General features: G+C 62.7%; 54 protein-coding genes (1 of these 54 cut by a window edge). 17 read left to right on the top strand and 37 right to left on the bottom strand.

Annotated features, from left to right (window positions below):
- Positions 1–298: the 5' portion of a ComEC/Rec2 family competence protein gene (locus JQ641_RS35575; RefSeq protein ID WP_212001520.1), read on the bottom strand. The gene continues 2012 nt to the left of window position 1, outside the view; the window shows 298 of its 2310 coding nt (coding positions 1–298); the start codon lies at positions 296–298; the stop codon falls past the left edge of the window.
- Between the two features lie 99 nt (positions 299–397).
- Between JQ641_RS35575 and JQ641_RS35570 the strand changes: the two genes are divergently transcribed.
- Complete coding sequence (locus tag JQ641_RS35570) at positions 398–1126, top strand: hypothetical protein (RefSeq protein ID WP_212001515.1); 729 nt, start codon at positions 398–400, stop codon at positions 1124–1126.
- On the opposite strand, the gene JQ641_RS35565 is transcribed toward JQ641_RS35570, so the two are convergent.
- The 3 genes from JQ641_RS35565 to JQ641_RS35555 all read right to left on the bottom strand — a co-directional run bounded on the left by JQ641_RS35565 (position 1107) and on the right by JQ641_RS35555 (position 3736).
- Positions 1107–1274, bottom strand: a complete 168-nt coding sequence (locus JQ641_RS35565) for a hypothetical protein (RefSeq protein WP_212001513.1) — start codon at positions 1272–1274, stop codon at positions 1107–1109. The genes JQ641_RS35570 and JQ641_RS35565 overlap by 20 nt on opposite strands.
- 14 nt (positions 1275–1288) lie before the next feature.
- A complete protein-coding gene (locus JQ641_RS35560; protein ID WP_212001511.1) occupies positions 1289–2227 on the bottom strand; it encodes an IS1595 family transposase in 939 nt (312 codons plus the stop codon).
- A 1356-nt stretch (positions 2228–3583) separates the two neighbouring features.
- Entirely contained in the window at positions 3584–3736 is a 153-nt protein-coding gene (locus JQ641_RS35555) for a hypothetical protein (RefSeq protein WP_212001509.1), read from the bottom strand.
- On the opposite strand from JQ641_RS35555, the gene JQ641_RS35550 reads away from it, so the two are divergent.
- Positions 3735–4691, top strand: a complete 957-nt coding sequence (locus tag JQ641_RS35550) for a dienelactone hydrolase family protein (RefSeq protein ID WP_212001507.1) — start codon at positions 3735–3737, stop codon at positions 4689–4691. The two genes, JQ641_RS35555 and JQ641_RS35550, sit on opposite strands and share 2 nt — an antisense overlap.
- Positions 4692–4834: 143 nt before the next feature.
- On the opposite strand, the gene JQ641_RS35545 is transcribed toward JQ641_RS35550, so the two are convergent.
- Positions 4835–5221: a YybH family protein gene (locus tag JQ641_RS35545; protein ID WP_212001505.1), complete on the bottom strand. Its 387-nt coding sequence runs from the start codon at positions 5219–5221 to the stop codon at positions 4835–4837.
- Between the two features lie 39 nt (positions 5222–5260).
- Positions 5261–6940 carry a glutamine--tRNA ligase/YqeY domain fusion protein gene (locus JQ641_RS35540; protein WP_212001503.1) on the bottom strand — a complete coding sequence of 560 codons (1680 nt, stop codon included), beginning with the start codon at positions 6938–6940 and terminating at the stop codon, positions 5261–5263.
- A gap of 165 nt (positions 6941–7105) precedes the next feature.
- On the opposite strand from JQ641_RS35540, the gene gltX reads away from it, so the two are divergent.
- The 3 genes from gltX to JQ641_RS35525 all read left to right on the top strand — a co-directional run bounded on the left by gltX (position 7106) and on the right by JQ641_RS35525 (position 10646).
- Positions 7106–8530 (top strand): glutamate--tRNA ligase, encoded by a 1425-nt coding sequence (gene gltX, locus JQ641_RS35535; RefSeq protein ID WP_212001501.1) that lies wholly within the window; start codon positions 7106–7108, stop codon positions 8528–8530.
- A gap of 213 nt (positions 8531–8743) precedes the next feature.
- Complete coding sequence (gene gltA / locus JQ641_RS35530; protein ID WP_212001499.1) at positions 8744–10048, top strand: citrate synthase; 1305 nt, start codon at positions 8744–8746, stop codon at positions 10046–10048.
- A 193-nt stretch (positions 10049–10241) separates the two neighbouring features.
- The gene (locus JQ641_RS35525) at positions 10242–10646 is read left to right on the top strand and encodes a GFA family protein (RefSeq protein ID WP_212001496.1); all 405 of its coding nucleotides are present in this window, start codon (positions 10242–10244) and stop codon (positions 10644–10646) included.
- Positions 10647–10648: 2 nt separating this feature from the next.
- On the opposite strand, the gene lpxB is transcribed toward JQ641_RS35525, so the two are convergent.
- The 3 genes from lpxB to lpxA are packed head-to-tail and all read right to left on the bottom strand — an operon-like array spanning position 10649 to position 13514.
- Positions 10649–11833: a lipid-A-disaccharide synthase gene (gene lpxB / locus JQ641_RS35520; RefSeq protein ID WP_212001545.1), complete on the bottom strand. Its 1185-nt coding sequence runs from the start codon at positions 11831–11833 to the stop codon at positions 10649–10651.
- Positions 11833–12690 (bottom strand): LpxI family protein, encoded by an 858-nt coding sequence (locus JQ641_RS35515; RefSeq protein ID WP_212001494.1) that lies wholly within the window; start codon positions 12688–12690, stop codon positions 11833–11835. Before JQ641_RS35515 ends, lpxB begins: the two co-directional genes overlap by 1 nt.
- 20 nt (positions 12691–12710) lie before the next feature.
- A complete protein-coding gene (gene lpxA, locus JQ641_RS35510; protein WP_212001492.1) occupies positions 12711–13514 on the bottom strand; it encodes an acyl-ACP--UDP-N-acetylglucosamine O-acyltransferase in 804 nt (267 codons plus the stop codon).
- A gap of 222 nt (positions 13515–13736) precedes the next feature.
- Here lpxA and JQ641_RS35505 point away from each other — a divergent pair, with 222 nt between their 5' ends.
- Positions 13737–14054 (top strand): KTSC domain-containing protein, encoded by a 318-nt coding sequence (locus JQ641_RS35505; RefSeq protein ID WP_212001490.1) that lies wholly within the window; start codon positions 13737–13739, stop codon positions 14052–14054.
- Here JQ641_RS35505 and fabZ read toward each other — a convergent pair.
- The 11 genes from fabZ to JQ641_RS35450 form a co-directional block, all read right to left on the bottom strand.
- Positions 14051–14509: a 3-hydroxyacyl-ACP dehydratase FabZ gene (gene fabZ / locus JQ641_RS35500; protein ID WP_212001487.1), complete on the bottom strand. Its 459-nt coding sequence runs from the start codon at positions 14507–14509 to the stop codon at positions 14051–14053. The genes JQ641_RS35505 and fabZ overlap by 4 nt on opposite strands.
- On the bottom strand, positions 14509–15573 hold the full coding sequence (gene lpxD, locus JQ641_RS35495) for a UDP-3-O-(3-hydroxymyristoyl)glucosamine N-acyltransferase (protein ID WP_212001478.1): 1065 nt from the start codon (positions 15571–15573) through the stop codon (positions 14509–14511). Before lpxD ends, fabZ begins: the two co-directional genes overlap by 1 nt.
- 32 nt (positions 15574–15605) lie before the next feature.
- Positions 15606–18158: an outer membrane protein assembly factor BamA gene (gene bamA, locus JQ641_RS35490; RefSeq protein WP_212001476.1), complete on the bottom strand. Its 2553-nt coding sequence runs from the start codon at positions 18156–18158 to the stop codon at positions 15606–15608.
- 173 nt (positions 18159–18331) lie between these two features.
- Complete coding sequence (gene rseP, locus JQ641_RS35485) at positions 18332–19483, bottom strand: RIP metalloprotease RseP (protein ID WP_212001471.1); 1152 nt, start codon at positions 19481–19483, stop codon at positions 18332–18334.
- A 42-nt stretch (positions 19484–19525) separates the two neighbouring features.
- Complete coding sequence (gene dxr / locus JQ641_RS35480; protein WP_212001464.1) at positions 19526–20749, bottom strand: 1-deoxy-D-xylulose-5-phosphate reductoisomerase; 1224 nt, start codon at positions 20747–20749, stop codon at positions 19526–19528.
- A 4-nt stretch (positions 20750–20753) separates the two neighbouring features.
- The gene (locus tag JQ641_RS35475) at positions 20754–21602 is read right to left on the bottom strand and encodes a phosphatidate cytidylyltransferase (protein WP_212001462.1); all 849 of its coding nucleotides are present in this window, start codon (positions 21600–21602) and stop codon (positions 20754–20756) included.
- The gene (locus tag JQ641_RS35470; RefSeq protein WP_212001460.1) at positions 21599–22354 is read right to left on the bottom strand and encodes an isoprenyl transferase; all 756 of its coding nucleotides are present in this window, start codon (positions 22352–22354) and stop codon (positions 21599–21601) included. Before JQ641_RS35470 ends, JQ641_RS35475 begins: the two co-directional genes overlap by 4 nt.
- A gap of 57 nt (positions 22355–22411) precedes the next feature.
- The gene (frr, locus tag JQ641_RS35465; protein WP_212001459.1) at positions 22412–22975 is read right to left on the bottom strand and encodes a ribosome recycling factor; all 564 of its coding nucleotides are present in this window, start codon (positions 22973–22975) and stop codon (positions 22412–22414) included.
- 71 nt (positions 22976–23046) lie between these two features.
- Complete coding sequence (pyrH, locus tag JQ641_RS35460) at positions 23047–23763, bottom strand: UMP kinase (RefSeq protein ID WP_192733407.1); 717 nt, start codon at positions 23761–23763, stop codon at positions 23047–23049.
- A gap of 70 nt (positions 23764–23833) precedes the next feature.
- Positions 23834–24757: a translation elongation factor Ts gene (gene tsf, locus JQ641_RS35455; RefSeq protein ID WP_212001458.1), complete on the bottom strand. Its 924-nt coding sequence runs from the start codon at positions 24755–24757 to the stop codon at positions 23834–23836.
- 128 nt (positions 24758–24885) lie between these two features.
- A complete protein-coding gene (locus JQ641_RS35450) occupies positions 24886–25884 on the bottom strand; it encodes a 30S ribosomal protein S2 (protein WP_212001457.1) in 999 nt (332 codons plus the stop codon).
- A 394-nt stretch (positions 25885–26278) separates the two neighbouring features.
- On the opposite strand from JQ641_RS35450, the gene JQ641_RS35445 reads away from it, so the two are divergent.
- Positions 26279–26746 carry an aminoacyl-tRNA deacylase gene (locus tag JQ641_RS35445; RefSeq protein ID WP_212001455.1) on the top strand — a complete coding sequence of 156 codons (468 nt, stop codon included), beginning with the start codon at positions 26279–26281 and terminating at the stop codon, positions 26744–26746.
- Positions 26747–26858: 112 nt separating this feature from the next.
- On the opposite strand, the gene JQ641_RS35440 is transcribed toward JQ641_RS35445, so the two are convergent.
- From JQ641_RS35440 to JQ641_RS35430, 3 genes are all read right to left on the bottom strand, one after another.
- Complete coding sequence (locus tag JQ641_RS35440; protein WP_212001454.1) at positions 26859–27278, bottom strand: CBS domain-containing protein; 420 nt, start codon at positions 27276–27278, stop codon at positions 26859–26861.
- Between the two features lie 211 nt (positions 27279–27489).
- Positions 27490–29046: an acyl-CoA synthetase gene (locus tag JQ641_RS35435; protein ID WP_212001453.1), complete on the bottom strand. Its 1557-nt coding sequence runs from the start codon at positions 29044–29046 to the stop codon at positions 27490–27492.
- Entirely contained in the window at positions 29043–29741 is a 699-nt protein-coding gene (locus JQ641_RS35430) for a TetR/AcrR family transcriptional regulator (RefSeq protein ID WP_249151117.1), read from the bottom strand. Before JQ641_RS35430 ends, JQ641_RS35435 begins: the two co-directional genes overlap by 4 nt.
- A gap of 98 nt (positions 29742–29839) precedes the next feature.
- Here JQ641_RS35430 and JQ641_RS35425 point away from each other — a divergent pair, with 98 nt between their 5' ends.
- From JQ641_RS35425 to JQ641_RS35405, 5 genes are read left to right on the top strand one after another with little or no spacing between them, the layout of a single operon-like run.
- Positions 29840–31024, top strand: coding sequence for a lipid-transfer protein (locus JQ641_RS35425; RefSeq protein ID WP_212001452.1), 1185 nt, complete (start codon positions 29840–29842; stop codon positions 31022–31024).
- 9 nt (positions 31025–31033) lie between these two features.
- Positions 31034–31489 carry a MaoC family dehydratase N-terminal domain-containing protein gene (locus JQ641_RS35420; RefSeq protein ID WP_212001450.1) on the top strand — a complete coding sequence of 152 codons (456 nt, stop codon included), beginning with the start codon at positions 31034–31036 and terminating at the stop codon, positions 31487–31489.
- Complete coding sequence (locus tag JQ641_RS35415; protein WP_212001449.1) at positions 31486–31902, top strand: MaoC family dehydratase; 417 nt, start codon at positions 31486–31488, stop codon at positions 31900–31902. Before JQ641_RS35420 ends, JQ641_RS35415 begins: the two co-directional genes overlap by 4 nt.
- Positions 31903–31915: 13 nt before the next feature.
- Positions 31916–32743: an SDR family NAD(P)-dependent oxidoreductase gene (locus JQ641_RS35410; protein WP_212001448.1), complete on the top strand. Its 828-nt coding sequence runs from the start codon at positions 31916–31918 to the stop codon at positions 32741–32743.
- A 12-nt stretch (positions 32744–32755) separates the two neighbouring features.
- Positions 32756–33901, top strand: a complete 1146-nt coding sequence (locus JQ641_RS35405) for an acyl-CoA dehydrogenase family protein (RefSeq protein ID WP_212001446.1) — start codon at positions 32756–32758, stop codon at positions 33899–33901.
- An 88-nt stretch (positions 33902–33989) separates the two neighbouring features.
- Here the strand turns inward: JQ641_RS35405 and JQ641_RS35400 are convergent, their stop codons facing one another.
- Positions 33990–34517, bottom strand: coding sequence for a DUF2846 domain-containing protein (locus JQ641_RS35400; RefSeq protein WP_212001445.1), 528 nt, complete (start codon positions 34515–34517; stop codon positions 33990–33992).
- A 145-nt stretch (positions 34518–34662) separates the two neighbouring features.
- On the opposite strand from JQ641_RS35400, the gene JQ641_RS35395 reads away from it, so the two are divergent.
- The gene (locus JQ641_RS35395; RefSeq protein WP_212001444.1) at positions 34663–34818 is read left to right on the top strand and encodes a hypothetical protein; all 156 of its coding nucleotides are present in this window, start codon (positions 34663–34665) and stop codon (positions 34816–34818) included.
- A 12-nt stretch (positions 34819–34830) separates the two neighbouring features.
- Here JQ641_RS35395 and dnaE read toward each other — a convergent pair whose 3' ends face one another.
- The 13 genes from dnaE to JQ641_RS35330 form a co-directional block, all read right to left on the bottom strand.
- A complete protein-coding gene (dnaE, locus tag JQ641_RS35390) occupies positions 34831–38337 on the bottom strand; it encodes a DNA polymerase III subunit alpha (RefSeq protein ID WP_212001443.1) in 3507 nt (1168 codons plus the stop codon).
- A 776-nt stretch (positions 38338–39113) separates the two neighbouring features.
- Entirely contained in the window at positions 39114–39368 is a 255-nt protein-coding gene (locus tag JQ641_RS35385) for a hypothetical protein (RefSeq protein ID WP_212001441.1), read from the bottom strand.
- A 256-nt stretch (positions 39369–39624) separates the two neighbouring features.
- The gene (locus tag JQ641_RS35380; protein WP_349628679.1) at positions 39625–39789 is read right to left on the bottom strand and encodes a hypothetical protein; all 165 of its coding nucleotides are present in this window, start codon (positions 39787–39789) and stop codon (positions 39625–39627) included.
- Positions 39790–40035: 246 nt separating this feature from the next.
- Positions 40036–40782, bottom strand: a complete 747-nt coding sequence (locus JQ641_RS35375) for an outer membrane protein (RefSeq protein ID WP_212001439.1) — start codon at positions 40780–40782, stop codon at positions 40036–40038.
- A gap of 347 nt (positions 40783–41129) precedes the next feature.
- A complete protein-coding gene (locus JQ641_RS35370) occupies positions 41130–41843 on the bottom strand; it encodes an ABC transporter ATP-binding protein (RefSeq protein ID WP_502755028.1) in 714 nt (237 codons plus the stop codon).
- A complete protein-coding gene (locus JQ641_RS35365; RefSeq protein ID WP_192733423.1) occupies positions 41836–43116 on the bottom strand; it encodes a lipoprotein-releasing ABC transporter permease subunit in 1281 nt (426 codons plus the stop codon). Before JQ641_RS35365 ends, JQ641_RS35370 begins: the two co-directional genes overlap by 8 nt.
- Positions 43116–44396, bottom strand: a complete 1281-nt coding sequence (locus JQ641_RS35360) for a lipoprotein-releasing ABC transporter permease subunit (protein WP_212001436.1) — start codon at positions 44394–44396, stop codon at positions 43116–43118. Before JQ641_RS35360 ends, JQ641_RS35365 begins: the two co-directional genes overlap by 1 nt.
- Positions 44397–44490: 94 nt before the next feature.
- Positions 44491–45813, bottom strand: coding sequence for a proline--tRNA ligase (gene proS, locus JQ641_RS35355; protein ID WP_212001434.1), 1323 nt, complete (start codon positions 45811–45813; stop codon positions 44491–44493).
- A gap of 1007 nt (positions 45814–46820) precedes the next feature.
- Positions 46821–48380 (bottom strand): copper resistance CopC/CopD family protein, encoded by a 1560-nt coding sequence (locus JQ641_RS35350; RefSeq protein ID WP_212001432.1) that lies wholly within the window; start codon positions 48378–48380, stop codon positions 46821–46823.
- A gap of 5 nt (positions 48381–48385) precedes the next feature.
- Positions 48386–49012 carry a YcnI family protein gene (locus tag JQ641_RS35345; protein ID WP_212001430.1) on the bottom strand — a complete coding sequence of 209 codons (627 nt, stop codon included), beginning with the start codon at positions 49010–49012 and terminating at the stop codon, positions 48386–48388.
- A 95-nt stretch (positions 49013–49107) separates the two neighbouring features.
- The gene (locus JQ641_RS35340; protein ID WP_212001428.1) at positions 49108–49611 is read right to left on the bottom strand and encodes a copper chaperone PCu(A)C; all 504 of its coding nucleotides are present in this window, start codon (positions 49609–49611) and stop codon (positions 49108–49110) included.
- Between the two features lie 94 nt (positions 49612–49705).
- Entirely contained in the window at positions 49706–51901 is a 2196-nt protein-coding gene (locus tag JQ641_RS35335) for a TonB-dependent receptor family protein (RefSeq protein WP_212001426.1), read from the bottom strand.
- A gap of 93 nt (positions 51902–51994) precedes the next feature.
- Positions 51995–52369: a DUF2946 domain-containing protein gene (locus tag JQ641_RS35330; RefSeq protein ID WP_212001423.1), complete on the bottom strand. Its 375-nt coding sequence runs from the start codon at positions 52367–52369 to the stop codon at positions 51995–51997.
- 510 nt (positions 52370–52879) lie between these two features.
- On the opposite strand from JQ641_RS35330, the gene JQ641_RS35325 reads away from it, so the two are divergent.
- The 4 genes from JQ641_RS35325 to JQ641_RS35310 all read left to right on the top strand — a co-directional run.
- On the top strand, positions 52880–53287 hold the full coding sequence (locus JQ641_RS35325) for a globin (protein WP_212001421.1): 408 nt from the start codon (positions 52880–52882) through the stop codon (positions 53285–53287).
- Between the two features lie 157 nt (positions 53288–53444).
- On the top strand, positions 53445–54464 hold the full coding sequence (locus tag JQ641_RS35320; RefSeq protein WP_212001420.1) for a sugar ABC transporter substrate-binding protein: 1020 nt from the start codon (positions 53445–53447) through the stop codon (positions 54462–54464).
- 6 nt (positions 54465–54470) lie between these two features.
- Positions 54471–55973, top strand: coding sequence for a sugar ABC transporter ATP-binding protein (locus JQ641_RS35315; protein WP_212001417.1), 1503 nt, complete (start codon positions 54471–54473; stop codon positions 55971–55973).
- A 12-nt stretch (positions 55974–55985) separates the two neighbouring features.
- A partial coding sequence (locus tag JQ641_RS35310; RefSeq protein ID WP_212001416.1) for an ABC transporter permease occupies positions 55986–56704 on the top strand: 719 nt, incomplete at its 3' end.

Raw genomic sequence — 56704 nt, 5'->3', positions numbered from 1 at the left:
GCCGCAGCAGGAACGCCGCCGCGCACAGCGCTGTCGCGGTGACGGCCGCGACCGACAGCACCGGCTCGTGATCGGCGGCAAAATAAAAGGCGATGCCGGTGCCGAATGCGACGGGCACCCAGGGCAGCAAACGCCCGGCCCCCGCCTCCGCGCGCGCCCATTGCCGCAGGGTCTCGATCAGTGGTGCCCACAGCGCAAGACGCTGAGGCGCAAGGCCGCCGACCGGCGCCGCCCCACGCGGCGGCCACGTGCCGGCGTAGCCTCGCCTTTGGCCCGCCGTGTTGCCCTGCTCCGACATCAAGCTACCCACACGATACGCTCGCGGGGACAAAGCTACCGGAAGGTGTGAGGTGCCGGCTGGGAATGTTATACTTTGCGTACCCACGGAGATTGAGTTATGATCTCTGAAGGGCAGCGACGGGTCGTTATTAAGAGTGACCCCTATTCCGAGCCCTACCTAGAGGGGGCTGGTTTGGAATTTAGGCTGACTTATGAGGGCCCGCTGCTGTCTGACAGCAAGCGTAGCGAGTCCGTTCGCAAAACGCGGGCTGATAACAAGCAGGAAATCCGCCAAGCCTTCCACAAACAACTAAAGCGCCTTTGGGAGGTAAATCCGTTTTTGGCGGCGTCGGGAAGGGCGATCCCCATACCAGGCGTCAAAACCGTTATCTTTGGCCGGCTACCGTATTCGATCGAAGAGATCGCTTACGAGTTTCGTGAGCATGGCTACCGTTTTGTGCCCTTAGCAACGCATAAGCTGGGTGTGTTTTGCTCGGTCAATGTATTGCTGATGAGACCCAACGCTCTTGGCGGCGTCATAACGAACACGGGGGATATCGACAACGGATTTAAGGTGATTTTTGACGCTCTCAGTAAACCAAGAACGGCTTCACAACTAGGAAAGTATCAAGTGCCCCGCGAAGGCGAGGATCCATTCTTCTGCTTACTAGAGGATGACAAACTTATTACAAAGGCGACCGTAGAGTCAGACCTTATGCTCCAGCCCCTAAAGGACAGGGTAACTTGCGAGGACAAAGACTTTCTAAATCCAACTGACGCTCGCGTACTCGTAACGGTGAAGCTGGCACCGATAGAATTAAATGCGGCTACCGCTGGGTTTGCTTAATGATCTTGCGGAACGCCGCATCGAATGACTCGCCAGTCTCATCAACACCCAGCTTCCGAGCGGTTTCTTTGAACCGCTCGGATTGCTCTTTATCAGTCAGCTTAGGCTTTGCCTTTTGCTTTTTTGGCACGCCTGCTTTTCTCGCCATACGGAGCCGTCCCTTTAATTAACTGTCCTATATTTGAGGCGCTTGCCACGGACACCCTTCAAAGCCTTCTCCGCGCGTGCGACGTCGTCGATCCCGAGAGCGATGCGGTTGCTGTACCTGAAATCAAACTCACTCAGATATCGGTGCAGATGCTTCTCTTTGCAATGCTGATAAACGCCTTTCATGCCGCGTTTGAAAATCGAATAGAAGCCTTCCACGGTGTTAGTGGTGATGACCTTTTCGCCTTCACGGCGGACGTATTCATCCTTGCTGTGATTGACGCGCTCGTGGCTACCGACTGCACCAAACTCGGCAATGTACTTGTAGGTGTACATTTCGTCGGTGTGCAGTTCGGCATTCTTGCTGACATTCTGGCGCACGATGGGAAGCAGATCGCCAGCGCGCACGCCGTCAACGTGAAACGAGCGGGCAGAACCGCCACGCTCAACGAGGGTGAAAACGACGTTCTTGTTAGACCAAGCGTTGCGGCCCTTCTTCTCGCCACCCTCGACAAAACCCACAAAGGTTTCGTCCGCTTCCACGACCTTACCGCCGCTACCCATGGGCGGCATCATCAGGCCGTCAACGCGCATTGCCTCACGCAGGCGACGCGAGATGAACCATGCGGTCTTGAGGGTGCAGCCAAGGGTGCGGTGAAGCTGGTTGCTGCTGATGCCCTTCTTGCTGGACGACATCAGGAAGATGGCTTGCAGCCAATGGCGCATGGGGACGTGGCTGGACTCGAAGATGGTCCCAACCTTCACGGTAAAGGGCTTGCGGCACTGGTAGCACTTGTAAGCGCCGATCCTGGTGCTCTTGCCGCCCATCTTTGAAATGCGCTCCACGCCCCCGCAATGCGGGCATACGGGGCCATTGGGCCACAGGCGGGCTTCCACGAAGGCATAGGCCGCTTCTTCGTTGTGAAAGTGCTTATCGGAAAGAACGGACTTCATCGGAATACCCAGTAAAGGAGGAAGGCGGCCCCGGCCACCAAGAGGCAGAGCCAGATCAGGAAAATGCGTTCCCAAGGAATTACGCGCTTCCACATGCCACTAATCCCTGTGGCAGTAAGCTAACTTATCCGCGTGGGTACGTCAAGTATAATATCCCCTGCCGGCTAGCAGAACGGAAGTGGAATATCGGGGAAAGACGCCGCGCCGCTCATCCTGCCGTTATGCCGCAGAACGAGGTGGCCGGGCCTTGCCGTCGTACGTACTTGGGTTGAGTGCGACAGCGACCCTGTCGTTCTTACCAGTACCAAAACGATGATGCGGGGCCGGAGCCCGGCTCCCCGTCCCTCTACCGCCTGCCGGGACCACTCACCCAAGCGGGTGATGGAAAGTTGATCGGTAAAGTTGTTTAATCCAGCCTGGCGGCACGCATTGAGTGTCCGCCGGTTTTCATTATTGCGCTTTAGCTGAATTTATTTTTTGCAGATTTGAGATGGTTCGGGAAATCGACAAGTTAGTTGTCGGGACTCGCTTCAAGATGAGTAAGCTAGGCGATGCTCGATGCCCCGAGCTCGCTAATCTTACCGGCATCGTTGTCGAAGTGAGCCAAAGCAACACGGGCGTTACCGTGTTGTTCGATGGCGCCAAAAGACCGACTTGCCTGCACAGGCAGTTCATATCCCCCGTGTCGGGTACTATACCGGGGAACTATTCGGCTCGCTCTGAGAAAGCGCGTCCCTGAACGCCGAATAGCGCAGCTTCGACCCGCTCAAAAGAGTTCAGTAAGGCGCGCGCTCCCCCGACCCGCGCGGCCGCAAGCTGCACTATTTCCACGACCTGTAAGCGTCCAGCGCGTGAGCGACAAGGATGCCGACGCTGAGAATTATCAGAAATGCTGCAATGGCCTCGAACATTGGCGGCCTCGAACATTGGCGATCTCGCGGGGTTGCCCAAGTAAGCAACTCGCCACGCTGCACAGTCAAAATGATTCGGCTTGTCGCCACAGATCGCGGCGCGACTGGTGACTTTGAGCAACGGTTGATCCGGTTTTCACCTGAATCTCTGAGCTTGATCGCCCCTTTTTTGCCTGTTTTTCGACGGAAACAGCGATCCTAGCCCTTAACCTAGCGGCCAACGCAGGCGGTGGCTGAAATGACGGACCGATCGCACGAAGTCGCGCCGGACGACGACCTTCGTATTCTTGTCCGCGTGGTTTCAATTTGTACTCTGGGACTCTGGTCATTTGCAGCCGGTTTGCTGATAGGCACCTTTCTGTTTTCGTGATCAATGCCCGCTGCTGCGCAATGGTCTCTCGGCCATCAAGTTGGTCGCGGGTGAGTTAACACTGCCTTCTTACATTCAGCGCCGTTCAACCCTGACTTTGGCGAGGTGCTTTATGCGACGGGCGAGCATCGGATTGTTGCGCAAGATTTTGGCCGCCCGGCGCTTCTCTTCACGCGCGCCGCGATATCGGCGGCCTATGATCGGCACCTCGAGGCGCATGTCGTCCATGCTGGTTGGCGTGGCAGCGTTCGCACTCCTGGCCCCGCAAGCCGCTTTTTCTCAAGGCCGCATCGAAATAGTGAATTTCCAAACCCTTACCTTCCCCGGCAACCTGTTTGCGCCTCCTTTTATGGCTGCCCCACAGGAGGGGTCGCCGGCAACTATCTTTGGTATTCTGAGGCTTCCGGAAACCACGGACCGGGTTCCTGCCGTCGTCATAACGCATGGTTGTTCGGGCATCACGGGAGCGGAGACATACTGGGCGGAAAGTCTCATTCAACTCGGCGTCGCTACGTTCGTCGTCAACAGTTTTGTCGGGAGGAATATTCCGCGTGTCTGCTCAGGCCCTCACACAATAAGCACAGCCAGCGTGCTCACGGATGTCTATCGGGCACGGGATCTTCTGGCGGTCCATCCGCGCATCGACCCTTCACGAATTGCAGTGTTGGGATTTTCCTTCGGTGGCCGCAACGCGCTCTGGGCAGCCTCCTCGCGGTTCCAGCAACGCTACGGTCCCGGGCTGTCACCCTTTGCAGCCCATCTCGCGTTTTACCCCACGGGCTGTCATGTCAAGCTCATCGATGAAGATCGCGTGGCGAACGTCCCGATACGGATCTTTCACGGCGCAGCCGACGACGCGACGATCATCGGCCGCTGCAGGGAGTACGTCGCAAGGCTCCGCAACGCCGGCAATGACGCCGCCTTATTCGAATACGTTGGCGCCAAGCACTGGTTTGACAACGCCGATCTCGCCAACCGTCAAACGCCGACCGGCTTCCTGAACTACAGCAACTGTACGTTCCTCGAGCAAGACAACAAGATCATCGACGTGATGACCGGCGGCCTGGCAGGAACGGGGTCGCCATGCGTCGTGTCGGAGGGGTCCTATGGTTATAATCCCGCGGCGCGCGAGCAAGCGACAGCAGACGTGCTGAATTTTCTGCGATCGTTGTTCAAGCTTTGACCGCCGCACCTTGCGCGCGCCCATGTGCGCAGAGTCTTGATGAACGGTGCACCAGCGGAACGGAAACGACCCCCGCCTCGATCGATCCGGTGGGGTGCGTCGTCCAGCGAAATTGACGGGCGAACGCCGCAGCGTCCCTACTGCTAAATCAACGATGCCTTCGACGACACGTGATGGCTGACGATTTTCCAGTCGAAGTCTTCACGGGCGATCACCCAGGTGATCTTGACCGACAATTTTACCACGCCTTCATCAGCGTCGAACGACGCCGTGCCGGCGACATTGACCAGATTGGGTCCGGCCTGCTCGGCCACGACATCGCTGAATTGAACTGATGATGTCCGCCACCGCGGCAATCCCTTGAAGTAGGCCGTGACACCGTCACGTCCGCGATACAGCGTTGGGTTCGAGCCGAAGAACAGTGCGTGCTTCGAGTAGAGCGACGCCAGCGCGTCGGCGTCCAGCTTGCTGAACGCCCTGGCCCATTTCGCCATGATACCGGATGCGATGTCGTCGGCCGCGCTGCCCATCGAGTGATCCAATCGTTGTGAGGCCGACGTCAGCCCTTCTCAGCCTTTGGCGACTTCCTTGGCAAAGGTATCGCGCAGGCCGATGGTGCGGTTGAACACCAACTTATCCGGCGTCGAGTCCTGGTCGCGCACGAAATAACCCTGCCGCTCGAACTGCATCACCTCGTTCGAATTGCTCTCGGCGACGCTGACCTCTATCCGCGCGTCGGACAGCACTTCCAGCGACTGCGGGTTGATGTCGGCGGCGAAATTGCCGGCGTCGGGGCTCGGTTTTGCAAATAGCTGGTTGTAGACGCGGATTTCCGCAGGTCTCGACTGTGCCGCCGGCAGCCAGTGCATGGTGGCCTTGACCTTGCGTCCGTCGGGCGCGTTGCCGCCCTTGGTGGCGGGATCATAGGTACAGCGCAGCTCGACCACCTCGCCGGCGTCGTTCTTGATGACGCCGGTGCACTTGATGAAATAGGCGTAGCGCAGCCGCACTTCATTGCCCGGAGAGAGCCGGAAGAATTTCTTCGGCGGGTTCTCCATGAAATCGTCCTGCTCGATATAGAGCTCGCGGCCGAACGCGATGCGGCGGGTGCCGGCATCGGGATTGTCGGGGTGATTGACGGCCTCGAGCTCCTCGACCTGGCCTTCCGGATAATTCTCGATCACGACCTTCAGCGGCCGCAGCACCGCCATGCGGCGCTCGGCCGCCTTGTTGAGCAGTTCGCGGATGCAGAATTCCAGCATGCCGACGTCGACCACGCTGTTGGATTTCGCCACCCCAATGCGCTTGACGAATTCGCGCACCGCCGCCGGCGGCACGCCGCGCCGCTTCAGGCCGGCGACGGTCGGCATCCGCGGATCGTCCCAGCCGGCGACATGGCCCTCGCGCACGAGCTGCGTCAGCACCCGCTTCGAGAGCAGCGTGTAGGTGATGTTGAGCCGTGCGAATTCATACTGCCGCGGCTTCGACGGCACCGGCAGCTTGTCGAGCAGCCATTCATAGAGCGGCCGGTGATCCTCGAATTCCAGCGTGCAGATCGAATGGGTGATGCCTTCGATGGCGTCCGACTGACCATGGGCGTAGTCGTAGCTTGGATAGATCGACCATTTGTCGCCGGTGCGCGGATGATGGGCGTGCAGGATCCGGTACAGCACGGGATCGCGCATGTTGATGTTGCCGGAGGCCATGTCGATTTTGGCGCGCAGCACGCGGGCGCCGTTCGGGAATTCGCCGGCCTTCATGCGGCGAAACAGATCGAGGTTTTCGTCGACCGGGCGGTCGCGGAACGGGCTGTTCTTGCCGGGTTCCGTCAGCGTGCCTCGGCTGACGCGGATTTCCTCCTGCGACTGGTCGTCGACGTAGGCGTGGCCGGCCTTGATCAGGCCTTCCGCCCAGTCGTAGAGCCGCTCGAAATAGTCAGAGGCGTAATAAAGGTCGGTTCCCCAGTCATAGCCGAGCCAGCGCACGTCGGCCTGGATGGAATCGATATATTCCTGCTCTTCCCTGGTCGGGTTGGTGTCGTCGAAGCGCAGATGGCACTTGCCGCCAAACTCCTGCGCGATGCCGAAATTAAGGGCAATCGACTTGGCGTGGCCGATATGCAGGTAGCCGTTCGGCTCCGGCGGAAATCGGGTCACGATCCGGCTGTGCTTCTGGGTGTCGAGGTCGGCCTGGACGATGTCGCGAATGAAATCGCGCCCTGCCTCTGCCGCTGCCGGTTCTGTGGTCATTACGTGTTCCCGCTCGGATAAGCGGCCCTTCTGCCAAATTCGCCCCGGCCCGCCAAGCCTGCTTTGGCCAAGGCGACACTAAAGGCCTCACTTTAGCGGCGAGACTTTAGTTATGCACCGTCCTGCTATACACCACGGCCGTTCAAGCATAGGCCTGCCCAAATCATGACCTCCCCCGTCGTCACCCGCTTTGCCCCCTCGCCGACCGGCTTCCTCCACATCGGAGGCGCCCGCACCGCGCTGTTCAACTGGCTCTACGCCAAGAAGCATGGCGGCAAGATGCTGCTGCGGATCGAGGATACCGACCGCGAGCGGTCGACCGAGCCGGCGATTGCCGCGATCCTCGACGGATTGAAGTGGCTGGAGCTCGATTGGGACGGCGACGTCATCTACCAGTTCAGCCGCGCCGCCCGCCACCGCGAGGCCGCCGAGTCCCTGCTCGCCAGCGGCCGGGCCTATCGCTGCTACGCCACGCCGGAGGAACTGACGGCGATGCGCGAGAAGGCCCGTGCCGAGGGCCGCACCCGCCTCTATGACGGCCTGTGGCGCGACCGTGACCCGTCCGAAGCGCCCGCGGGCATGAAGCCCACCATCCGCCTCAAGGCACCGCAGACCGGCGAGACCGTGATCGAGGATCAGGTCCAGGGCCGCGTGGTCTGGCAGAACGAGAACCTCGACGATCTCGTGCTGCTGCGCGGCGACGGCAACCCGACCTACATGCTGGCCGTGGTGGTCGACGACCACGACATGGGCGTCACCCATGTGATCCGGGGTGACGATCATTTGATCAACGCCGCGCGCCAGAAGCAGATCTACGACGCGCTGGACTGGGACATTCCGAACATGTCCCACATCCCGCTGATCCATGGCGCCGATGGCGCCAAGCTGTCGAAGCGCCACGGCGCGCTCGGGGTCGAGGCGTACCGCGCGCTCGGCTATCTGCCGGCGGCGCTGCGCAACTACCTGGTCCGGCTCGGCTGGGGCCATGGCGACCAGGAGATCTTCTCGACGAAGGAGATGATCGACGCGTTCGACCTGCCCGCGATCGGGCGTTCGGCGGCGCGCTTCGATTTCGCCAAACTGGAAAACCTCAACGGCCACTACATCCGCCAGGCCGACGATCAAGCGCTCGTGACCATGTTCGAGCAGTTGCTGGATCATGTCCCTGATGGCGCCGAGCTAAAAGCAAAACTCAACGACACCACGCGGGCGCAATTGCTGCGGGCGATGCCGAGCCTGAAGGAGCGCGCCAAGACGCTGCTCGAATTGATCGCCGGCTCCTACTTCATCTTTGCCGACCGTCCGCTCGAGCTCGAGCCGAAAGCGGCCGCCCTGCTGACGCCGGAAACCCGGGCCTTGATCGGCAAGCTGCGCGATGCGCTGGAGGCCGTCACCGACTGGACTTCGGAGACCACCGAAGCCGCCATGCGGAATTTCGCCGAGCAGAATAACCTCAAGCTGGGCGCGGTCGCCCAGCCGCTGCGGGTGGCGCTGACCGGGCGGACGACGTCGCCCGGCATCTTCGACGTGCTGGCGGTGCTGGGGCGGGATCAATGCCTGGCCCGGCTCGGCGATCAGGCCGGCGCTTGATTTCTGTTCGGACGCGTTTTCTTCGCGCGAACCGGTACCCACTTCGCTGGAGGAGCCCCTGCTATGTGCTAGCAGGGGCCATCTTGCAGTGCACAGGGCAATAAGCTACCCCTTTCCGGCCGCCTTCTAGACAATCCGGCCTGCCCCTTTTCGCCCCAGAGAATGGCATCAGGAACAGCCGGTTTTCGCAACGATTTCATCGGGGACTACACGATGGACGCAAAATCCAGCAACAAGACCGCAACGCTAACGGTAGGTAACAAGACCTACGATTTCCCGATCCTGAGCGGCACGGTGGGGCCCGATGTCATCGACATCGCCAAGCTCTACGGCCAGGCCGGGATGTTCACCTACGACCCCGGCTTCACCTCCACCGGCAGCTGCCAGTCGAAGATCACCTATATCGACGGCGATGCGGGCATCCTGGAATACCGCGGCTATCCGATCGAGCAGCTCGCCGAAAAGGGCGATTTCCTCGAGACCTGCTATCTCCTGCTGTACGGGGAACTTCCCACCAAGGCGCAGAAGGAAGATTTCGACCACCGCGTGATCCATCACACCATGGTTCACGAGCAGATGGCCCGCTTCTTCCAGGGCTTCCGCCGCGACGCCCATCCGATGGCCATCATGGTCGCGGCCGTCGGCGCGCTCGCCGCGTTCTATCACGACAGTACCGACATCAACGATCCGAAGCAGCGCATGATCGCCTCGATGCGCATGATCGCCAAGGTTCCGACGCTGGCCGCAATGGCCTTCAAATACACCGTCGGCCAACCCTTCGTGTACCCGAAGAACTCGCTCACCTTTGCCGAGAACTTCCTCAACATGTGCTTTGCGGTGCCCTGCGAGGACTACAAGATCAACCCGGTGCTGGCTGACGCGCTGGACAAGATCTTCATCCTGCACGCCGACCACGAGCAGAACGCCTCGACCTCGACGGTGCGTATCGCCGGCTCCTCCGGCGCCAATCCGTTCGCCTGCATCGCCGCCGGCATCGCCTGCCTGTGGGGACCGGCGCATGGCGGCGCCAACGAAGCCGCGCTCGCGATGCTGGCCGACATCGGCACCGTCGACAAGATCCCCGAGTTCATCGCCAAGGTGAAGGACAAGAACTCGGAAGTCCGCCTGATGGGCTTCGGGCATCGCGTCTACAAGAACTACGATCCCCGCGCCAAGATCATGCAGAAGATGTGTCACGCGGTGCTGGCCGAGACCGGTCACGGCGACGACCCGATGCTGAAGGTGGCGCTGGAGCTGGAAAAGATCGCGCTGAGCGATCCCTACTTCATCGACCGCAAGCTCTACCCGAACGTCGACTTCTATTCGGGCATCACGCTGAAGGCGATGGGCTTCCCGACCTCGATGTTCACCGTGCTGTTCGCGGTCGCCCGTACCGTCGGCTGGATCAGCCAGTGGAGCGAGATGATCGAGGATCCGCAGCAGAAGATCGGCCGTCCGCGCCAGCTCTACACCGGCGTTGCCCGCCGCGACTACGTCGAGATGGGCAAGCGCAAGTAAGGCGCGTCGTATACGAAACCGAAGAAAGCCGGATGCGATAGTCGCGTCCGGCTTTTTTCTTGTAGGGTGGGTGGAGCCAACGGGTCGCGCGAACGCGCGCCCGCTGACAGGCTCCGCGATAGCCACCGCCACGGCAAAGAAATTTGGTGGGTATCGCTTCGCTCCACCCACCCTACGATTCCAGGAGACCCTCATGCTCACCGGAAGCTGCATGTGCAAAAGCGTGGCCTATGAGGTGGACGCCGAACCCGGCGCCATCGTGCACTGCCACTGCGCCACCTGCCGCAAGGCGCACGGCTCGGCGTTCTCGACGGTGACCAGCGTGCCACGCGACCGCTTTCGCTGGACCAGGGGCGAAAGCCTGCTCAGGGGATTTGAGTCATCGCCCGGCAAGCAGCGCTATTTCTGCACGCAATGCGGCTCGCAAATCGTCGCCGAGCGCGCCGGCACCGGCAACATCCTGCTGCGGATGGGGTGTCTCGATACGCCGATCACCAATCGTCCCGCCGCACACATCTGGCGATCGGATTGCGCGACGTGGTTCGATCCGAAGGATCAATTGCCGGAGTGGCCGGAAGGTTCGGCGCCGAAAGCGTAGCTCTACCGCCGCGCTTTTCGCATCGTCGCGAGCACGATGTCGGCGGCGCGGGCGCTCGGCGGCGTGTTGCCGGTCGACATGATCCGGTCGATTTTCGCGAAGGCTTCGAGCTGCTTTCGACGCGGCGCGGACTCGCCGAGGAGTTCGCGCAGCACCTGCGATAGTTTTTCCGGCGTGCAGTCCTGCTGCAGGAATTCGGGAACGACATTTTCGCCGATCACGAGATTGGCCAGGATCACCGAACTCACATTGATCGCCCGCCGCAATATCCAGGCTTCCGTCGCGCCGGTCCGGTATGCCGTCACCATCGGCACGCCTGATAGTGCAAGTTCGAGCGTCACGGTGCCGGACTTTGCCAGCGCCGCATGCGCGATCCGGAACGCCGCCCGCTTATCCTGCTCGCCGATCACGACGCGGGGCTGCACCGTCCAGGTCTTCAGCGCTTCCGCGACCGCCTCCTGCAGATGCGGCATGGTCGGCAGGATCAGCTCGAACGCCACGCCCTCGGCATTGAGCCGCGCCAGCGCCTGGCCGAACACCGCCATGTGGTGGCGGATCTCACTGCGGCGGCTTCCCGGCAGCACCAGCAGCACCGGCGGCGGCGCGTCCCGCCGCTGTCGCTCCTCAGGGTTGGGCCGGAGCGAGGCGAGCTGTTCGGTCAGGGGATGGCCGACATAGCTGCAGGGCGGCCCGCGAAGCCTCTGGTACGCCTCCGGTTCGAACGGCAGCAGGGCCAGCACGTGATCGACATAAGTCAGCATCGCGCGGGCGCGGCCGGGCCGCCACGCCCAGACCGAGGGCGAGACATAGTCGACGATCGGAATGTTGGGATCGCTGGCGCGGACGCGCTTCGCCACGCGGTGGGTGAAATCGGGACTGTCGATGATGACGAGAATGTCGGGCGCGGCCTCGGTCACGGCAACTGCGGTTTGCTTGATCAGCCGCAGGATCTTCGGCAATTGCTTGACCACGGCGGCAAGGCCGATGATCGAGAGCTCCTCGATCGGAAACCACGAATTCAGGCCTTCGCGTGCCATCGCGCGGCCGCCGACGCCTTCGAACTGCACCGCGTCCCCGAGGCGCTGGCGCAACACTTTCATGAGATTGGCGCCGAGGCGATCGCCGGATTCCTCCGTCGCGATCAGGACGATCTTGCGCACCGTGTCGGTGGTCGGACGCGGCGGCATCACGCCGGCAGCCCCTGGATGAAGAGGCCGGCGCGGTCGGCGGCCTCGATCATGGCCTGCGCGTCCGCCACGATGGTTTGCCCGGCAATGATGGCAATGCCGGCAAGCCCTGCCTTGGCCGCGCCTTCGACCGTCGTTGCCCCCACCGTCGGCAGGTCGAAGCGCAAATCCTGGCTGGTCTTGGGCGCCTTGACCAGCACGCCACGACCCGTGCCGACGCGGATGCGGCCCTCGCTGCGCAAGCGCGCCACGCGCGCCAGCAGCCCGTCGGTGCCCTCGATGTCTTCCACCGCCACCACGTGACCGTCGATCACCACGACGGCCTGGCCGATGTCGAATGGACTTAGCGCGCGCAACACTTCCCGCCCCTTCTCGGTATCGGCGGTACCGGCCGCATCAGGCGTTGCGCGGGCAATGCGCCCCTCGGGCATCAGCATATCAGGGGCGACATCCCTGATGCCGACCATGCGGAAACCGTCCTGCTCAAAGATGCGGCCGATCCCCGACAGCAGGTGGTCGTCGCCGCCGCGAAACGCCGCCAGGATAGGGCCGATGACGCGGATCGTCCCCCAGTCCAGCCTGATTTCCGACAGCGCCGGCCGCAGCAGCGTGCCGATGAAGATCAGGTCGCGGCAGCCTTCGCTGCGCAACAGTTTTTTCGCCCGGCCGATCTGCCCGACCGAAATCCAGTGATGGCGGAAGCGTTCGGCCCGCACCGGGTCGCACGAGCCACGCAGTGCGAACAGCACCGGCGCGATGCCGCGCGCGGCAAGCGAATCCGCGACCGCGAACGGCATGGCGCCGCCGCCCGCGATCACGCCGACCGGCGAGGAAATCTCTGAAGCCGCTGAACTCATGGGCTGCGGCGATCCCGTCATCAGGATTTATGAGCGCCGTCGGCCGGCAGGCACAGCGCGCGATGCTTGCCCGCATCGATGAAGGCGAGGATTTCCGCGATCGCCGGATCGTTTGCCGCCAACGGCTGAACCTCGCTCAGCCGTTCGGCAAAGATGCCGGGGCCATGGAACAGCTTTTGATAGAACGCGCGCACCGTGACGAGGCGGTCCTTGGTGAATTTGCGCCGCTTCATGCCGATGATGTTGAGGCCTTCGAGGCTCGCATACTGGCCGTTGACGAGGCCGAACGGAATGACGTCGCCGCGCACGCCGCAGACACCGCCGACCATCACCTGCGGGCCGATCCGGGTGAACTGATGCACGGCGGAGAGCCCGCCGATGAAGACGAAATCGCCGATCTCGCAATGGCCGCCGAGCGTCGCGGACGTCGCGAAGATCACGTCATTGCCGACCTGACAATCATGGCCGACATGGCTGCAGTTCATGAAATAGCCGCGCTCCCCGACCCGCGTGACGCCGCCGCCGGCAACGCTGCCGGCGTTCATGGTAACGGATTCGCGGATGGTACAGCCGGCCCCGATTTCAAGTTTCGTCAGTTCGCCGCGATAGCTCAGCGATTGCGGCGGGGTGCCGAGCGAGACGAACGGATAGATCGTGCAGCCGTCGCCGATGGACGTCTGCGCCGTGACGTGCACATGGCCGATCAGCTTGCAATTGGCGCCGATCACGACGTGAGGCCCGATGATGCAATAGGGACCGATCGAGGTGCCCTCGCCGATCACAGCGCCATCTTCAATCCGCGCGGTGGGATCGATCGTCGTCATCAAACGCGTCCAGGTTGGGCTGATATCGCCGGGCGATATTATCTCGGGTTTTCCGGTGGTTACCGCGACAGGACCGCGCTTGTCCAGTGACGTATGGTTACGGCAGATGTCGTGACATTTGGATCAACGGCCCCTGCCCGAACCTCCGGTCTTCCGGAGTTGGGCGGTCGATGGAAATCAATACAGGAATCGCCGGCTGATCTGCGCTATCCTGTGCGCGCCATGGTCAGAATTGCGACGCTGCTTCTGCATCTGTTTGCCGCCGAGATCGGCTCCGAAACCGTTGATGTCAGGGATCGCGGCCCGATCGATCTCGGAACGTTCGAGTGCCGCGACATCACCCGCAGCAGCATCGTGCAACGCGTCTGCTACGACCGCGCGAGGCGCCACCTGATCGTCGCGGTCAAGGGAGCCTACGATCAGTATTGCGATCTGCCGGCCGAGACCTACGACGCCTTGCTGGGCGCGCCATCGATGGGCGGGTTCTTCAACCGCCATATCAGGGGACCGTCGGGCGCGGCCTTCGCCTGCCGGAATTAATCCGTCAGCATCGCGCCGACATCGGCCTCGGCGACCACGGTGCCATTGACCTTGGCGTCGCCGTGAAACCACCACATCGCCTTGCGGCGGCCGATCGAGCGCATGTGGTATTCGATGGTGTCGCCGGGCATCACGGGTTTGCGGAACTTGCACTTGTCGATGGTCAGGAAGTACACCGCGCGCGGCTTCTCGGTGCCTTCGACCGACTTGATGCCGATCACGCCGGCGGTCTGCGCCATGGCCTCGATCATCATCACGCCGGGATAGACCGGGCGTTCCGGGAAATGTCCCTGAAACGCCGGCTCGTTGAAGGTCACGTTCTTGACGCCGATGCCGGAGTAATCGGTGCGGATGTTGATCACCCGGTCGATCAGCAGCATCGGAAAACGATGCGGAAGCGTCTTGAGGATCTCGTTGATATCAACGAGTTCAAACCTGATCGGCACCTCCTCCATCACTCCCGTCCCTCGTTCTTCGGATCCGCGGCGCCCTGCGCCAGTCGCTCCACTGCAATAATCTCCCTAAACCACTGTTTGGTCGGTTTTGCAAAAAAACCGCCCCAGCGGCCATTGGGCGGGATGTCGTCCTTGACCCCGCTCATGGCGGTGACCTGGGCACCGTCGCCGATCTTGAGATGGTTATTGATGCCTACCTTGGCGCCCAGCGCGACGTTGTCCCCGATCGTCAGGCTGCCCGCGAGCCCGATCTGGGCCGCAAGCAGGCAGTGCCTGCCGATGGTCACATTGTGGCCGATCTGGACCTGATTATCGATTTTAGTGCCCTCACCGATGACGGTATCGCGCAGGCTGCCGCGGTCGATGGTGGTGTTGGCGCCGATCTCGACGTTGTTCTGGATCAGGACGCGGCCGGTCTGCGGCACCTTCAGATGGCCGTCGGGGCCGAAGAAAATGAAGCCATAGCCGTCCTGGCCGATGCTGCAGCCGGGGTGGATCAAAACGTTGTTGCCGATCAGGGAGAACTGGATTGCGGTGCGCGCGCCGACATTGCAGTCCCGGCCGATCCGCACCTCGGCCCCGATCACGGCCCCTGCGCCGATCACCGTTCCCGCCCCGATCTCGACCCGAGGGCCGATCACAGCCAGCGGGTCGACGATGACGCCGTCTTCCAGATGGGCTGACGGGTCGATGATCGCGGACGGCGCAATTGCGTCATTGTCGAACCAGGACTGCGGACGCAACGCGTCTTCATGCCACTGGCGCGCGATCTGCACGAACGCGCGGAACGGCTGGGCGGCCCGCAGCACCGCGACATGAGGTGGTACCTGCGCCTCAAAACGCGGGCTGACCAGGCAGGCACCGGCCTTTGTCGAGGCGAGCTGGTCGGCGTATTTGAGGTTGTCGAAGAACGCCAGGTGCATCGGGCCGGCCTCGTCGAGCGAAGCGAGGCCCCGGATGACATGGCCGTCCCTTGCGGGGTCGACCAATACCGACTTCGTCAACGCGGCAATATCAGCCAGCGTCGACGAAGGCGGTTGCTTGAAGAATATCGGCTGCGCCATTCGACCCGTCGCAGTCCGGCCGGTTGCTGGATTTAGAACGATGTACCGCCGCCGAACCGGAATTCCTGCGTGCGGTCATTCTTGCCCTTGGTGATCGGAACCGCATAGTCGAAGCGCAGCGGACCGAACGGTGACGCCCAGATCAAGCCGACACCGACCGAGCTGCGGACGACATTGCCTTCGTCATACTGCAGGCCGAGGCAGGTGCCCGGCGTCGCCGGATTGGTCGTCGGCCGCACGCAACCGGGAACGTTGACTTCACCGGTCTGCGCCCACGAGGTCGTTCCCCTGTAGTCAAACAGGCCGCCGGCGTCGGCATAGATCGCGCCCTTGAGCCCGACTTCCTTCGGCAAGAACCAGAACGGCATCTGCAATTCCGCCGACGCGCCCCAATATTTGGTGCCACCGAGCGCGTCACCCGTACCGTAGGGGTTGATGTCGCGCGGTCCGATGCCGTTCGGCGCAAAGCCGCGAACCAGGTTCGGACCCATCTGGAAGTGATCGAGCATGCGCAGCTGGTCGTTGCCGATCTGGTTGAGCATGCCACCCTGGAAGCGGAGCAGGCCGACGATGTCGGCGACCAGCGGCGTGTAGTACTTCGCATCGATCGCGGACTTGACGTAGGTAACGTCGCCACCGAGGCCGGCGAAGTCCTGCTTCCAGTCGACCAGCAAGCCCGTGGTCGGATTCTTGTTGTTATCCAGGGTGTTGTAGTTCAGCGAATAGCCGACCGACGAGGTCAGGGTCCTGCCGCTCTGCAGCTCCTTGCGGACCGGCAGCGAGGCTTCGCCGTCGCTGTAGCACCACAGACCGACGCCTGAGGCATCTGTAGCACCCAGTGCAGTCGCGGCCGGCGCGCCGTTCAGATTCACCCAGGCCGGCGACGGGTTGAACGCCAGCAATCCGTTGTTCGGGTTGTTGTTACAGTTCGACAGCGAACTCGGCAGCTGGATTTCCTGCTGATAGATCGAATAGCGCAGCTGCAAGGCCAGATCTTCGCGCAAGGTGAAGCCGAGGCGCGGGCTGAAGCCCAGCGTCTTGGTTCCATACGAGATGTAGCTGTTGGCAAGTTGCTGGCGCTGGAACAGGTCGAGGCCGAGCGCGACGCGATAGTCCAGCAGATAGGGCTCGACGAACGACAGCGAGTAACCGCGCGCATACTGGCCGTACGTGACCGCCGCCTTCGCATACAGGCCGCGGCCGAGGAAGTTGCGTTCCGATATACTGACTTCGGCAAGCGCGCCGTCGGTGGTCGAATAGCCGCCCGACACCGAGAAGTCGCCGGTCGACTTCTCGTCTATATCGACGATCAGGACCACACGGTCGCTGGACGACCCCGGCTCGGTGATGATCTTCACGGTCTTGAAGAAGTCGAGATTCTTCAGCCGGCGTTCGGCACGATCAACCAGCGCGCGATTGTAGGCGTCGCCTTCCGAAAGGTCGAATTCGCGGCGAATCACGTAGTCGCGGGTCCTTGTGTTGCCGCGGATATTGATCCGCTCGATATAGGTTCGCGGACCTTCGTCGATCGTGAAGACGATCGAGACGGTGTGCTGTTCGAAATTGCGATCGCCGCGCGGACGCACGATGGCGAACGCATAGCCGCGCCGCGAGGCTTCGATCTGCATTTCCTCGACGGACTTTTCGAGCGCCTCGGCGTTGTAGAGCGATCCGACGCTGACACGCGAGAAGCTGCGCATCGAGTTCGCATCGAGGGTTCCGATGCTGGTCTGGAAGTCGACGGTGGCGACGCGGTATTGCTGCCCTTCCTCGATCTTGAAGGTGACGAGGAAGCCCTTTTTCTCAGGATCGTACTCGGACAGCGCGGCTACCACCTGCACGTCGGCAAAACCGTTCTTGAGATAGAATCGGCGGATCAGGTCACGGTCGGCCTCGACCCGGTCCGGATCGTAGACGTCGGCGCCGCCGAGGAAGCTCAAGAGGTTGGATTCGCGGGTTTTGATGACGTCCTTCAACCGGTAGGACGAATAGAACTTGTTGCCGATGAACTCGATGTTCTTGACGCCGGTCTTGCCGCCTTCGGCAATCGTGAAGATCAGGTCGACGCGGTTGTTCGGCTGTTCAATGATTTCCGGGGTGACGCTGACGTCATAGCGGCCCGAGCGGCGGTAGATTTCAGAGATACGCTGGGCGTCCGACTGAACCATCGGGCGCGAGAAAGTGCCACGCGGCTTGGACTGGATTTCGGCCGAGAGCTGGTCGTCCTTGACCTTCTTGTTACCCTCGAAGGCAATGCGCCCGATGACGGCGTTTTCGACCACGACCACGATGATCCGGCCGCCGGCCTGATTGATTCGCACGTCCTGGAACAGGCCGGTTTCGATCAGCGCCTTCAGGCCGTCATCGATTTGGGCCTGCCCGAGGCGGCCACCGGGTCCCGGCTTGAAATAGGAGCGAATGGTCTCGATTTCGACGCGCCGATTCCCCTCCACGGCGATCGAAGCCACCGTCTGGGCAGCAGCCGGCGCCGAAACAAGCGCCGCCGCTAGCGCGGCAGCCACCGGCACGGCGAACATGATCGAGGCGGCCAACAAGCCTCCCCGCACTCGCATTCCAAACATCATGCGCCAGGCGCCCTTGTCATTCTTGTGCTGGCCCGCACCCCCACGAACCAGCAGATTCCCATTTTCCGCATGTCTTGTAGCCAATTTCCCCGAGGCGGCAAACGGAACATCGCCCCGCGATTCCATTTTCATTCCAAGACGTTGCCGTTGGGCAACGCCACAAAAAAGCCGCGTCACGATGCCGCCAGATGCAGGATGTCGTTATAGGTCGCAAACACCATCAGCATCAGCACCAAACCCAGTCCGATTCGGAACCCCATCTCCTGAGCCCGGTTCGACAGCGGGCGTCCGCGGACCGCCTCCACCGCATAGAACAAAAGATGACCGCCATCGAGCAGCGGAACCGGGAACAGGTTCAACAGGCCGATCGAGATCGACAGCACGGCGGCCAAGTGCACCAGCGCGCTAAGGCCGATGGTGGCCACCTGCCCCGAAATCTGGGCAATCCGAATCGGGCCCCCGACCTGGTCGGCGGCTTCCCGGCCGGTGAAGACGCCGCCGATATAGGCCAGCGTGCGGTCGATCACGAACCAGGTTTCCTTGACGCCGAGCCACATCGCGGTTGCCGGATCGACGCGTTCGGTCACGACGTCGCCCGGCGCCGTCGCGCGGGTGATACCCAAAACGCCCAGCCGGTGGACGTTGCCGAACGGATCCTTCACTTCGCGCTGCTCCGGCGTGCCCTTCACTTGCAGGGTGGAATCGCCGCGCTTGAGGGTGAAGTTCAGCTGAACGCCGGCATTGATGCCAACGACGCGCTGCATGTCGGAGAAGCTGCCGATGGTCTTGCCGTCGATCGCGGTGACGATGTCGCCGACCTGAAAACCGGCTTTCGCAGCGGCGCTGTTGGCTTCGATCTTGTCAACGCGCGCGGTCGTACTCGGCTTGCCGAAGAAGGTGAACAGGCAGGTGAAGATCACGATCGCCAGGATGAAATTCGCGATCGGTCCGGCGGCAACGATGGCCGCGCGCGGACCGACTTTCTTGTGGTGGAAGCTGCCCGCCTGCTCTTCCGCGCTCATGCTGGCGAGCGCCTCGGTCGAGGGCGTGGAGGCTTCGCTATCGTCACCGAAGAACTTCACATAGCCGCCGAGCGGGATCGCCGAGATCTTCCAGCGGGTGCCATGGCGGTCGTTGAAGCCTGCGAGCTCCGGCCCGAACCCGAGCGAGAACGTCAGCACCTTCACGCCGCACCAGCGGGCGACCAGGAAGTGGCCGAGCTCGTGGAAGAAAACAACGATGGTCAGGACGAACAGGAAGGGAATGATATAGCCGATGAGCCCACTGCTCAACGTATTGAAACTATGCAGAAAAAACTCAGTCATTCGATTCCCCTCGACGCGAGCCTAGGCTGCGCCCCCAACCCTCTAGGATGCCTTTAAGGCAATTTGAGGCAATAGGGAGGCAGCTTTATTTCGCGCGTTATGGTCAACGGAAATCGCATCATCCGCCGAGCTCAAAGGCGCCAGGTTTCCGGACCGGACCCAGTCGTTCATGGTCGCTTCGACCAGCCGTGCGATCGCGCCGAATCTGATCTTGCCGGCGATGAAGGCTGCCACCGCCACCTCATTGGCGGCGTTGAACACCGTGGTCAGACCTCCACTGGCGCGCAGCGCGTCGTAGGCCAGCCGCAAGCCGGGAAACCGCTCGAAATCCGGCGCCTCGAAGGTCAGCTGACCGATTTTGGCGAGATCCAGCCGGGCCGAGGGACCGACGATTCGATCGGGCCAGCCGAGGCAATGGGCGATCGGGATGCGCATGTCGGGCGCGCCGAGCTGGGCAACCACCGAACGGTCGGAGAATTCGACCATGCCGTGGATGATCGACTGCGGATGTACGAGGACATCGATCTCGTCGGGCGTCAGCGCGAACAAATACGACGCCTCGATCACTTCGAGCCCCTTGTTCATCATCGACGCCGAATCGATGGTGATCTTCTGGCCCATGCTCCAGTTCGGATGCTTCAGCGCCTGCGCCAGCGTCGCCTGCTCGATGTCGGTGGAGGTCCAGGTGCGGAACGGCCCGCCCGACGCGGTGATGATCACGCGCACAAGCTCGTCACGGTTGCCGGAGCTGAGTGCCTGAAACAGCGCGTTATGCTCGGAATCCGCCGGCAGAATGCAGGCGCCTGCCTTGGCGGCGCGCTGCATGAAGAAGTCGCCGGCGCAGACCAGGCATTCCTTGTTGGCGAGCGCGACCGCCGCGCCGCGGTCAACGGCGGCGAGCGCCGGCTTCAGCCCGGCGGCGCCGCTGACGGCGGCCATCACCCAGTCGGCCGGCCGCGCCGCGGCCTCGATGATCGCGCTTTCGCCAGCGCCGCATTCGGTCCGCGTGCCGGCCAGCGCTTCCTTCAAGGCACCGAGCTTGCTGGGGTCGGCGACCGCCGCAAAGCGCGCGCCGAATTCGCGTGCGAGTTTGGCGAGCCCCTCGACATTGCCGTTGGCGGTCAGCGCCTCGACCTGGTAGCGGGCGCGATCGCCGCGCAGCAAATCCATGGTGCTGTCGCCGATCGAACCGGTGGCGCCCAGCACTGTGACGGTGCGCGCGGCGGGTGCCGCGGCCTTGTTATTACGCAATGGAACCGCGCTCATTTTTTCACCAAATCATAAGACCGCGGCCGACGCCATCGGCGCCGCCGCGGAGGAAACCGATCAGCGCCGCCATCGCGACAGCTGCAACAAATCCATCCAGGCGATCCAGCAGCCCGCCATGGCCGGGAATGATCTGGCTGGAATCCTTGACGCCAAAGCGCCGTTTGACCGCGGATTCAAAGAGATCGCCGAGTTGAGAAACCACCGAAAGAACGCCTGATATCACGAGCAGCGGTCCGATTTTACCGAGGTCCAGCACCACGAATATACAGGCCACGGCAAGACTTGCGACAAAGCCGCCAATGGCGCCGGCCCAGGTCTTTTTGGGGCTGACGCGCGGCCAGAGTTTTGGGCCGCCGATGCCGCGGCCGGCGAAGTAGCCGCCGCTGTCGGTCACCCACACGATGACCAGCACGAAGATCAGCGCGACAAAGCCCTTCACGGGATCGAGCCGCAGCAGGACAGACGCGACCTCCGCCACCGCCGCATAGCAAAATCCCGCAACGCTCCAGTTTCGCTGCGCCGGCGCGATCATGGCGACCGCCACCAGGCCGACAGCCAGCACCGCGAGCGCAGCATCGATCCGCCCGATGGCGAGACAAAGCCCGGCCAGTGCGAGCGCGGCAACACCCGATACGACCACGCGTTTGTCAGCCGCGCGGCCCACCACCATCAGCCATTCGACATAGAGGCCGATCGCCGCCAACGTCACCAGCGCGGCCCAAAACCAGCCGCCGGCATAGGCGATGGCAACGGCGAGCGGGATCAATACGGCGGCTGCAACGATGCGCGTCGAGAGGTTGCGCGTATCCTGTCCGGCAGCGGCCGCCGGCGCGGCCTTGCCCTCGGTCACGATCCGGTTTTCGCGGCCAGACCGCCGAAACGGCGCTCCCGTCTGGCATATTCTGCGATCGCGCTCTCAAGTGCCGCCTTGTCGAAATCCGGCCAGTGGATCGGCACGAAGACGAGTTCGCTGTAGGCCGCCTGCCACATCAGGAAGTTCGACAACCGCTGCTCGCCGCTGGTGCGGATGATCAGGTCGGGATCGGGAATATCGGGCGCGTCGAGATATTGGCCGAGCGTGTCGGTGTCGATCGATGCCGGATCGCGCTTGCCTTCGGCCACTTCGCGCGCCAGCCGTTGCACCGCGTTGGCGATTTCCTGGCGCGACCCGTAATTGAACGCGACGACGAGATTGAGCTTGGTGTTGGCCCGCGTCAGTTCCTCGGCCTCGCTCAGGAGCGCGCAGATGTCCGGCTCCAGGCCCTCGCGCTCGCCGATCACACGCACCCTCACCCCGTCGCGGTGCAGCGTCGCCAGATCGTTGCGGATGAAGCGGCGCAGCAATCCGAACAGGTCACCGATTTCGGTCGCCGGGCGCGACCAGTTCTCGGAGCTGAACGAGAAGATCGTCAGGTAAACCACACCGAGTTCATGGGCGGCACGAACCACGCGGCGCAACGCCTCGACGCCGCGGCGATGGCCCTCCGCGCGCGGCAATCCCCGCGCGGCCGCCCAGCGCCCGTTGCCGTCCATGATGATCGCCACGTGCAAGGGACCGGTTCGATCCGGTCCTTCGGTTGCGGGGGCGGCGGCGTTCGGCATCGTTAAAGTTCCAGGACCAGTCCTAAAGTCTCGGTCTCAAGTTTCGATCTTAAGGCCTTAAACGGTAAGGATTTCCTTTTCCTTCGCCGCCAGCAATTGATCGATCTCGGAAATCATCCCGTCGGTCGCCTTTTGCACGTCATTGGCGAGGCGCTCCTGGTCGTCCTCGGAGATTTCGTGGTTCTTCTCGAGCTTCTTGACCGTATCGAGCCCGTCGCGGCGGACGTGCCGGACCGCAACCTTGGCCGCCTCGGCGTATTTATGCGCGACTTTGACCAGTTCCTTGCGGCGCTCCTCGTTGAGTTCCGGAATCCGCAGGCGCAGTACCTGCCCTTCGGTCGCGGGGCTCAGGCCAAGGTTGGAATCGACGATCGCCTTCTCCACGGCCTTGACCATGGACTTGTCCCAAACCTGGACGGACAGCAGCCGCGGCTCGGGCACGCTGACGGTTGCGAGCTGGTTGAGCGGCATGTGCGTGCCATAGGCATCGACCTGGACCGGCTCGAGCATGGACGCCGCCGCACGACCGGTGCGCAAACCGCCCAGCTCATGCTTGAGCGCCTGGGTGGCGCCCTGCATGCGGCGCTTCAATTCGTTGATGTCAAAACCAGGTGTGGGCATAACGCTCTCCCCTCCTCAGAAAACCATCCGCCGGCATTATCAGGCCCGCGGTTCAACGTGGCGCGGGCCGGTCAGCCGGCGACAACCGTGCCGTGGCCGGTACCGCGCAGGATCGCACCGATCGAACCGGGCTCGGCAATCGAGAATACGATGATAGGCAGCGCAGTCTCGCGGGCAAGCGCGAATGCGGTCGCGTCCATCACCTTGTAGCCACCTTCGATGGCCTGCGAATGCGTCAGGCGGTCGAAACGCTTGGCCGACGGGTCTTTCTTGGGATCGGCGCTGTAGACACCATCGACATTGGTGGCCTTCAGCACCGCCTGCGCCCCGATCTCGGCCGCCCGCAGCACCGCGGTGGTGTCGGTGGTGAAAAACGGATTGCCGGTTCCGCCGCCGAGCAGGACGATACGGCCCTCGGCGAGATATTTGTGCGTCGCACTGCGGGTGAACAGTTCGGAAATTTCGGGCATCACGAACGCCGACAGGGTTCGCGCCGGCGTCCCCTTGCGTTCGATGGCCGCCTCGACCGCAAGACAGTTCATCATGGTGGCGAGCATGCCCATGGTGTCGCCGGTCGGGCGTGACACGCCACGCGAGGAGACTTCGACGCCGCGAACGATGTTGCCGCCGCCGACCACCACCGCCACCTCAACTCCGAGCTGGCGCGCGGCGATCAAATCGTCGGCGATACGGTCCACGGTAGGCTGGTCGATGCCGAAGGACTGGCTGCCGGCGAGATATTCGCCCGAGATCTTGATCACGACGCGACGATAGACCGGCTCTGCCATAGCTTGTCGCCTCCTTCATTCCGCGCAGGAATCCTCCGGCGCAACGGCGCCGGAAGATTGTCGACCGCGGTTACTTCTTGCCGCTGGCCGCCGCGACTTCGGCTGCGAAGTCGGATTCCTGCTTTTCGATTCCCTCGCCGAGAGCATAGCGCACAAACGCGGTAATCTTCACAGGCGCGCCGACCTTGCCTTCGGCTTCCTTGACAGCCTGCGCCACCGACTTGCCGGTGTCGTGGATGAACGCCTGCTCCAGCAGACAGACTTCCTTGTAGTAGGTCTTCAGGCCGGACTCGACGATCTTCTCGATCACGTTCTCCGGCTTGCCCTGCTGGCGATACTTGTCGGCCAGCACGTCCTTTTCGCGCTTCACGGTTTCCGGGTCGAGGCCGGACGGATCGAGCGCCTGCGGGTTGGTCGCGGCGACGTGCATCGCAAGCTGGCGGCCGAGCGCCGCGAGTTCATCGGTCTTGCCGGTCGATTCGAGCGCCACCAGCACGCCCATCTTGCCGGCGTTGTCGATGACGGCGCCATGGATGTAGCTCGCCACCACGCCATTGGGGACCTCGAGCAAGGCCGCGCGGCGCAGCGACATGTTCTCGCCGATGGTGGCGATCGCGTCCGAAATCGCGGTCTCGACGGTGAAGTCGCCGATCTTCGCAGCCTTGATCGTTTCGACGTCGGCGCCGACGCGAAGCGCGACCTGCGCGACCATCTTGACGAGGCCCTGGAACTGTTCGTTGCGCGCGACGAAATCGGTCTCCGAATTGACTTCGACGACGACGCCCTTGTTACCCGAAATCATCGCGCCGATCAGGCCTTCGGCGGCGACGCGGCCGGCCTTCTTGGCGGCCTTGGACAGGCCCTTCTTGCGCAGCCAATCCTGCGCTTCCTGCATGTTACCAGCGGTTTCGGTGAGCGCAGCCTTGCAGTCCATCATGCCTGCGCCGGTCGACTCGCGCAGTTCCTTGACCATCGCCGCAGAGATCGTTGCCATCGTTGGATATCCTTCTTGCCTGTTAGCCACGAGCGCGGCGCGCCTTGCGCCGTGCCGCATCAGCTACAGGAATGCCGTAACAGGGAAATCAAACCGGTGGCCGGAAGGCCGGCCACGCGGCGTTACAATTATTCCGCTTCCGCGGTCATCGCCTTGGCCTGGGCAACCCAGCCATCGGCGCGGCTCGGGAGTCCGACCTCTTCACCGATCTTGTGCGCGGTATCGTGGTCCAGTTCGGCCAGCTGCCAATAGTGGAAGATACCGAGATCGTTGAACTTCTTCTCGATCGCACCGGAAACGCCGGTGAGCTTCTTGAGGTTGTCGGCGGTGCCACGGGGGCCCGCCAGACCCTGGAAGCCGGCCGGCTGCGGAGCAGCCGGGATTTCCTCACGGACCGGCTGCGCGGAAGCGCCGATGTCGATGCCGTGGTCGCCCTGGGCGCGCGAGATGCCGTCGATGGCGGCGCGGGCCACCAGATCGCAATACAGCGAAATGGCGCGGCCGGCGTCGTCATTGCCCGGCACCACAAAGGTGATGCCCTTGGGATCGGAATTGGTGTCGACGATCGCGGCGACGGGAATGTTGAGCCGCTGCGCTTCCTGGATCGCGATGTCTTCCTTGTTGGTGTCGATCACGAAGATCATGTCGGGAAGCCCGCCCATGTCCTTGATGCCGCCGAGCGAACGGTCGAGCTTGTCGCGCTCGCGCTGCAGCGTCAGCCGTTCCTTCTTGGTGTAGGCGTTGGCATCGCCGGAATTGAGCACTTCATCGAGATGACGCAGCCGCTTGATCGAACCGGAAATGGTCTTCCAGTTGGTCAGCGTGCCGCCGAGCCAGCGCGAATTGACGAAATACTGCGCCGACCGCTTGGCGGCCTCGGCAACGCCGTCCTGCGCCTGCCGCTTGGTGCCGACGAACAGGATACGGCCGCCCTTGGCGACGGTGTCGCTGACCGCCTTCAACGCGGTGTGCAGCAACGGCACGGTCTGCGCGAGGTCGATGATGTGGATGTTGTTGCGGGCACCGAAGATGAAATCCGCCATCTTGGGATTCCAGCGGTGCGATTGGTGGCCAAAGTGAACGCCAGCTTCAAGCAGCTGACGCATAGAAAAATCGGGTAGCGCCATGGTAATACTTCTCCGGTTGGTTCCTCCGGAAGCGTGTGAGCAGACGAGCCTTATGGCCCGGCTGCCACCGGACGGCCTTTGAGAGCCATGCTTCCGTGTGAGATGGCGCGGTATATAGCCGGATTCCAGCCAGAAGCAAGGAAATACGGCCGGTTTTTGTCGCCTGCTGGCCCGGTCCAGGCCCATAAATGCGGGCATTCGGGGCCCAAATCCGCCGAAAACCCCCGCGGAGACCCCATCCCGGCCGGGGCGGTGGGAACGATTCGCATTGTCGCCGGTTTCCGGCAGGCGTAACCTTCACCCAATTCGCAAGCGCCCGCATCGTGAGGCGACGACGCGAGTTCCTCCCGATGCCCGGATTGCGCGTTGCACGCGTTGCAATGGAGGAACCGTTATGACCGTCTCCCCGACCCTGCAGAACTACCTGGACCAGACCGTCACCTACGAGCTGATCCCTCATGCCCGCACCATGTCGTCGACGCGCACGGCCGAGGCTAGCCATGTGCCGGGCGACGCCCTGGCCAAAGCCGTCGTCCTCCGCCGCGAGGACGGCTACCTGATGGCGATCCTTCCGGCGTCCCGCCATCTGCATTTGCCGGCCTTGAAAATGCAGCTCGGCCACAAGGTCGATCTGGCGAGCGAAGAGGAGGTCGCGAAGCTGTTTGGCGACTGCGAGCGCGGCGCCGTGCCGCCGGTTGGCGAATGCTTCGGGCTCGATGTCATCGTCGACGACAGCATCAATGCGCAGAGCGAGATCTACATGGAGGGTGGCGACCACGCCACACTGATCCGTCTGGATCGCGAGCAGTTCGCACGATTGACCGCGAAGGCCTGGCACGGCCACTTCACCACGCACGATTGAGGCCGCTCGAGCGCCGGTCGAGCGACCTCAAACAACGCATTGCGCGCGTTCGGCGTTGAACAGCCGCGATCACTTGCTCCGGGGCGTGTCGATCGCGAGTCGTCGCCGTGCTTCAGTGATGGGCTGAAACGCTCTTGACGTACCCGGACACCAGGTCGCCGGTCGATGAATGGCTGATGTCGCCCAGGCTGATCATGCCGACCATCCGCTTGCTCTTGTTGATCACCGGCAATCTGCGGACTTTCAGCGTCTCCATGTGATGCACCGCCTTGGCGAGGTCATCGTCCTCCCGGCAGCAGTGGATACCTTCGGTCATCACGTCGCGCGCCTTGGCCCGGCTGGCATCGAAGCCGTTGCCAGCAAGCCCTTTGCAGACGATGTCGCGATCGGTCACCATTCCGATCAGCTGATCGTCCTCCCCGATCGGAATGCAGCCGATATCATGCGCTCGCATCAGCTTTGCGATTTCGGTGACAGGCGTGTCGGGGCTGACCCAGTCGACGCCCTTGTGCATCGCGTCTTTGACTTTCATGGCGGACCTCCGTTGCTGCGATTTCAGGTGGTATCCCCGTGATGCAGAACAGTTCCCCCTTGCTCGACTATACGACGGATCGGATCGGACGGCATCGCAAAAAATGCGATGACAACTCCGCAACGCAGGGAAAGCCCGCGCCGGCAGCATGTCCATCAATCCAGCATGCCTCGCCGGCGTCGAAAGGCGCGCCGGCGCGCAGACGCCGGCCTCAGCTCACCATTCGCTGGCGGTTTTCCCAGTACGGCTTGCGCAACTCACGCTTCAGGATCTTGCCGGCGCCGGACAATGGCAGCGGGGTCTGCGTGACCTCGACACTGCGCGGGCATTTGTAACCTGCGATCAGCGTCTTGCAGAAATCCATCAACTCGTCGGGGGTTGCGCTCGCGCCAGGCTTGGGAACGACAATGGCGTGAACCTGCTCGCCCCAGCGCTCGCTCGGGATACCGATCACGGCGCATTGCGCCACCGACGGATGCTGCGCCAGCGCGTTCTCGACCTCGGCCGAATAGACGTTCTCGCCGCCGGAGATGATCATGTCCTTGACGCGGTCGACCACGTAGACAAAACCGTCCTCATCCATGTAGCCGCCGTCACCGGTGTGCATCCAGCCGTCGATGACCGCCTTGGCGGTTTCCTCCGGCCGCTCCCAATAGCCGATCATCACATTGTCACCGCGCACCGCGATCTCGCCGACCGTGCCAGTGGGCACCACCTTGTCGTCGGCGTCGACGATCTTGACCTCGCAACCCAGCGTGGGACGGCCGGCGCCGCGATGCCGCCCCTTGGCGCGGCCATCGCCGACATGCTCCTTCCAGTGCAGTATCGTCGCGATCGGCGACAATTCCGTCATGCCGTAGGCTTGCGTGAACTGCACGTTCGGCAATGCCTTCATGGCGCGGCTGAGCACGGCATCGCTGATGACGGAGGCGCCATAGGCGATACCCGTCAGCGACGACAGGTCGTAATCGCCGAGTTTCGGATGATCGACGAACATCTGGATCATGGTCGGCACCAGCAGCACGTCGGTCACGCGATCGCGCTGCATCGCGCCCGCGACGCCGTCGGGCGTAAAGCCCTGGATGATGACGTTGGAGCCGCCGCTGAGCAGCACCGAATACATCGCCGCCCCGTTGGCAAGGTGGAACATCGGCGCGGCGTGCAGATAGACCGTGCTGCTCGGCCACAGGCCTTCGCCGAGTGCGTTCAGCGCATTGACCATCAGATTGCCGTGGCTGAGCATCACGCCCTTGGAGCGTCCGGTGGTGCCGCCGGTATAGAAGATGCCCGCGAGATCCTCGCTTCTGCGCATCGCATCCTGCATCGCCGCGCTGCGCGCGATCAACGCCTCATAACCCTCCGCGCCGGCGGGGGCGTCGCCATCATCGGCATAGATCAGCTTGAGGCCCGGGATCGCCTGGGCGAGATCAGCACCGACCCCAGCAAAAGCCTTGTCTACGAACAGGATGCCGGCGCGGCAGTCGCGCATGGCGTCTTCGTTCTCCAGCGGGCTCCAGCGGATGTTGAGCGGCACGATCACGGTGCCGGACCAGCCGGCGGCAAGATAAAGCTCGAGATAGCGGTCGGAATTGAGCGACAGGATCGCGACACGGTCGCCGGCCTGCGCGCCGAGGTCCCGGATGCCGGCGGCAAGCCGCGCCACGCGGTCGCCGACCTCGCGCCAGCTTTTCTTGCGGTCGCCACAGACGATGGCAAGGCCGTTCGGATTGATCTGCAGCGCGCGCCGCAGGCCGTGCGTGATGTTCATCCTGATACTCCCCGTGACTTGCGTTTCCTGATCGGCGGTTTATCCGCCTTTTTCCGTATCGATTTGATCGCGAGCCCTTCAGTGAGGCGGATCGCGAATTCTTTTGCTATTGCCTCCGCTTCGAGCGCACCGCCGGGCTGGTACCAGTGGCCGATCCAGTTCAGCGAGCCCGCAATCGCAAATGCGGAAAGCTTGACGTCGCAAGGCCTGATCGATCCGTCCTTGATCCCCTGCCCGATATAGTCGCGAAAAGCCTGGTCGATCTTCTTCTTGGCGAGGCCGACGATCTTGCGGTTGTGCTCGGTGAGGTCGCGGACGTCGAACCGCACCAGGCTCTTGCCGTAGTCGGTGGTCATGGTCTCGGCGTAGCTGACGATCAGCTTGCGCAGTTTTTCCAGCCCGGTGCCACCGGTCGCGGCGATGTCATCGATGCGCTCGTCGACGTGATCGGCGCCGATTGCCCAGCATTCGTAGAGAATTTCGTCCTTGCCGCGGAAATAATTGTAGAGCGCGGGCTTGGTGATGTTCAGCCGCTCGGCCACGTGGTTGAGCGTGGTGCCGTGATAGCCCTGCTCGAGGAACAGCGCCACCGCGGTGCGCAGCACGGCTTCGCGTTTCTCGTCGCGGGCGCGACGACGGCTTTCGAACGGCATCCAGGGTGACTGGCCGTTCGGGGATGAGGCTGATCCGTCCATTTTTGAATTCACCCGGCGCGGTTGACTCGAAAGCGAAGCTGTCCGTATATTACCCACGGGTAATAAAAAGTCCAACGGGTAATTTAAGGGAGCGCACCATGACATCCAGCGTCTATGTTGCCGGCGTCGGCATGATCCCCTTCGTCAAACCGGGCGCGAACGCGCCCTACCCGGTGATGGGCGCGGAAGCGACCAGGCTCGCGCTGGCTGACGCCGGCGTCGGCTACGAGATGATCCAGCAGGCCTATGCCGGCTATGTCTACGGCGATTCAACCTGCGGGCAGCGCGCACTCTACCAGGTCGGCATGACCGGCATCCCCATCATCAACGTCAACAACAATTGCTCGACCGGTTCGACCGCGCTGTTCATGGCGCGGCAGGCGATTGAATCAGGCGCGCTCGATTGCGTGCTGGCGCTCGGCTTCGAGCAGATGAAGCCCGGCGCGCTCGGCGCTGTCTTCACCGACCGGCCGAGCGCGTTCGACGAGTTCGACGCCGCGGCCGACAAACTGGTCGACGCGCAAGGCGTGCCGCTGGCGCTGCGCTATTTCGGCGGCGCCGGTCTCAGCCACATGAAGAAATACGGCACGCCGCTGACCTCGTTCGCCAAGGTGCGGGCCAAGGCGAGCCGGCATGCCAGGAACAATCCGCTGGCGCTGTTCCGCAAGGAAGTCAGCGCTGACGACGTCATGAACGACCAGGTGATCTGGCCCGGCGTGATGACGCGGCTGATGGCCTGCCCGCCAACCTGCGGGGGTGCGGCGGCAGTACTCGTCTCGGAGAAATTCGCCAGCAAGCACGGCCTGCGCAAGGACGTCCGGATCGCGGCCCAGGCGATGACCACCGATACCCCCTCCACCTTCAAGGCCGGCGACATGATGCAGGTGGTGGGCTTCGACATGACGCGCGCCGCGGCGAACAAGGTCTATGAGGCCGCCGGCATCGGCCCTGACGATCTCGACGTCGTCGAGCTGCACGACTGCTTCGCGCATAATGAGCTGATCACCTACGAGGCGCTCGGCCTGTGCCCCGACGGCGGCGCGGAGCGCTTCATCGACGACGGCAACAACACCTATGGCGGCAAGACCGTGACCAATCCGTCCGGCGGCCTGCTGTCCAAGGGCCATCCGCTCGGCGCCACCGGCCTCGCGCAATGCTATGAACTGACGCATCAGTTGCGCGGTTCGGCGGAAGCACGACAGGTGGACGGCGCAAGGCGCGCCCTGCAGCACAATCTCGGCCTCGGCGGCGCCTGCGTCGTCACGCTCTACGAACGCGTCTGAGGCCCTGGTATGATTGACCCCTCCCTCATCGGACGCAGCCTTTCGCCTGTCACCGCGCATGTCGAGCCCGGACGCCTGCGTTATTTCCGCGAGACGCTCGGCGAGACCAATCCGGTCTATGGCGATGCCAAGGCCGCGCAGGCCGCCGGCTATGCCGCGACGCCGGTGCCGCCGACCTATCTGTTCTGCCTTGAGATGATGGACGCGGAACAGGCCTTCGAGTTCATCACCGTCATCGGCGTCGACATCGGGCGCCTGCTGCATGGCGAACAGCGCTTCGCGTACCGGGCACCCGTGGTGGTCGGCGACACGCTGCTGTTCCAGCCGCGCATCGTCAGCGTCGCCGACAAGAAAGGTGGCGCGATGACGCTGGTCGGCATCGAAACCAAAGTCACCAATCAGAACGGCACCCACGTCGCGGACGTCTCGCGCACCGTGGTGGTGCTCAATCCCAGAACCGCATGAGCAAGCCTGTGAAAGATCAACCCGCGATAGGCGACCGCATCGTCCACAAGGTTTTTCCGTCGATCAGCCGCCACACGCTGGCGCTCTATTGCGGCGCCTCGGGCGACCACAATCCGATCCATGTCGACCTGGATTTCGCCAAGGCCGCCGGATATCCGGACGTCTTTACCCACGGCATGCTGGTCATGGGCTATCTCGGCCAGGCGCTGACCGATGCGGTCCCTCCCCCGCGGCTTCGCGTGTTCTCGACGCGCTTCGTCGCGATCACGCAGCTCGGTGCACGCCTGACCTGCGAGGGACATGTTTCCGAATTCGTCGAACATGATGGCGAGCGATGCGCGAAGCTGGCGCTGACGACCAAGGACGAGAACGGCGATCTCAAGCTTGCCGGCGAAGCCGTCATCGCACTCTGATCAGGGAAAACAAATGACCAAACTCAAGGGAAAAGTCGCACTGATCACGGGATCGGGGCGAGGCATCGGCCGCGCGATTGCGCTGAAACTTGCCAGCGAGGGTGCGAAGGTCGTGGTCAACGATCTCGATGCGGCGCCGGGCGACGCCGTCGCCGCGGAAATCCGCAAGGGCGGCGGCGAAGCCATCGCGATCAACGGCAGTGTTTCCGAAACCGGCTTCTCCGACCGTTTCGTCGGCGCAGCCATGGAAACATTCGGCGGCCTCGACATCATCATCAACAACGCCGGTTATACTTGGGACTCCACGATCCAGAAGATGACCGACGAGCAGTTCCAGGCCATGCTTGACGTCCACCTTGTCGCACCGTTCCGCCTGCTGCGCGCCGCCTCCGAGCCGATCCGGATCATGGCAAAGAAAGAGGCCGAAGCCGGCCGCGAGGTGTTTCGCAAGGTGGTCAACATCTCCTCGATCGCCGGCCTTTACGGTAACGCCGGCCAAGCGAGCTATTCGTCGGCCAAGGCTTCGCTGATCGGGTTGACGCGCACGCTGTGCAAGGAATGGGGACGCTACAAGGTCAACGTCAATTGCGTGGCCTTCGGCCTGATCAATACGCGCCTGACCCAGCCGATCGAAACCCAGCAGAAGACCATCGACGTCGCCGGCCGTGACATCAAGGTCGGGGTCCAGCCCCAGATGCTCGATGCGATGGCGAGGATGATCCCGCTCGGACGCGGCGGCACGCCGGAAGAAGCCGCCGATGCGGTCTATCTGTTCTGCAGCCCGGAATCGAACTACATCAGTGGGCAAGTCGTCGTCTGCGGTGGCGGCCTCATCATCTAGCGCGGGGATCCCATGCAATATCGTTCTTCCTGGATGACGGAGGATCTGGACGTCTTTCGCGATCAATTCCGCAAATTTCTCGCCAAGGACCTGGCGCCGCACGCCGAGACATGGCGCGATCAGAAGATGGTCGATCGCTCGGCCTGGCGGGCGCTGGGCGAGATGGGCGCCCTGCTGCCGAGCGTCCCGGAAGCCTATGGCGGGCTGGGCGCCAGCTTCGCCTATGAAGCTGCCGTGATCGAGGATCTCGAAACCGTGGTGCCGGAAGTGACGACCGGGTACTCGGTGCATAGCGCTATCGTCGCGCATTACATTTTGAACTACGGGACCGAGGAACAGAAGCGGCGCTGGTTGCCGAAGATGGCCAGCGGCGAGTTCGTCGGCGCCATCGCCATGACCGAACCCGGCACCGGCTCCGATTTGCAGGGCGTGCGCACGACGGCCCGAAAGCAAGGCAACAATTACGTCATCAACGGCCAGAAGACGTTCATTACCAACGGCCAGGCCGCCGACCTGATCATCGTGGTCGCGCGCACCGGCGAGCCCGGCGCCAAGGGAATCTCGCTGATCGTCCTGGAAGCCGAAGGCAATGACGGCTTCCGCCGCGGCCGCAACCTCGACAAGATCGGCCTGCACGCATCCGACACGTCCGAATTGTTCTTCGACAATGCGGTGGCGCCGCCGGAGAACCTGCTGGGCAGCGAGGAAGGCAACGGTTTCGTGCAGCTGATGCAGCAATTGCCGCAGGAGCGCCTCTCGCTGGCCGTCGGCGCCGTGGCGTCGATGGAGCGCGCGATCAAGCTGACCGCCGACTATACCAAGGAACGAAAAGCTTTCGGCAAGCCCATCATCGAATTCCAGAACACCGCGTTCAAGCTGGCCGAGCGCAAGACCGAGGCCATGATCGCGCGCGTGTTCGTCGACTGGTGCGTCGAACGCCTCGTCGCCGGTGAACTCGATACCGTGACTGCCTCGATGGCAAAATGGTGGACTTCGCAGAAGCAGGTGGAAACCGCGGACGAATGCCTGCAGCTCCACGGCGGCTACGGCTACATGGAGGAATATCCGATCGCGCGGATGTTCGTGGATGCGCGGATCCAGAAGATCTACGGCGGCACCAACGAGATCATGAAGCTGTTGATCGCGCGGTCGCTGTAACAGGAGAGGTCGCGACGATACCGGACTGCCACGGTCCGCGGCTCATCGCCCGGCTCCGAGCCGCTGCGGGCCTGGCTTCAGCTGGGGCTTAGTCCGCTAATTGTAGTTCGGCGAGCGTCGTTCTCGCCGTCGGCTCGTCCAGCGCAATAAGGTCGGCCGGTCCTGTATTGTCGCTGCCGGACGTTGCAACGGACGCAACCAGGGCCCCAGCCAATCCCGCAACCATGGTTGTGCCGGTTACCGCGTCATGCCTCGCGCTCGATTTTACCAGAAAGAAATAAGTGCGGCCGGACGCCGTGGTGAAATCTCGCCTGGACTCGCCGGGAAACATCACTTCGGTCGCAGTGAGTTGGTGTGGACCGGCCGGGAGATCGGCATAGGCGTAGGTTCCGACCACCACCTTGCCCATTGGACTGCCGTCCAGCTTCACATCGCAGGCGCAAAGGGACATGGACAGGCCGTCGCGCTTTCGTTGAAGCACCACTACCCGGGACAGTCCTGGTTTTGGCGGACCGATCTTCTGTGACATCGCCGCATAGTCTGTTCCGACTTTGGCGGTCATACAACCCGACAACAGCAACGCGCCCAAAAGCAGCGCAATTCCACGCCCCAACATAACGTCCCCAGCACTTGTCCCGGAAAAGGGCATAGCCGAAAACATCGTGAGGTTGCAATAGCTGTTGCTATGTCCTCCACGTAATCGGTAAACAGCGCAGCGACATCGAGATTTTGGCGATCGCGGCTAAATTGGAGGCCGACTCATGGTTCGCACAATTCGCAAGGCCGGTATGATGGAGGTTCCGTTCTCCGACCATCGGCTCGAGAACGATCCTCGATTTCTGAAGCGGATCGAGCGCGCCCGCAATAGCCTGCAGGCCGGACGCGGCGTCCGTCTCGATGACGTCGAATCGGAATAGCGCCCAACCCCGCTACAGCGTCTGGACGTCAACCACGCCGGACACCGCCTTGATCGCGCCGGCGATCTGCGGCGAGACCTTGAAGCGGCCGGGAAGCTTCATCTCGACCTCGGTTTCGAGGTCGAGCATGATCACCAGCGAGACGTCGCCATCGGCGCCGCCCAACGGTGCGGGCGCCGGTTTCGCCGGCAGACCCTTGAGCGCGCCGGGCACGACCGGCTCCGGCATGTTCAGCCGCCGCGCGATCGAATCCAGCGGCTTGGTGTCGCGCACGAAAATGCGAAGACCCTTTTGAGTTTTGGCCGCCGCGTCATCCAGCGGCTCGGCATGCAGCACCCTCGCCCGCACGTCCTCGCCCTGCAGTTCAGCGCCGAGTTGCAGCAGCACGGCTGCGCCCGGCTCCAGCACGTCGCGATATTGCGCGAGGCCTTCGGAGAACAGCACCGCTTCGAAATGGCCGGTCGGGTCGGACAGCCCCATGATGCCCATCTTGTTGCCGGTCTTGGTCCGCCGCTCCATGCGCGAGACGACCGTGGCCGCGACCTTGCCGGCGGTCGCGCCGGTTTTGACCGCGCGCGAGAATTCCGCCCAGGACTGCACGCGTAGCCGCTTCAGCACCGCAGCGTAATCGTCGAGCGGATGGCCGGACAGGAAGAAGCCGATGGCGTCGTATTCGCGCCGCAGCCGCTCGGCCGGCAACCACGGTTCGATCTGCGGCAGCATGATGGTCGGAGCATCCGCGGCGCCGCCGAACATGTCGTTCTGCCCGACCGTCGACGCCTCATGGCTCCGCTGGCAGGCGGCCAGAATAGCCTCGGCGCCGCCAAATACCCGCGCGCGGTTTGAATCGATCGTGTCGAAAGCGCCGGCGGCGGCCAGGCTTTCGATGACGCGCTTGTTGATCGCGCGCGGATTAACGCGCGCGGCGAAATCGGCAAGCGAGGTGAACAGCCCTTTGCGCCGTTCTTCCACGATCAGTTCGACAGCCTGCGGACCGACGCCCTTCAGCGCGGCCAGCGCATAATAGATGGTGTTTTCGCCAACCTCGAAGGTCGCAGCCGAGCGGTTGATATTGGGCGCCTCGACCTTGATGCCGAGCCGCTGCGCCTCAGCGCGAAACTCGCTGAGCTTGTCGGTGTTGTTGAGTTCGAGCGTCATCGACGCGGCAATGAACTCGACCGGATAATGCGCCTTCATGTAAGCGGTGTGGAAGGACACCAACGCATAGGCCGCCGCGTGGCTCTTGTTGAAGCCGTAGTCGGCGAACTTCGCCAGCAGTTCGAAGATCGTGTCCGCCTGCCCCTTCGGCACGCCGTTCTTGACCGAACCGGCCACGAAGATCGAGCGCTGCTTCTCCATTTCGGCACGGATCTTCTTGCCCATCGCCCGGCGCAGCAGGTCGGCGTCGCCGAGCGAATAGCCGGCCATCACCTGGGCGATCTGCATCACCTGTTCCTGGTAGATGATGACGCCGAAGGTCTCCTTCAGGATCGGCTCCAGGATCGGATGCAGATATTCCGGCTCCTCGTCGCCATGCTTGCGCGCGCAATAGGTCGGGATGTTAGCCATCGGGCCGGGGCGATAGAGCGCCACCAGCGCGATGATGTCCTCAAAGCGGTCGGGCCGCATATCGACCAGCGCGCGCCGCATGCCCTGGCTTTCCACCTGGAACACGCCGACCACATCGCCCTTCGCCAGCATCTGGTAGCTTGCGGCGTCTTCGATCGGCAGCGTTGCCAGATCAACGTGGATATCGCGCTGCCTGAGCAGTTTGACCGCGACGTCGAGCACGGTCAGCGTCTTCAGGCCGAGAAAGTCGAACTTCACGAGGCCGGCCGGCTCGACCCATTTCATGTTGAACTGGGTCACCGGCATGTCGGATTTGGGGTCGCGATAGAGCGGCACCAGTTCGCTCAAGGGGCGATCGCCGATCACGATGCCGGCGGCGTGCGTCGAAGCGTGCCGGGTCAGTCCTTCCAGGCGCTGCGCGATATCGAAGGCGCGCGCCACGACGGGATCTTCGTCGCGGAACGCCTGCAGTTTTGGTTCACTCTCGATCGCCGCGGCCAGCGTTACCGGGGCTGCGGGATTCTGCGGCACCAGTTTGGTCAGTTTGTCGACCTGCCCGTAAGGCATCTGCAGCACGCGGCCGACGTCGCGCAGCACGCCCCTCGCCTGCAGCGTACCGAAGGTGATGATTTGCGCCACCTGATCGCGGCCGTAGCGCTGCTGCACGTAGTCGATGACCTCGCCGCGGCGATCCTGACAGAAGTCGATGTCGAAGTCCGGCATCGAGACGCGTTCCGGATTGAGGAAGCGCTCGAACAGCAGGCCAAAGCGAAGCGGATCGAGGTCGGTGATGGTCAAGGCATAGGCCACCAGCGATCCCGCGCCCGAGCCGCGGCCCGGCCCGACCGGAATGTCGTTGTCCTTGGCCCATTTGATGAAGTCGGAAACGATGAGGAAGTAGCCCGCATAGTTCATGCGGTTGATGACGTCGATCTCGAACGCCAGCCGCTTCCGGTAATCCTCCTCCGAGGTGCCCTGCGACAAGCCATGCACCGAAAGGCGCCTGGCAAGCCCCTCCTCGGCCTGACGCTTCAGTTCGGCAGCCTCTTCGCCGACCGCATCGGATCCCGATCCCGCGCCAACCGTGAAGCGCGGCAAAATCGGCTTGCGCGTCATCGGCCGGAACGAACAGCGCTCGGCGATCTCGACGGTGGAAGCCAGGGCCTCCGGAATGTCGGCGAACAGGACCGCCATTTCGGCGCGGGTCTTGAAGCGGTGATCCGGCGTCAGCTGTTCGCGGTCGGTTTCGGCGATCAGGCGGCCGCCGGCGATGCACAGCAGCGCGTCGTGGGCTTCGTAGTCGTCAGTGCTTGCGAAATATGGCTCGTTGGTCGCGACCAGCGGCAGGCCCTTGGCATAGGCGAGATCGATCAGGCCCGATTCGACACGGCGCTCCTTGTCGATGCCGTGGCGCTGCAATTCGACATAGAGGCGGTCGCCGAACAGGCTGGTCAGCCGGTCGCAGCGGGTTGCCGCCAGCGCAGAATGATCGCCGAGCAGCGCCAGCGAGATCGGCCCCTCGGGGCCGCCGGTCAGCGCGATCAGGTCCTCCGAATAGCCTTCAAGCCATTCGAGCTTGATGTGCGGAGATTGATGAACCGGCGTCTCCTGGAACGCCCGCGAGTTCAGGTGCATCAGGCTGCGATAGCCGCGCTCGCGCGCCGCCAGCAGCACGATTCGCGCAGGCGCGGTGGCAAGCGCATTGCGCGCGTTGGGATCCTGGTCGCCGAAATCGACCGCGAGTTCCAGCCCAACGATCGGCTGGATGCCATAGCCCGCCATCTTGTCGGAGAATTCCAGCGCCCCGAACATGTTGTCGGTATCGGTCAGCGCCAGCGCCGGCTGGCGGTCAGCCTTGGCAAGCTCGCCGAGCTTGGCGATCTTGATCGAACCCTTCAGCAGCGAATAGGCCGAATGAACGTGGAGATGAACGAATCCGGCGTTGGACATGTCGCTTTGAGGGCTCTTGCATCGTGGCTGGGAGCGATCGTCAGGCTCTCCGGGAAACCTTCCCGGGCGCCGACTCGCCAACTCCAATGGTGATGCGTTGGGCTAGCGGAGTCCACGCGGAACGCTCAGCTTGTGCCCGCCATCCGGCTTTTCCCCAAGGGGCTGTCGAAGCCCGTTTTGGGGGTACGCCGGCCCCGATCCCGCCCCCACCTCAGAGCTGGGGAATCAGCTGCGCCCACACCGCGATCATCCCGACAAACAGCGTAATCGACGCCAGAGCAGCGGCTTCTTCCACAAACATCCTCAACATCGCAGGCACTCCCGATCCAAGAACATATGAGGAACATTGTTCCTTTTTTGTTCTAAGAGTCAAGCGCGTGCCTGGCGGGTCAATTTGAAGAACGACCCCTGTGGTTAATTCTGGGCCCCGGCCCCCGTCGCAAAGTCCATGATCGCTTGGCGAACTGGTTGGGGTCCCTAGGGCGTTTCGGGTGCCTTGCCGTTCCCGCCTTCCGTCCGAGGACGTTCAATAAGCTCGTAGGTGGGAACGTGGCCGCTATTCCACCACGACTCCAGCGCCGCCCCGCAGACCGTGCAGACCGCGTCACCTGTTTGCGGTACCAAGAACTTCTCTTCAGTACGTCTGTACTCGGCGCCGCAATTGCATTGAACAATCGTCGCCATGCCCCGAATATGCGCCCGGAACCGCGCGTTTTCCAGCCAGCAACCCTGCCACAATCAACCGATCGACTTGGCGACCGGTTGGGGTCGCGGTGTCAGATGAGACGCCGCATCAGCTTTTCGATGTAGTCATTCACGGCATCTGCAAAGTCGCACTGAGAGCCGGGCCCGGCCGCGTCTCCGTGAGCTTTCACCACCGACCGAACACTTTCCAGGGCGTCTCTTTGCTGGGGTGCGGGCGTCACGGCGACCAATTCGTCGATGGCATTTTCGGCCAGCGGAATGGTGCTCGTCTTAGCCTCCGCAATCAGCGGCGACAGCACGGAGGTACATTTGTGTACGTTTTCCATGCCCCAAATATGCGCCCGGCCCGGCGCGGTTGCCAGCCCTCAGGGAACGTTGCTTGTCACTGGCACGACATCCCCGCCTCCATCGGCCCCCAGAAGCCGCATTCCGTGGTGGGGTGATGCGGACCGCGCGCGTGAAGGCGGCCGTTGAAAATCAGCAAAGCTGCGGCGGCGAGCAGGACGGCTGAAACGATAATCGGGAATCTTATTTTCATGTCCCGACTATGCCTTCGGGAGATCATCAATTCCAGCCCGCGGGCTACGCCGTCTTTCGTCCAAACACCGGCTGCGTTCGCTTGACCGGCTTCCAGCCGAAATAATCATGGGTACCGGACCAGGCGTGGACTTCGGTCTGGCAGACCATGCATTCGAATTTGCCCGAATGCTTGTGCTGATGCTGCTCCCTCGTTGCGGAGTAATCCATCCCGCAACCGGGGCAGGTAAATTCTTCTGTGGTCCAGATGCTGCTTGCCATTGCGCAACTATGCGCCGGCGGCGAGGCGATTCAAGTCCGCGAAGTTCCTGTAGTTAAGGGCGCGATAAACGGACTCGCGCTCTCGCGTTAACAAAAACTTCCGCAATGTCGAACCGGTGGGCCCAACAAAAAAGCCCCGGGTGACGCCCGGGGCTTCAATGGTCTCGCTAGCGAGTAGCGAAATCAGTACTCAGATCAGTACTTCGCGATGATCGGGCCGCCGAACTTGTAGTTCAGGCGAGCGGTCACGAGATCGACGTCCTGGCTGACGCGATCGGTGCCGAAGAACACGCCAGCCGGCGTGGTGAAGGTGTAGGTCCGGTCCTGCAGGAAGATGTGGTTGTACTCGACGCCAATCGACCAGTTCGGGGCGAAGCCGTATTCGAGGCCAGCACCGACCGTGCCACCCCAGCGGGTGTCGTCGCCGGTGGACGCAGCAAGCGCGCCAGCAACGGTGTTGATGTGGTTACGGTTCGAGGTCACAGCAGCACCGCCCTTGACGTAGAGCAGGACGTTGTTGACGGCATAGCCGACCTGGCCGGTGAACAGGCCGAACGCGTCGATCTTCGAGTGGTTGACGAAGCCGGGGAACAGCAGGCTGGTGTTCGAGCCCTTGAAGTCAGCCCAGTTGCCCTGCGCTTCCAAACCGAACACCCAGGTGCCGGCCTGCCAGCGATAGCCAACCTGACCACCGACCGTGCCGCCGGATGCGTCATGCGAACCCTCGGGGCCAACCAGCACGTTGGGAGCAACCGCGGTCCAATCATTGCGGCTCCAGCCGCCGCCACCGTTGACGCCGATGTAGAAACCACTCCAGTCATACACAGCGGCGATCATCGGCGGCGCCTTGGTGTAAGGACGCGCAGCGAGATCAGCAGCCACTGCCGGCGCAGCCGCGCCGAGCGCGATCAGACTGGCCGTTACAAGCAAAACCTTCTTCATCTTTTTTAATTCCCGTTCCAGTTGGTACAGCCCCCAAGGCCGTGGCAGCGTCATACCATTGTTCGTTTGAATTACTGTAACTTGGCTGCAACAGCGCACGCGAAACGTCTTCAGTGAAAATGTAAGTTAATATTGTGTAACAGGCACTTTTCGAAACATTGTGTGCACGTTCGCCGCAGAAAACTCACAATGGAACCTCGCAGCGGTATCGGCGTGTGAGATTGTGTTGAAGAGATGGCGGGCGTGCGCGGCTAAAGTTGTTCAACGATCCGTGATCGAACCGACGAATGCGCTCCGAGCTCGACGCGATTCGAATGCGCGGAGCGATTCCAATTCTGAAGCTGTCGTCATTCCAGCTCGACGACCTGACCGTCCACCAGCGACACCCGCCGGTCCATGCGACCGGCCAATTCCATGTTGTGGGTTGCGATCAGCATCGCGACCCGCGTCGCCTTTACGAGCTGCATCAGGGCGTTGAAGACGTGATCGGCGGTGTGCGGATCGAGGTTGCCGGTCGGCTCGTCCGCCAGCAGCACCCGCGGCGCATTGGCGACCGCGCGCGCGATCGCGACGCGCTGCTGCTCGCCGCCGGACAGTTCGGCCGGGCGATGGGTGATGCGTTCGCCAAGACCGAGATAGGCCAGGATCTCCGTTGCCCGCTTGATCGTCTCGTTGCGCTTGAGACCACGGATCATCTGCGGAAGCATGACGTTTTCGAGCGCGGTGAATTCCGGCAGCAGCCGGTGCTGCTGGTAGACGAAGCCGATGTCGGAACGCCTGATGTGGGTGCGGTCGATGTCTGACAATTGCGAGGTCGGCACTCCCCCGACATAGACCTCGCCGTCATCGGGGCTTTCGAGCAGGCCCGCGATATGCAGCAGCGTCGACTTGCCCGAGCCCGACGGCGCCACCAGCGCCACCGACTGCCCGGCCCACAGCGCGAGCTTGGCGCCGTTGAGAATGGTCAGCGTCGCCTCGCCCTGCGTGTACTGGCGTTTTATCTCGTGGAGATAGACCACCGGTGTATCTTCCGCGCCCTCGGCCATTTTGCCCTCACTCATACCGGAGCGCGTCCACGGGATCGAGGCGCGCCGCGCGCCAGGACGGATAGAGCGTGGCCAGGAACGACAGCGTCAGCGCCATGATCACGACGGCAGAGGTCTCGCGGAAGGCGATTTCGGCCGGAAGCTTCGAGAGGAAATAGATCTCTCGCGGAAATATGTCGGTGTTGGTGAGCCACGACAGGAATATCTGGATCGATTCGATGTTGAGACAAATCAGCATGCCGACGAAAAAGCCGGTCAGCGTGCCGAACACGCCGATCGCGGCCCCCGTGATCAGGAATATCCGCATGATCGAGCCCCGCGAGGCACCCATGGTGCGCAGGATCGCAATGTCCTGGCCCTTGTCCTTGACCAGCATGATCAGGCCGGAGACGATGTTGAGCGCCGCGACCAGCACGATCATGGTCAGGATCAGGAACGTCACGTTGCGTTGGACCAGCAGCGCATTGAAGAAGGTCGAGTTGCGCTGCCGCCAGTCGACCAGGAACACCGGCCGCCCGGCCGCCTCCGTCACCAGCCTGCGGAAAACGTCGATCTTGTCCGGATCGGAGGTGAAAACCTCGATCGCGGAGACGTCATCCTTGCGGTTGAAATAGACCTGCGATTCCGGCAGCGGCATGAATACGAAGCCCGAGTCATATTCCGACATGCCGACCTCGAACACCGCGGCGACCTTGTAGGGCTTGATGCGCGGCGTGGTGCCCATCGCCGTCACGGCCCCCTTCGGGGCAACCAAGGTGATGCTGTCGCCGGCACGCAACGACAGCGTATCGGCGAGCCGGCGCCCGATGGCAACGCCCTGCCCCTCGTCGAATCCTTCCAGCGTGCCCTGCTTGATGTTCCTGGCGACCGAGGTGAGGTTGTTCAGGTCAGCGGCGCGCATGCCGCGCACCACCACGCCCGAGGCGTTGAAGGCCGACGACGCCAGCGCCTGGCCGTCAACCACCGGCGCGGCCAGCCGGACGCCCTGAATCATGCTGATCCGCTCGGCGACATCCTTCCAGTCCGTCAGCGGCGATTCCAGCGGCTGAATCAAGAGGTGTCCGTTGAGGCCGAGGATCTTGTCCAGCAGTTCCTTGCGAAAGCCGTTCAACACGGCCATCACGACGATCAGCGTCGCAACGCCGAGCATGATGCCGAGGAACGAGAAACCGGCGATGACGGAGATGAAGCCTTCCTTGCGGCGCGCCCGCAGGTAACGTCCCGACAACAGCCATTCGAACTGCGAAAACGGCGGGGTACGAACTGTCTCGTTCATGGTCTCACCCATCACTCGTACCGGAGTGCGTCGACGGGATCGAGGCGCGCCGCGCGCCAGGATGGATAGAGCGTGGCCAGGAACGACAGCGTCAGCGCCATGATCACCACCGCGGTGGTCTCGCCGAAATCGATCTCGGCGGGCAGCTTGGACAGGAAGTAGAGTTCCGGCGAGAACAGCTCGGTATTGGTCATCCACGACAGGAATTGCCGGATCGATTCGATGTTCAGGCAAACCAGCATGCCGACGAAAAAGCCGGTCAGCGTGCCGACCACGCCGATCGCAGCGCCCGTGATCAGGAATATCCGCATGATCGAGCCCTGCGAGGCGCCCATGGTACGCAGGATCGCAATGTCCTGGCCCTTGTCCTTGACCAGCATGATCAGGCCGGAGACGATGTTGAGCGCCGCGACCAACACGATCATGGTCAGGATCAGGAACATCACGTTGCGTTCGACCTGCAACGCGTTGAAGAAGGTCGAGTTGCGCTGCCGCCAGTCGACCAGGAACACCGGCCGCCCGGCCGCTTCGGTCACCAGTTTGCGGAAAGCGTCGATCCTGTCCGGGTTGGAGGTGAACACCTCGATCGCGGTGACGTCGTCCTTGCGGTTGAAATAGGCCTGCGACTCCGGCAGCGGCATGAACACGAAGCTCGAATCATATTCCGACATGCCGATCTCGAACACCGCGGCGACCTTGTAGGCCTTGATGCGCGGTGTGGTGCCCATCGGGGTCACGGCCCCCTTCGGCGCAACCAATGTGATGCTGTCGCCGGCATGCAACGACAGCGTATCGGCGAGCCGACGACCGATGGCAACGCCCTGCCCCTCGTCAAAACCTTCCAGCGTGCCCTGCTTGATGTTCTTGGCGACCGAGGTGAGGTTGGTCAGGTCCGCGGAACGTATGCCCCGCACCAGCACGCCCGAGGCGTTGAAGTAGGAGGACGCCAGGGCCTGGCCGTCCACGACAGGCGCGGCCAGCCGGATGCCCTGAACCTGGTTGATCCGCTCGGCGACATCCTTCCAGTCGGTCAACGGCGATTCCAGCGGCTGAATCAAGAGATGTCCATTGAGGCCGAGGATCTTGTCCAGCAGTTCCTTGCGAAAGCCGTTCATCACGGCCATCACGATGATCAGCGTCGCGACGCCGAGCATGATGCCGAGGAACGAAAAACCGGCGATGACAGAGATGAAGCCTTCCTTACGACGCGCCCGCAGATAACGTCCCGACAACAGCCATTCGAACTGCGAAAACGGCGGGGTTCGGACTGTCTCGTTCATGGTCTCATCCATCTTTCGATAATCCCATGATTCGGGGCCAAATGTGGCCGAGAATGGCCAAGAATACCCGCCCCCCGTGGATAATCTTTATCCCGCGATCGTCCGCTTATCGTCCAACTATCCTGGCGACCGCTTCCGCCGGGCTGAGATTCTCGCGCGAGCCGTCGCTGCGCCGCTTGATCTCGAGCTTGCCCTCGGCGAGGCCCTTGGGGCCGACCAGAATCTGCCAGGGGATACCGATCAGGTCGGCGGCGGCGAACTTCGCCCCTGCGCGCTGATCGGTGTCGTCATAGAGGACATCGACGCCCTTGGCCTCGAGCTCGCGATATAGCGCCTCGCAGGCGGCATCGACGGCCGCATCACCCTGCTTCAGGTTCAGGATCACGGCGGTGAACGGGGCCACCGCCTCAGGCCATTTGATGCCGGCATCGTCATGGCAGGCCTCGATGATGGCGCCGACCAGGCGCGACACGCCGACGCCGTAGGAGCCGCCATGGATCGGCACGTCGACGCCGTCGGCGCCCGCAACCATCGCCTTCATGGCGTCCGAATATTTGGTGCCGAAGTAGAAGATCTGGCCGACCTCGATGCCCCTGGTGTGCACCTTGTTCTCGGCAGGCACTTCGCTGTCGAAGCGCGCGGCATCGTGCACGTCCTCGGTCGCGGCATAGACCGAGGTCCATTGCTTGATGATCGGGGTCAGATCGCCGTCATAATCGACGTCGTCGCCCGGGATCGGCAGGTTGAGCACGTCGCTGTCGCAATAGACGCCGGACTCGCCGGTCTCGGCCAGCACGATGAATTCGTGGCTGAGATCGCCGCCGATCGGGCCGGTCTCCGCGCGCATCGGGATCGCCTTCAACCCCATCCGCGCGAAGGTGCGCAGGTAAGCGACGAACATCCGGTTATAGGAGCGACGCGCCGCCGCCTCGTCGATGTCGAACGTATAGGCATCCTTCATCAGGAATTCACGGCCACGCATCACGCCGAAACGCGGACGCTGCTCGTCGCGGAACTTCCACTGGATGTGGTAGAGATTGAGCGGCAGGCTCTTGTAGGACTTGACGTAGGCGCGGAAGATCTCGGTGATCATTTCCTCGTTGGTGGGCCCGTACAGCAGTTCGCGCTTGTGGCGGTCGCTGATGCGCAGCATTTCCGGGCCATAGGCGTCGTAGCGGCCGCTCTCGCGCCAGAGATCGGCGAGCTGCAGCGTCGGCATCAGCAGTTCCAGGGCGCCTGCGCGGTCCTGCTCCTCGCGGACGATCTGCTCGATCTTCTTCAGCACCCGAAAACCCAGCGGCAGCCAGGCGTAAATGCCCGCCGCTTCCTGCCGCATCATGCCCGCGCGCAGCATCAGGCGGTGCGAGACGATCTCCGCCTCTTTCGGATTCTCTTTCAGGATGGGCAGAAAAAACCGCGACAATCGCATGGGTCAACTCAGGGAATCAGGGGGACGAAAGGAAGAATGGCAGTGAAACCGGATCGGCTACGAAAATACAAGGCCGGAACACCTTAAAAAGCCGCAAGATGCGCGGATTTCCGGCCGTTTTGATCACCCGATCTTGAGCCCATAATTGCGGCGCGATCAGGTCCGGGTTGGTCCCACCAGCTCCGTCCGCGTCATTGCGAGCGCAGCGAAGCAATCCATCGGGCCGCCCTGCCGAGACATGGATTGCTTCGCTTCGCTCGCAATGACGGGGATAGTGCGGCCCCACACGACGCAGTCATCACCCGCGAAAGCGGGTGATCCAGTACGCCGCGGCTTCTCGGTTCAATCATTGATGTCTCTGGGATACTGGGTCACCCGCCCCCCGTGCGCAATTGCGCACTCGGGCGGGTGACGACAACTGAATATGCGGCCGCATTCTCGCGGCACGATGCGCCCGAGGTTTGCAGGTATTCTTCCGCCCCCGAAATTCAGAGGGCGCAGGGAATGCCGGATGCGCGCTGCACCCGCGGTCTCGTGTGCGAATAGTGCAAAGAAAGCTGCACACGAGCATACAGGGCAGCGGAGAGCATCCGACATTCCCTGCGCAATGGCTTTACGGCTTATGGCGTGCTCTCCCCGGTGAGACGGTCTCTATTGCCACCGTCGTCCCCCGGAAGCTTTAGCTCCCTTAAGGACTTGACGCCGTTACGGGTGCCAGGACCACACGCTTTCGCCGTACGCTTCAGCCGCGACCGTCAATCGCAACATCGGCGTCCACCGCGACCCGCCCCTCGTTGTGACGATGGCCAACGCCCCTCTTGATAGGACGGGATGGGTGAGAATGTGCCGGTGATTTGGGGTCGAAGGAAAGGGAAACATTTTTGATTTACAGAAATTTTGGACTTGACATGATTTCCGTAAAACAGAATTGATTTGCCCGTCGGGTTGTTTTGTCGCATGCTGGCCACAAGATTGCGCTTGCGCGCGAGGCGAAGCAGCACACCCTGTCACCGCACGTCGAAGTCTCCTTCCAGCGTGACCTTCTCGAAATCGGTCACCAGCGCGTCGATCCGCATGTGCCAACGGCCGGCGAGCGGCAACGGCACGCCGCGCACGTGCCAGGACCCATCCGGCCCGCGCGTCGCTTGACGTTCGAATGGTTCGATACCGCGCTCCGGCAGGCTCAGCGTCAGGGTTGCCTCCTTGGCCGATAGCGCGCCGAAGTCGCCGGTCAGCAATTGCAGGACGAAATCATCCGAACCCACCTTGCCCGGCGAAATCGACACCTGAGCCATCGCGCTCTCGGTGTGGATATGGATCGCCAGCGGCGCCTGCGCGGCGGCCGCCAGCACACGCGGCGGCGGCGTGAAGCGCCAGGTCGCGACCACGGCGAGGATGCCCACCGCCACGACGCATTCGATCAGGATCGAGCCGATCAATGGCCGCGTTTTCTCCGGATCGGCCGCCACGGCCGGTGTCAGGCGGTACCGGTTCAGCGCGGCGAGCCCGAGCAGGATCGCGACCAGTATCAATTTGACCAGCAGGATAATGCCGTATCGGGTCTCGATCAGCGCGCCAACGCTTTCCAGCTGGATGATCGCCAGACCCAATCCGCTCAACACCAGAAGCCCGACGACCGGCACGGCCAGGCGCGAGAACCGTTGCAGCACCGGCACCACAGCTCCCGTCGATTGGTGCGCCAGCACCACGAGGGGCGCGAGTGCGCCGACCCAAAAGGCGATGGCCACGCCATGGACGAACATTGCGGGCGCCGTCAGCGATTTCGGTGACGCCGTTGCGGCGTGCCCGCTGGTTGCCAGCGACAGCCCGACGCCCGCCATCGCGAGAACAGTCAATACTCTGGCGGTCATCCCGGTCGGGCTGCGCCGCGCGAACCAGGCGATGACCATCGACGCGATCGCAATCAGCAGCGACGGTCCGAGGCTGGTTCCGAGCGCGCTGCTCCATGGCGCTGATGTCGCCAGCCCGCCGAGCGGTCGATCGAGCAAGTCGAGACCCTGCAGACCAAGTGAGGCGACGGCGCTCGCGACGCCGACGGCAAGCGCCCCCGTGATCACGCGCGCTCCGCCCTGCCCGATCCATACGGCAAAGAATGCGCCGCCGACGCCTGCGAACAAGCCGACATAAACCCCGATGCGGGCCAGCCAGATCAGTACCGTAACCGGGCCGCCATTCGACTTGGCTGCGCTGGCCGTCACAACGCCGATCGAAAACACCACCGATCCCCCAACGGGATGTCCGTCCTGGGAAACCACGCGATAGCTGACGACCTGCGTCCCGCGCGGCAGATCGTCAGGCAACACGATCACGACGGACTGGTCGACCGCACGAACGGTGACGGCGCGCGTCTTGCCCCCAGCATCGATCAGGTTGACGACAGCGGGCGTGACGCTTTCGTTGAACTGCAACTGCACGGTCTTTGGCGCCTCGGCCACGACGCTGCCATCGGCAGGTTCGGCAGCCATCAGCGACGCATGCGCAGACGCATCAGTTGCAAGACAGAGCGCCACCAGCAGTGCCGCGACGGCTGCGATGGCGCGTAGCATCGAACTTACGGCTTCGAAATCAGCTTGAGGCCCGGCGCCGGCGAGCTGCTGTCATGACTATGCGACCCCGCCCCGGCCTTCGGAATATCGATCCAGCGGCTTACCCCCTTCTCGCATTCCTGCACCACCGGAAAATACAGCGTGGTGTTCGGCTTCAGGCCGCCGGTGAGAAAGGTTGCCATGACGAATTCGTCGTAATTGTCGTCCGCGAGCTTGCCGCCGCTCCAGGACACTTCCTTGACGCCTTCGGAGAATTTGTTGCCGTGATATTCGTATTCGGTCGCGTATTTTCCCCTTGTCGTCTCGAGGGTCCAGCCGGCCTTCGGCATCGGCTTGACGCTGATCACGCCTTCGGGGATTTGCACCCGGATTTTGACGGTGGCCGATCCAGCACAACCATGCGGCACGGCAAACACCGCCTTGTAATAGCTGCCGACGGCCGCCTCGCGCTTCTCGAGCGTGACGTGCGCGTTGGCGGAAGACGCCGCGCAAAGTGCAGCGACAGCGACGAGTAGACCTAGAGCCTTTTCCGTTCCGTTTGAATCGGAACGGGGCTCTAGATTCTTGATTTGACGCGTTTTCTTGACTCGAACCGGTATCCACTTCGCTCGAAAACGCTCTACCTTCGACATTTTTGGCCTCAAATGTTCATGCTGGATTGAATCGGACGCCCGCCGCATCAGGCGCGAACAGCCTGGCTCTGAATGGCGAACGCTTTCCATCGCCATTACTTCTTCATGCCGGAATGACCCGAATGATCATGCGCGGGCGCCTGGGCGCCGACGCCCTGCACGTCGAGCGACAGCGTCACCTTGCCCGCTTTTTCGAACTCAAGCGTGACCGGCACCTTGTCGCCCTGCTTGAGCGGGCCCTTGAGATCCATCAGCATCAAATGATAGCCGCCCGGCGCGAGTTTTACGGTCTTGCCGGGTTCAATGGCGAGCCCCTTGTCGAGCGAGCGCATCGTCATCACGCCATTGTTCATGGCCATCTCGTGGACCTCGATCTTGCCGGAGATATCGGCTGCGCCCTTGATCAGCCGATCCGGCGCCCGCCCCTTGTTCTCGATGGTGAGGTATCCGCCCGCGATCTTGGCACCGCCCGGTGTGGCGCGGCTCCAGGCTTGCGTGATCACGAGATCGCCGGCCTTGACCTCCTGCGCGTGCAAGGGAGCGGTGAATAGCGCGGCCACGAAAGCGACGCAGGCAACGGTACGGGAGAGAGAGTTCATCGGATTTTCCTTGGTTTTCTTTTTGCGGTTCGCGCCCGCAAACGGCGTCTCGAATCCTCCCGGCGCAACGTGCCGCGCCGGGAGTCGCAATCAATCACCACCGCGCTTTTACGCCCGCGTACACGGCACGGCCAGTACCGGGCTCGAATAGCGGCAGGTTCGGATTGGCCCTGTCGATGATGCTGGCGGAACTGATGTAGGCCTTGTTGGCGATGTTTCGAGCCTCGATATACATCGAATAGGTACCGCCATTGTCGACGCCCGCCTTCAACCCGACGATCGCATAGGCCGACGTCTTCAGGGTATTGGCGCTGTCCACATAGTAGGATTGCGGTACCCATTCGACGTTGGGGCCGACATAGATTCCCGTCGGATGCTTGTAGAGCAGTTCGGCCCGCAGGTAATGACGCGGCGCGCCGGGCAACTGGTTGTTTCCGAAGACGGGATCGTTGTCGAAGCGGAAATCATTGAAGGTGTAGGCAAGGTTCACCCAGACCTTGTCCGGCGCGCTGCCCGGGACGAACAGCCCCTTGACGATAGCTGCGCCCAGGCCGGCTTCAATTCCCTGATGATAGGTCCGATTGGCGTTGGTCACGTTGCAATTGCCGAACGCGCTGTAGAGGCACAGCAGTTCGTCCTTGATGTCGGCGCGATAGCCGGTCAGTTCCCAGGTCAAATCGGGACGCCGGCCGCGGGTGCCGATTTCATAGGTGGTCGCCCGTTGCGGCCGGATGCTGGTGAACGGGATGACCGCGACGCCCGGTACATTCGCGCTTTCGCCGAAGCTCGGCACTTCGGCGCTGCGCGAGATGTTGGCATAGGCCTGCCAGGTCGGATCGATGTCCCACAGCAGGCCGGCCTTGGGGCTCCACAGGTTGAATTCTGTTCGTCCCGATTGATTTCCATCGCTCAAGAAACGGTCGCGACGGTCGCGCGTGGCGTACAGGAACTGCGTACCGGCGACGGCCGCCACGTTCGGCAGGAAGTAAAACGAGTCCTGGACATAGACCGAGGTGTTTTGCGATTTGTCGACCGATGAGGACAGCAGCGCTCCCTTCTGTCCGGCGATATTGGCAAATTGCTGGTTGTCGATGCTGCCGTTGATGACATTGACGCCGGCCACGAGAACATTTCGGAAGCCGCCGATGTTGCGGTCATCGGTGACGCGGGCAAAGCCGCCGTAATCCTTGTAGCGATAGTCCAGCCACTGGAAGATCGGATGCATCAAATGGCGGTCGACGCCGAACACGCCGAAATCAACGACGGTGTCCTCGAACCGGATCGTCGTCTTGTTCGCCAGCCGCACCGTATCGATATTGCGCTGCTGATCCAGCAGGACGTTGTTCGGCGCCGCCGTCTCGGGCGACGTGAGCGCCGACTGCTTGGTAACCGTGCCGGGAATGCGCTGCCGGACCTGATTGGCGTTCACGTAGAAGCGCGTCTCGAAATCGGGCGAGAACTGGTAGCCCACATTGCCGCTGACGCGCGTCGCACTGCCGTTGCTGTGATCGCGAAACCCGTCCGCCGCCTGGGTCGATGCGGTCACGAAACCGTCCCAGGGCCCGTTGGCGCCGCCCGCGTTTGCCTGCAGCCGGCGAAACCCGAAAGCACCGCCATCGACACTTACGCCGTTCACGAACGGGTCGCGACCGCTGGGCGTGACGAAATTGATGGCCCCGCCCAGGGAATTCGCGCCAAACCGCAAGGCGTTGCCGCCTTTGAACACTTCAACATATTTGTAAGCGGTCGGATCGATTTCCTGGAAATCGCCGTAGCCGTCAGCCGTATTAATCGGGATCCCGTCCATGTAGAGCTGGACGCCGCGCAGATGGAAGTTGCGCGACAGACCGGAACCGCGGATCGAGAGCCTGGAATCGTCGCCCCATTTGGGCTGCGCGAAGACGCCGGGGACGTAATCGAGAACATCCTTGATCGTATTGGCGACGGTCGAATTCCTGTACGCCTCGGCCGGAACGAGCGCGACGCCGCCCGGTGTCTGTTGAATCTCGCGGATCGCCTGTTGCACGGTGAGAACCGTCAGCGCCGGTCCCCTCGCCGGTTCGCTGGCAACCGGCGGCGCAACCGGGGCCGGATTGCGAACACGAGACGGCCGCGCCGTGCGCGCCGCACTGCGCTGCGGGGCACGGACCGAAGTTGTCCGCTGCGGCGTTGGGGCATCCACGGTGACCGGCGGAAGCGAACTTTGCGTATTGGTTTGAGCACCCGCCGGAACGGATGCAAAGACGGCGGCGCAAGCAAGCGCGCCCGTGGGCAAGTGATAGCGAAACATGTGGTATTCCTGACACCGGCTCTAGCGGCCGGTTAATGAACTGCACCGATCAGCGCAGCCGAGGCCGCACCGATCGTTCGGATGTTCGAAAGGTCAGGAAAGAGAGGGTGGCGCGCGCGCTTGCGCGTGCGAGCCGGCGCGGGAACTGAAGCGGTCCGTTGTGAATTCGACCCAGACCACGCGCGCGTGCTGGCGTTCGAAGATGACGGCATCGGCGGTTTGCGGCACATCGACCGGCGCACCGGTGTGGAGCACGCTGCAGACCGAGCAGCAGCCGTCGTGCGCGCGGTGTCCGGTCTGGTCGCTCTGGCCGGTGGAGGCATCTGCATTGCCGTGACAGATCACGGCCGCGGCGATCGGATCGGAGGCCGCGATGCTGGCCGCCCAGCACGCGCCGATCGGTGCGAAAATCTGCACCATCAGGGCGATCAGGACTATTGGTAGGAAATTTTTCAGCCGCGCGCGCATCGCAAACCCATCCGGATCAGGAACTAATCACCGAGAGAGTCCGAAGTCGAGATCGGGTTTCCGGTTTATCCGCCTTTGTTGCGCAAATAACCCGGCTTTTCAGATGCGTTCCAGCCGATTGAGCGGCAATTTCGGCCCTCCGCGCCCGCGACCCGGTGCGGGTACTGACCCTCCGCCACAAGGAATAGTGGTGGAATTCCAATCATTTCGCAGATTGCTAGAATTTTGAACAATCGTTGCTGAAAATGGTGACAAGCGGAAAAAGATAGTCTACATGTGCTGGCTCAGGCTGGCCGAAAGGTTGAAGTCTGGTGGTCCAAGTCTCGGGAGGAGCCCTGACGCGCACAAGCAGCGTCGCCTCGTCAATCAAGATCAAACCCAAATTTTCGAGGTAAAAGGGTCGACACAATTTTTGAGCAGGGCTCCGTGCCCTGCTCTTTTTTTTGTGGTCGTATTTTCTGCGATCATCTTCCTGAATCGTTCGAAGAACCTCCAGATCGCGTACGCCCGATGAACGCGTCCTCCAATCCAATAGAACGAAGCTTTGAGATCGCCGCCGAGCGCTGCGCGGACCTGACACCATTGGTGTATGCGCGCCTGCACAGCGAACATCCCGAAACGCGCACGATGTTCCGGACCGAGGGCAGCGAGCTGGTCAAGGGCTCGATGCTGGCGCTGACGATCGATGCGATCCTGGATTTCGCAGGTCCCCGCTCCGGCCACTTCCGCATGATCGAGTGCGAGATTTCCTCGCACGACGCCTACGGCACGCCACGCGACCTGTTCATTGCATTCTTCGGTGTGATCGCCGGGACCCTGCGCGAAATCCTCGATCAGGACTGGTCGCCTGAGATCGATGCTGCATGGCGGAAATTGCTCGACGAGATCGAGCAGCTGGTCTTGCAGCGCACAAGCTAGGCCGGCTTCCGCTCGACCTGCTCGATCGAGTCTGCACCCTCAGCGATGACGTGATCAGCGAACGGGTGGCGCGTGCGCGGCGAGTGTGAGACACTGCCGGCATCCGCGGTGCGTGCAACGCCCTCGGTCATAAAAAGTGAAAGCGAGGGAGCAAGCAATGTCAGGGACGGATAAATCCTCTACGACCAGGCGTGATCTTCTTCAGTCGGCGGCGTTCGCCGGCGCAGCGGCCGCGATGTTCGGCGGCTTGGGCGTGAGCCCGGCGCTCGCGCAGGCCGCACGTTCCGAGAAACCGCTGAAGGCCGCGTTCTCCAACGCCGGCCTGCAGGCCACCTGGTGCGCACAGGGCAAGCAGGCCGCGGAATGGTGGGGCAAGCTGTTCAACGTCGAGGTCACCTGGTTCGACGGACAGCTCGACGCCGTCAAGCAGCGCGCCGCGATCGACAACATGGCGTCGCAGAAATGGGATTTCGTCGCCATCCAGGCGTTCGGGATCGGCACCCTGACCCAGCCGGTGCAGAAGATGATCAGCGCCGGCACCCCGGTCATCGACATGGACACGCTGATCGCGCCGCTCGACCAGATCAACGTCCACTCCTTCCTCGCCCCCGACAATGAATTCATGGGCGCCTCGGTGACGCAGGCGCTCTGCAATGCCATGGGCGGCAAGGGCAAGATCATCATGACCCAGGGCGCGCTCGGCCACACCGGCGCGCAAGGCCGCGCCAAGGGATTCAACACGGTCGTCAAGCAATTCCCGAACATCGAGGTGCTCGATACCCAGCCCGCCGATTGGGACGTCACGAAGGCCGCGCGTCTGTGGGAGACCTATCTGACAAAATACCCGCAGATCGACGCCGCCTTCTTCCACAATGACGACATGGCGCTCGCCGCCTACAACATCATGAAGGCGCGCAACCGCACCAACATCCTGATCGGCGGCGTCGACGCCATGCCGCCGGCGATCCAGGCCGTCAGCGAAGGCCGGATGTTCGCGACCGTCCGCAATCCCTCGTGCCGCATCCATGGCGGCGCCATCGTCGCCGGTGTCGCCGCGGTGACCGGGGGCGAGAAGAGCGGCCAGGGCATTCCGAAGCACGTGATAACGGACGGCCCGGTCGTGACCAAGGCCAACGCGGCGGGCATGCAGTGGATGGAGAATCATTTCCTGATCTGAAGTCTGATGATTCCGCAACGCTCACCCATCCTCGAACTGCGAGGCATCACCAAGGCCTTCGGCGGCGTCGAGGCGCTTCGCGGTGTCGACTTTGCGCTGTTCGCCGGCGAGATCCATGGTCTCGTCGGCGAAAACGGCGCGGGAAAAAGCACGCTGATGAAGATCATCGCCGGCGTGCATGCGGAATTCTCCGGCCGTTTTGCACTGGACGGGAAGGACACCCGTTTCCGTTCGACCCGCGATGCGCACGCGGCCGGCATCGCCATGGTCCATCAGGAGCTGAGCGTCGCCCCTGACCTGTCGGTGGCCGAAAACGTCTTTCTCGGCACCCAGCCGACCAACCGCTTCGGCCTCGTGCAGTGGCGGCGCATGGCGCGCGAGGCCGGCGAGCAGCTCGCCAAATTCGGCATCGACGTCGATCCAATGTCGCGGCTGGGCGATCTGCCGATCGGCATGCAGCAGCTGATCGAGATCGCCCGCGTCCTGTTCTCGGGCGCCCGCATCGTCATTCTCGACGAACCGACCTCCGCCCTCTCGCCGCCCGAGGTCGAGCGCCTGTTCGCGACGCTGCGGCGGCTGCGCGACGAGGGTTGCGCCATCGTCTTCATCTCGCATTTCATCGAGGACATCTTGCGCGTCTCCGATACGGTGACCGTCTTCCGCAACGGGCGGAAAGTCGCCGAGACGGAATCCGCCGCGACCAGCAAGGCCGCGCTGATCGAGGCCATGATCGGCAAGGGCAGCGAGGCGCTCGGCGAGACCTACACCGACGACATCATGCTGCCGCCGCCAACCGATCGTCCGGCGGTGCTGAAAGCAGACGAGCTCACGCTCGCCCGCAGCCTGCAGGACGTCTCGTTCGAGGCCCGCGGCGGCGAAGTTTTGGGCATCTACGGCTTCATGGGCTGCGGGCAGCTCGAGCTGGCGCGGATTCTGTTTGGCAAGATCAAGCCCGACCGCGGCACGCTGATCGTGGGCGGCGAGCCCAAGACCTTCGCCAGCACCGCGGCGGCGCGGCGCGCCGGCGTCGCCTTCGTCCCCGAGAGCCGCCGCGCCATGCTGTTCCACCAGGAGCCGGTCTACAAGAACATCTCGATCAGCGTGCTGGGCCGGATTTCGGCGCTGCTTCTCAAGCCTGCGCGCGAGCGGTCGATCGCCACCCGCCAGGTCGAGCAGTTGCAGATCAGGCCCGCCGCCGTCGAACTCGAACTCGGCATGCTGTCCGGCGGCAACCAGCAGAAGGTGGCGCTGGCGAAATGGCTGAGCTATCCGCCGCGCCTTTTGGTGCTGTGCGAACCGACACGCGGCATGGACGTCGGCGCCAAGAACGACGTCATCAACATCATCAAGGATCTGCGCGCCAAGGGACTGGCCGTGATCGTGCTTTCGACCGAACCGGAGACGGTGCTGTCGCTGGCCGACCGCATCATCGTCCTCAAGCGCGGCGTAGTCGTGCGCGAATTCACTCACGAGATGGTCAGCAAGGACCGTCTGCTGCAAGCGGCTTGAGGAGAACTTTGAATGGCGAGCAGTGAAAGCGCGACAGTCCCGGCGGATCGCAAGCGGCCGCGGAGCATCGGCAGGTTCCTGCGTTCGCAGATGCGCAACATCGCGCCGTTCCTGACGCTGATCTGCCTGACCGGGTTTTTTGCCGCCGCCAGCCCGTCGTTTGCGACGCTCGACAATTTCGGCAACATCCTGACCCAGGTGTCGGTGACCGGCATCATCGCCGTCGGCCTCACCTTCGTGATCCTGTGCGCCGAGATCGACCTGTCGATCGCCAGCATCGCCAACGTGACCGGCATCGCGGTCGCCTATTTCACGCTGCAGGAATCCTATGTGAACATCGCCAATGTCCCGATGCCCGGCTGGGCGGCGGTCATGCTGGCGCTCGCGCTATGCGCCCTGCTCGGCGTCGTCAATGCGTTCGGGCTCACCGTGATCGGCATACCCTCCTTCATCATGACCCTGGCCATGATGCAGATCGCCGCGGGCATTTCCGCGCTGCTGGTGCGCGGCCAGATCGCCTACAAGGTGCCCGACGTGATCACGACGCTCGGATCGGGATCGATCGGCGGCGTCCCATGCATCGTGATCGTGGCCGCGCTGATGCTGCTCGCCGGCCATCTGGTGCTGACCTACACCCGCTTCGGCCGCTACGTTTACATGGTCGGCGGCAACCGCGAGGCGGCGGAATATTCCGGGCTCAACGTCAAGCTCATCCTCGGCAGCGTGATGGT

Origin of the sequence: Bradyrhizobium sp. JYMT SZCCT0180 (assembly GCF_018130165.1) — a bacterium.
GTDB lineage: Bacteria > Pseudomonadota > Alphaproteobacteria > Rhizobiales > Xanthobacteraceae > Bradyrhizobium.
This window is presented reverse-complemented; position numbering and strand designations above follow the sequence as displayed.

Excerpts from the sequence above, each read along its gene's own strand:
- JQ641_RS35360 (WP_212001436.1), bottom strand. The coding sequence starts at position 44,396 with ATGGATGAGACCATGAACGAGACAGTCCGAACCCCGCCGTTTTCGCAG.
- JQ641_RS35400 (WP_212001445.1), bottom strand. The coding sequence starts at position 34,517 with ATGTTGGGGCGTGGAATTGCGCTGCTTTTGGGCGCGTTGCTGTTGTCG.
- JQ641_RS35445 (WP_212001455.1), top strand. The coding sequence starts at position 26,279 with ATGACCGTCTCCCCGACCCTGCAGAACTACCTGGACCAGACCGTCACC.
- JQ641_RS35380 (WP_349628679.1), bottom strand. The coding sequence starts at position 39,789 with ATGGATTACTCCGCAACGAGGGAGCAGCATCAGCACAAGCATTCGGGC.
- JQ641_RS35370 (WP_502755028.1), bottom strand. The coding sequence starts at position 41,843 with ATGAGTGAGGGCAAAATGGCCGAGGGCGCGGAAGATACACCGGTGGTC.
- JQ641_RS35440 (WP_212001454.1), bottom strand. The coding sequence starts at position 27,278 with ATGAAAGTCAAAGACGCGATGCACAAGGGCGTCGACTGGGTCAGCCCC.
- JQ641_RS35545 (WP_212001505.1), bottom strand. The coding sequence starts at position 5,221 with ATGGGCAGCGCGGCCGACGACATCGCATCCGGTATCATGGCGAAATGG.
- lpxB (WP_212001545.1), bottom strand. The coding sequence starts at position 11,833 with ATGCCGCCGCGTCCGACCACCGACACGGTGCGCAAGATCGTCCTGATC.
- JQ641_RS35395 (WP_212001444.1), top strand. The coding sequence starts at position 34,663 with ATGGTTCGCACAATTCGCAAGGCCGGTATGATGGAGGTTCCGTTCTCC.
- JQ641_RS35525 (WP_212001496.1), top strand. The coding sequence starts at position 10,242 with ATGCTCACCGGAAGCTGCATGTGCAAAAGCGTGGCCTATGAGGTGGAC.
- rseP (WP_212001471.1), bottom strand. The coding sequence starts at position 19,483 with ATGACTGAGTTTTTTCTGCATAGTTTCAATACGTTGAGCAGTGGGCTC.
- pyrH (WP_192733407.1), bottom strand. The coding sequence starts at position 23,763 with ATGGCAGAGCCGGTCTATCGTCGCGTCGTGATCAAGATCTCGGGCGAA.
- lpxD (WP_212001478.1), bottom strand. The coding sequence starts at position 15,573 with ATGGCGCAGCCGATATTCTTCAAGCAACCGCCTTCGTCGACGCTGGCT.
- bamA (WP_212001476.1), bottom strand. The coding sequence starts at position 18,158 with ATGATGTTTGGAATGCGAGTGCGGGGAGGCTTGTTGGCCGCCTCGATC.
- JQ641_RS35420 (WP_212001450.1), top strand. The coding sequence starts at position 31,034 with ATGATTGACCCCTCCCTCATCGGACGCAGCCTTTCGCCTGTCACCGCG.
- proS (WP_212001434.1), bottom strand. The coding sequence starts at position 45,813 with ATGCGATTGTCGCGGTTTTTTCTGCCCATCCTGAAAGAGAATCCGAAA.
- JQ641_RS35435 (WP_212001453.1), bottom strand. The coding sequence starts at position 29,046 with ATGAACATCACGCACGGCCTGCGGCGCGCGCTGCAGATCAATCCGAAC.
- tsf (WP_212001458.1), bottom strand. The coding sequence starts at position 24,757 with ATGGCAACGATCTCTGCGGCGATGGTCAAGGAACTGCGCGAGTCGACC.
- JQ641_RS35470 (WP_212001460.1), bottom strand. The coding sequence starts at position 22,354 with ATGCCGAACGCCGCCGCCCCCGCAACCGAAGGACCGGATCGAACCGGT.
- JQ641_RS35425 (WP_212001452.1), top strand. The coding sequence starts at position 29,840 with ATGACATCCAGCGTCTATGTTGCCGGCGTCGGCATGATCCCCTTCGTC.
- JQ641_RS35365 (WP_192733423.1), bottom strand. The coding sequence starts at position 43,116 with ATGGGTGAGACCATGAACGAGACAGTTCGTACCCCGCCGTTTTCGCAG.
- fabZ (WP_212001487.1), bottom strand. The coding sequence starts at position 14,509 with ATGGAGGAGGTGCCGATCAGGTTTGAACTCGTTGATATCAACGAGATC.
- JQ641_RS35550 (WP_212001507.1), top strand. The coding sequence starts at position 3,735 with ATGCTGGTTGGCGTGGCAGCGTTCGCACTCCTGGCCCCGCAAGCCGCT.
- JQ641_RS35450 (WP_212001457.1), bottom strand. The coding sequence starts at position 25,884 with ATGGCGCTACCCGATTTTTCTATGCGTCAGCTGCTTGAAGCTGGCGTT.
- JQ641_RS35560 (WP_212001511.1), bottom strand. The coding sequence starts at position 2,227 with ATGAAGTCCGTTCTTTCCGATAAGCACTTTCACAACGAAGAAGCGGCC.
- gltA (WP_212001499.1), top strand. The coding sequence starts at position 8,744 with ATGGACGCAAAATCCAGCAACAAGACCGCAACGCTAACGGTAGGTAAC.
- JQ641_RS35505 (WP_212001490.1), top strand. The coding sequence starts at position 13,737 with ATGGTCAGAATTGCGACGCTGCTTCTGCATCTGTTTGCCGCCGAGATC.
- dxr (WP_212001464.1), bottom strand. The coding sequence starts at position 20,749 with ATGAGCGCGGTTCCATTGCGTAATAACAAGGCCGCGGCACCCGCCGCG.
- JQ641_RS35570 (WP_212001515.1), top strand. The coding sequence starts at position 398 with ATGATCTCTGAAGGGCAGCGACGGGTCGTTATTAAGAGTGACCCCTAT.
- JQ641_RS35410 (WP_212001448.1), top strand. The coding sequence starts at position 31,916 with ATGACCAAACTCAAGGGAAAAGTCGCACTGATCACGGGATCGGGGCGA.
- JQ641_RS35540 (WP_212001503.1), bottom strand. The coding sequence starts at position 6,940 with ATGACCACAGAACCGGCAGCGGCAGAGGCAGGGCGCGATTTCATTCGC.
- JQ641_RS35330 (WP_212001423.1), bottom strand. The coding sequence starts at position 52,369 with ATGCGCGCGCGGCTGAAAAATTTCCTACCAATAGTCCTGATCGCCCTG.
- dnaE (WP_212001443.1), bottom strand. The coding sequence starts at position 38,337 with ATGTCCAACGCCGGATTCGTTCATCTCCACGTTCATTCGGCCTATTCG.
- JQ641_RS35350 (WP_212001432.1), bottom strand. The coding sequence starts at position 48,380 with ATGCTACGCGCCATCGCAGCCGTCGCGGCACTGCTGGTGGCGCTCTGT.
- gltX (WP_212001501.1), top strand. The coding sequence starts at position 7,106 with ATGACCTCCCCCGTCGTCACCCGCTTTGCCCCCTCGCCGACCGGCTTC.
- JQ641_RS35405 (WP_212001446.1), top strand. The coding sequence starts at position 32,756 with ATGCAATATCGTTCTTCCTGGATGACGGAGGATCTGGACGTCTTTCGC.
- frr (WP_212001459.1), bottom strand. The coding sequence starts at position 22,975 with ATGCCCACACCTGGTTTTGACATCAACGAATTGAAGCGCCGCATGCAG.
- JQ641_RS35335 (WP_212001426.1), bottom strand. The coding sequence starts at position 51,901 with ATGTTTCGCTATCACTTGCCCACGGGCGCGCTTGCTTGCGCCGCCGTC.
- JQ641_RS35345 (WP_212001430.1), bottom strand. The coding sequence starts at position 49,012 with ATGTCGAAGGTAGAGCGTTTTCGAGCGAAGTGGATACCGGTTCGAGTC.
- JQ641_RS35385 (WP_212001441.1), bottom strand. The coding sequence starts at position 39,368 with ATGGAAAACGTACACAAATGTACCTCCGTGCTGTCGCCGCTGATTGCG.
- JQ641_RS35375 (WP_212001439.1), bottom strand. The coding sequence starts at position 40,782 with ATGAAGAAGGTTTTGCTTGTAACGGCCAGTCTGATCGCGCTCGGCGCG.
- JQ641_RS35515 (WP_212001494.1), bottom strand. The coding sequence starts at position 12,690 with ATGAGTTCAGCGGCTTCAGAGATTTCCTCGCCGGTCGGCGTGATCGCG.
- JQ641_RS35430 (WP_249151117.1), bottom strand. The coding sequence starts at position 29,741 with ATGGACGGATCAGCCTCATCCCCGAACGGCCAGTCACCCTGGATGCCG.
- JQ641_RS35340 (WP_212001428.1), bottom strand. The coding sequence starts at position 49,611 with ATGAACTCTCTCTCCCGTACCGTTGCCTGCGTCGCTTTCGTGGCCGCG.
- JQ641_RS35565 (WP_212001513.1), bottom strand. The coding sequence starts at position 1,274 with ATGGCGAGAAAAGCAGGCGTGCCAAAAAAGCAAAAGGCAAAGCCTAAG.
- JQ641_RS35555 (WP_212001509.1), bottom strand. The coding sequence starts at position 3,736 with ATGGACGACATGCGCCTCGAGGTGCCGATCATAGGCCGCCGATATCGC.
- lpxA (WP_212001492.1), bottom strand. The coding sequence starts at position 13,514 with ATGACGACGATCGATCCCACCGCGCGGATTGAAGATGGCGCTGTGATC.
- JQ641_RS35315 (WP_212001417.1), top strand. The coding sequence starts at position 54,471 with ATGATTCCGCAACGCTCACCCATCCTCGAACTGCGAGGCATCACCAAG.
- JQ641_RS35325 (WP_212001421.1), top strand. The coding sequence starts at position 52,880 with ATGAACGCGTCCTCCAATCCAATAGAACGAAGCTTTGAGATCGCCGCC.
- JQ641_RS35415 (WP_212001449.1), top strand. The coding sequence starts at position 31,486 with ATGAGCAAGCCTGTGAAAGATCAACCCGCGATAGGCGACCGCATCGTC.
- JQ641_RS35320 (WP_212001420.1), top strand. The coding sequence starts at position 53,445 with ATGTCAGGGACGGATAAATCCTCTACGACCAGGCGTGATCTTCTTCAG.